The sequence below is a fragment of the Bifidobacterium sp. LH_389 genome, from assembly GCF_056357235.1.
This window is the reverse complement of sequence record NZ_JBKEVR010000001.1, coordinates 173,015-230,685: the sequence shown is the minus strand read 5'-3', so window position 1 is coordinate 230,685 and position 57,671 is coordinate 173,015. Positions and strand designations below refer to the sequence as shown.

Below are 57,671 nucleotides of genomic sequence, written 5' to 3'. Positions count from 1 at the left end.
CCTCGACGGCCATTTGCGGGTCACCACCTCACGCGCCTCGTCGATCGTGTAGGTGGACAGCAGCAACGTGTTGTCGCCGCATCCTGCGTCCGCCATGACCCCGACGGAGTTGGACGATCTGAAGATCACGGCGGAGAGCAGCACGTTGGTGTCGATCATCACACGCATGCTCATCTCCCAGCGGCGCGTTCCCTGCGAACCGATTTGACGAGGGCGGTCAGATCTTCTTCATCGCGCAAATGCGCTTCCTCGGCCGCGCCGTCAAAGCCGGCCTGCGCACGTACCAACGCATCGACGTTCGAGCTACGCAGCGACACGCTGCCATCATCCATGCGCACGAAAACGACCTTGTCACCTTCCCGGATGCCGACGGCCTTGCGCACGTCTGCCGGAATGGTGATCTGTCCCTTGGCCGTCACCTTCGCGACATCTATCACCACACTCATAGCAAACCTCCCTAAGTAATGAATTACTTACAATCATACCCTATCCGGGATGCGACAGGAAATGACATCGGTCAAGCCGCCGCACCGGAGCGCAGCGACAAACTCGGTAGCGTCGAGTGTTTTACATCCGCCCCGGCACCGCCATGCAAATCATGGCAACGAAGTGCGCAGTCGAACACGGGCGGCGTTACCTTTTCAGTACAACGTACAACGTTGCACCAAACAATCTCACCCAAACGGTCTCACTGCTGAGACACTGTCAACCACTGACATGCGGCGGACGCAGCCAGGCACTCCCCTCCTCGACTCGCGCGACGGCGAAAACCGCCGGACGACGATCGGGACGGAAACGACCGGATGCCCGTCGCCCCCAAGGAAAGGAACGTTCGATGATGAACAAGCGCATGCGCATGGCCATTCCCGCGGCCCTGGCATCGATGGCGATGCTGCTCGCCGGATGCGGCGCAGGAGGCGGCGGCAATGCAGACGAAACCTCCTCCGGCGACGTGACGCTGAAACTCTCCTGGTGGGGCGGCGACAGCCTGGTCCGCATCACCGAGGAAGTGGTCAAGGGCTTCGAGGCCGAGCACCCCAACATCCACGTGGAAATGGAATACGCCGACTGGAGCAGCTACTGGGACAAGCTCGCCACGCAGATCGCCGGCGGCAACATGCCGGACGTCTATCAGATGGACAGTTCGTACCTCAACTCCTATGCCACGAACGGCTCACTGTACGATCTGTCGCAGACCGGGCGCATCGCCACGGACGACATCGACGCCGGCCTGCTGGACATGGGCAAGAGCAACAGCACCCTGTACGCCATCCCGACTGGCACCACCCCGTTCGGCGTGGCCGTCAACATGGACATCGTCGAACGGCTCGGCATCGACATGCCGGATACGGACACCTGGACGTGGGACGACTTCGAGGCATTCGAAAAGCAGATCGTGGACAAATCCAACGGCGAGGTGCACGGCGCCACCATGATGAACAACAAGTACTGCCTCGAACTGTGGGCCCGCCAGCACGGCGACGTGCTCTTCAAGGACGGCAAGCTCGCCATCAAGCCCGAAACGCTGTCCGCGTTCTTCCAGCGCACGGTCGACCAGATCGACATGGGTCTGGTGGGCAGCGCCGACAGCTGGGCGGAAAACAACAGCTCCAACATCGAAACCTCCGAATTCGGCACCGGCAAGTCCGCCGTGCTGTTCATCAACGCGAACATGCTGCCCATGTACACCAAGACCATCGGCACGGACAACGTGAAGCTGTACATGCTGCCGTCCGACTCGCAAGGCAAGTGGGCGTACATGAAACCGTGCATGTACTGGTCCATGGGATCCAAGACCGAGCACCCGGCCGAGGCCGCCATGCTCATCGACTATCTGGTCAACAGCGAAACCTCCGGCAAGGCCAACGGCATCGAACGCGGCGTGCCCGCCAACAATACGGTGTTCAAGGAGCAAGCGGCGACCGCCACCGGACCGAGCAAGACGCTGCTCGACTTCACCGACGCATACAAGCAGAAGGTCGGCGACTCCCCCGAAATGATGCCGGCCGGCGCCTCCGACCTCGACAAGGTGATCTCCCGCTACCAGCAGAACGTGGTGTTCGGCAAGATCACCGCCGACCAGGCGGCCGAGCAGCTCATTGCCGAGGTGCAGGCGGCCATCGACGAAGCGGCCGTGTGACGCGCTGACATGAGAATCATCGCTCCGGGCGCGCAATGCATGTTCCCCATGCTCCCCATGCTCCCCTTCCCGACGCCCGGGGCGATTTCTCCGAAAACGTGCAGGCCAATCCGCGCAGGCCAATCCACGCAGAGGCAAGAAAGGACGACCATTCCCATGATTCCACGTATTGCAACGATCGAACAGGGCAGGCTGCGCGGGCAGGCATGCACGGACGAGCGGATCAGCGCGTTTCTGGGCGTGCCGTACGGCGAGCCTCCGGTTGGCGAATTGCGCTGGCGGGCGCCGCGTCCGGCCGGCCGCTGGAGCGGCACCCGGGACGCCACGCGATTCGCCCCGGCACCCATTCAGGCGACGGCGGCGCAGGATCCGCGCGGCTGCTCGCTGGGCATCGCGGGCGAGGACACCAGCGAGGACTGCCTGTATCTCAATGTGTGGACGCCATCCATGGACACGAATGCGAACCTGCCGGTCATGGTGTGGTTCTACGGCGGCGGTAACCAGTACGGCTCCACGGCGGACGGACGCTACCGGGGAGAATGGCTGGCCGGGGAAGGTGCGGTGGTGGTCAGCGTCGCCTACCGGACCAACGTGTTCGGGTTCTTCTCCCATCCCGACCTCACAGCCGAATGCGGCGACGAACCATGCGCGAACTTCGGCTATCTGGACCAGCAGCTCGCCCTGCAGTGGGTGCGACGCAACATCGCGGCATTCGGCGGCGATCCGGGCAACGTCACGATCTTCGGCTTCTCCTCCGGAGCCTCCAGCGTGGTGGCGCATATGTGCTCGCCCATGTCCGCCGGGCTGTTCCGCAGGGCGATCAGCCAGAGCGGCGCGGGCGTGGCGCAGGCCAACCGAAAACTCAACACGCTTGCCGAGGCGCAGTGCATCGGCCAACGCTTCCTGCATGACGTTCTGGGTGCGCGGTCTTTGACCCAAGCGCGTACGATCGAGCCGAACGCACTGCTGGCGGCGATGATCGAGCAACCGCCGCTTCTGGACGGTCCCGCGCCGTTCACCGGATGGGACCTCATGCTCAACTGCCCGGTCTGCGTGGATGGGAAATTCCTCACGCAGGGCATTCCCGAATCCTTCGCCGCCGGGCGCATCAACCCGTGCGATCTGCTGGCGGGCGTGGCCGCGGAGGAATTCATCAACGGGCCGGACGACGTCTCTCCGCGAGGACTCGAGGCGTACGCGCAACGGACGTTCGGCAGACAGGCCGTGGAATATATTGCGGCATGCCGAGGCGATGCGGGCGCAGGCACCGACAGCGACAGCATACGCGAGCGCGCGACGTACAACCTGTTCGCCGTGGGCAACGCCGCCATGTGCGACATGCTGCTGGACCGCACCTCCGTCCGCCCGTACTTCTACCGGTTCTCCCGCATTCCGGGCGGAGACCCGCACGCTCATGCCGGTCACGGCAGCGAACTGCCCTATGTGTTCGGCAGCGCCCTCATGCGCGATCCCGGACGCTATGACGGGTCGGACTGGGATCTGTCTCGCACGATGCGCCGCTATTGGGTGAATTTCGCGGCGTCCGGGGATCCCAACGGCAACACCGGCCTGCCGTGCTGGGAACGCTACTCCCCCGGCTCGCGCGGCGCCATGGAGTTCGGTCAGGGCGACCCGACCATGATCCGCAACTGGCTCAAGCCTTCGGAGCTGGCGGCCGTGGCCGACCACTGCATCACCGGCGCAGACTGAGCGGCTCAGTCGAGGTGGAACACCTCGCGCAGATCCTCGCTCACCGGCGAATCGTCCGAATCGATCCGCATGACCGAGTCCGCAGTCCCACCGCTTGCGATTGATCGGTGTGCCCACGGACTCGGACTAAGGTTCCCCGGCGCCCCGCCGAAGCGTTATGCTGAAAACGAGATAGGGGGCCGCCATGACACCATGCAACCACTGCAAGCAACGCCGCCGCAACGCAATTCGCCGCATTGCAGGCATTGGTGGCATTGCAGGCATTGCGGGTACCATTTGCGCCGCTGCCGGAATGGTCATACTGGCGGCCGGAGACTTCCTGTTCCACTTCTCGCTCGACAATCGCGCACCGATCTCCATGATGAAACTGGTCTCCTCCGGCAGGGTCAAAGGGGCCGCACTCGAGGGCCGGCATCTGGACGCGGACGAGGAGCGGGATGCTTCACACTGGTTCGCGCGGCGTCGGCGGCCGGTCACCGTGATGAGCGAGGACGGGCTGAAACTGCACGGCTGGATGCTGCCTGCAAACACGCTATCCCCGTCACCCCACCGCTATGCGATCTGCTGCCACGGGTACACGGCCCGCCCGAAGGACATGGCCAAATACGCATACCGACTTTCCCTCATGGGGTTCGAGGTGCTCGTTCCGGCGCAACGCGGCCACGAACTGAGCGAAGGGCGCTTCGTGGGCATGGGCTGGCTGGAGCGGCGGGACCTGGTATGTTGGTCGGCCATGCTTGCAAAGGAAGACCCGAACGCGCGCATTCTGCTCTTTGGGGTTTCCATGGGTGCAGCAACCGTGATGATGACTGCCGGAGAGCCTGATCTGCCCCGCAACGTGATGGCGGCAGTGGAGGATTGCGGGTATTCCTCGGTATGGGACGAATTCGTGGATAACGCGCTCACGCTCTACCACGTGCCTGCGCGGTGGATGGCGGTGCCGGTTCTCGCCGTGATGAGCGCCATCTGCCGAATGCGCGCCGGCTACGGGTTCCGTCAGGCTTCAAGCGTGTCGCAACTTCGCCGCGCCCGCATTCCCATGCTGTTCATCCATGGCTCCGCGGACACATTCGTGCCTCCCTCATTCCTGGATGCCAATTTCAACGCTTGCAACAGCAAACTACGTTGCAAACTCCTCGTCCCCGGAGCAGGACATGCCATGAGCGCGTCCACGGACCCCGATCTGTACTGGAAAACGGTGAAGGACTTCATTTCCGGTTCACACGATGACTTGTCGAAAATCTTGTGAACCGGAAAGCGCACGGATGCGAACCCGACCGCACACGCATTCCGGCTTCATTCCAAGGTTCCGCCCGCAAAACCTACCATGAATTCCGGTTCACAAGTTGACTCGAAAAACATCGCGTGAACTGGATTTTCCGCCGGCCGACTACATCGGCCGGCTACACCACCACTTGTGCGCCCCTACAGCACCAGCGAGAGTCCCCGCAGAGCCGCCTGCCGCATCATCATGGAGCGGATTCGCTCGATCAGCCTGGCCCTCGCCTGCTCGGTGCGCATGTCGTCGCCCGTGACGAACATGATTTCCCAGCCGACATCCCTCAACCGGTTCCACCGCTCGATGTCCTTCCGCATCTGCAGGGGATCGGCATGGTAGGCGCCTTGATACTCGATGTCGAGCCTGAGATCGGGAAACGCCGCATCGGCCACGCAATGGCCGCCGGAGGCCAGTTCGACCCGATAGCCCACCTGAGGCCGTCCCAGTCCCGCTTTCATAATGAGCGCCACCAGCCGCGTTTCGGGAGGCGAATCCACGTTCTCCACCAGCAACGGCAGTACGGACTCGCATTGCCGACGGCCCTTGAAACCCCGGTTGTCCGTGACGTATCGCCGCAGATCCTGCAGAGTCGCCATCTTGCGCGCCGGGTCGCGGCAGATGAGTGCCCCGCCGATGACCATCAGGCTTTCCTCACTCACGTGCGCGGCCATCTGCGCCCAGGCCATGGCCGGATTGGCGATATAGAACCCACCCCGCTCGTCGAGCGTGACTTGGAAATCGCCGCTCCAGTAATGCGCGTGCGTGCCGTCGAAGCGGCGGCGGGCGCCGCGGTTCTCGAACGAGATGTGCAGTCCGGACGGGAGCGTGCAGTCGTCGGGTACCGCCACTCCTTGGTATTGCAGTGCGGTGGTGTGGGAGAACGTGGGCGTGATGTCCATGAGCAGGGTCGCACGGCTGCATGCCGCGAACTGTTCGCCGCTGCGCAGCTTCGCTTCGCGCAGCATGAAGGATGATGACGCTGAGGTGTCTGCCATGAGCCCACCGTACGGCACCTGGCGCGGACGGCCGCAGGGTTTCGGGGTCATGTGGTCGAACGTGCCCGGTTATCCACCGGCCGGGCGTGTCGTCCACAGCCGGCCGACCGGATGTACACGGCGGCGGGCGGGTTGCGGAGCATGCGGTGGACGGAGTCCCCGCCGGCGCGTTGCCCGCAGCGGAAATCCCGTGCTATGCTGTGGCCGTCGATGCGTCGAAGCGAAAGGACGTGGCGCGGATCTTGGTGATGTGATAGGCGACGTGGACCGTGCGCTCGAGGGCGCGCTGCCGCATCCGTCTATCGTCGTCAGATCGCATGCACGCAAGGCAGCGTGATTCCGGCAGTGCGCCAACGTCGAAACGAGCTGGAATGATATCCGCATTGACCATGCATCACGTCGATTTCACCTATCCCTCCGCATCGATCCCGCTGTTCGAGGACGTGTCCGCCCAGTTCACGCGTGGCTGGACCGCGCTGCTCGGAGACAACGGCATCGGCAAGACCACGCTGGCCCGGCTGACACTGGGTTCGCTGCGCCCCGATTCGGGCAGCGTCCGCCCCTCACCGCACTCGTATGCCGCCGCATTCTGTCCGCAGCGCATCGATGACCCTCCGGCGAACCTCGACGATTTCGCCGCGGACTGGTCGCCCGAAACACAGGCGGTCCGCAATGCGCTTGGCATCGCCGGCGACTGGTGCTGGCGATGGTCCACCCTGTCCGGAGGGGAAGCGAAGCGTCTGCAATTGGCCTGCGCGTTCGCGAACCGCCCGGACGTGCTGGTACTGGACGAGCCGACGAACCACGTGGACGCCCGGGCGCGGGATGCGATCTGCGCGGCCATGAAGGCGTTCGACGGCATCGGGATCCTGATCTCGCACGATACTGCGCTCATCGATGCGACGTGTTCGCGTTGCGTGATGTTGGAACGGCGGCATGTACGCGGGCGCAACGTCACCGTGGCAGCGGCGTACCAGGGCGGCTACGCGCAGTCGTCGGCACAGCGGGAAACCGATGTCGCACGCGATGCCGCAGCCTTGGACGAGGCGCACCGTACGGAGCGTCGGCTCGCCGGGATACGGACGAAGCGGGCCGAGCACGCGCGCAGCCTCGACTCGGGCAAGGCCCGCGGCAGCCGGATCGATCCCAAGGACCATGATGCGCGCGCCCGTCTCAAGTACGGCAAGCCGAGTCTGGGAACGGCGGCCTCCCGGTCTGCGGCGCAGCTCGACGGCCGGCTGGATGCGGCCCGGCGTGCGGTGCAATCCCTGTCCGTGGCGGCGAAACGGTATGACGGGGATGTGTGGATGGGAGCGGAACCGAGCTACCGCAGGGAACTGATCCACGTGGCGGCTGGAGTGTTGCGGTACAGGACCGCAGGCGCCGCATCCGTGACGCCTCGCGCAAGGCTTGCCGTCGGGCGGAACGGCGTATGGACGCTCGAGGAGACCGACCCGGACGGCGACAGTCTGCTCGTTCCGGAGCTGAGCGTGGGCCCGCGGGATCACATCACGCTCACCGGCCCGAACGGCTTGGGCAAGACCACGCTGTTGCGAACCATGGCGGAGAAGCTTGAGCTACGTCGAACGGCACCCGAGGACGGCAACATGGGAATCACCGGACGCGAGGGCATCGCCGGTGCGGGGAACATCATCCCGACGCTGACGATCGGCCAACGGGTGGGAGCCGATGCCGCACGAGCGGCAATGGCGAAGCTCGCCGGACTTGCGCCGGAGAAGCGTGCCCGGGCTCTGGCCGCCTACGCGAGGCTCAACGCCGATCCGGACAGACTGATCGACGGTGGCAACCCCTCGCCGGGGGAACTGCGCAAGCTCATGCTGGCGTTGGCCACGGTCCGCGGCGTGCAGCTCATCGTGATGGACGAGCCGACCAACCATTTGGACCTGCATTCCAAGGAGGCGCTGGCACGGATGCTGCGGGACTTCCCCGGAGCGGTGATCGTGGCGACCCATGACGCACTGCTGATGAATTCCGGTTCACACGATGACTTGCCGAAAATCTTGTGAACCGGAAAACGCACAGATGCGAACCCGACCGCACACGCATTTTGGCTTCATTCCAAGGTTCCGCCCGCAAAACCTACCATGAATTCCGGTTCACAAGTTGAATCGCAAAATATCGCGTGAACCGATAATCGTCCGTCAGAGATTCCCATACCGCTGCACGGCCCTGGCGATGGCCTCGTCGGTGGTCTGTTCGAGGATGACCGGCACCAGCGGGCGGCGCTTCGCCACGATGCGCAGGATTCCGGCCACGTCCATGGTGCCTTCATCCACGTTGCAGCGATGGATGCCCGAGGCGTCCGTCGTGAAGTCGTCGATGTGCACGGCCACCACGCGGTCGCCGAATGCATCGAATGCGTGCCGGGTGAACGTCACCTGATCCGACCCGTCGCAGGTGAATCCGTTTGGCGTGGTGCAGGCCGTCGGGTCGAGGACGATGCCCAGGTATGGCGAATCTACGTCGTTGAGCAGCCTGACGGTGGTTTCGATGTCGTGGATGGGATGGTTGGCGCCGGGCTCCACGCCCACGACGGTACCGAACCGCTCGCCTGCGGCGACGAGCCGGCGTATGGAAGCCAGCGCCTCCTGGTACATCTCCTCGGTGAAGTTCCTCTCGGTGAACTGTCCCGGACCGGGGAAAACCGACCCGGTTTCGGAGGCCACGACGGGAGCGCCGAAGAACCGCGCATTGGCCAGATATGCCTCGAAGCGGCGAAGCCCCGCCTCGCGCTCATCCGGATCCGGGTGGGTCATGTTGAAGTAGCATCCCATGACGGCGATGTCCACGCCGTGCTCCGCCATGACGCGGCGGAAATGCAGGCCCATGCCGGGGTTGATGGCATCGGCGCCGGACCATGCCGGGAAGGATTTGGGCAGGGCGAGCTGGACGTTGTGCACGCCGTAGCCGGCCAGCCCTTGTGCGAGCTGCTCGGGGGTCTTGGCCCACGTGACGTCGTGGCCGCGCGCTCCGAAATTGATCATGATGGTCTCCTGTCCCCGTTGACAACGTGTATACGCATCACATCGTACGACAGCCAAGACGCATGGAACACGCAAGAGATCGCAGTTGTTGCGGAATAGCTATGCATTCATGACCGGCTCAGATGGGCAGTCCAGATGTCCGGCTCAATGCGACGGACCCCGACAGACCAGGCAGGCCCGACGGCCCCGACACTCCTGACGGACAGGCAAAGCCCGCTGTCCAACCCGGCAACCCGGCAGCCCGGCACCGGCCGGCACGACGGACGACGCTCCGATCGTCACAGAGCCATGAGCCGCCTGGCCAGTTTGGCGAATTCGCCGGCGACCGGCGTGGCGGCGAGCGCACCCTGCGGCGTCAATACGGCCGGGCGGCCGGACTCCCCCACTTCGCGCACCTCGGGCACCAGCGGCAGCGTGGCGAGCAGGGGCACATCGTAGCCGAGCGCAGCGGTGAGCTGGGCGCTCACGCGTTCGCCGCCGCCGCTCCCGAAGATCTCCAACCGTTCGCCCTTGTGCTCGTAGTAGCTCATGTTCTCCACCACACCACGCACCTTCATGGGCACCTGCAGGGCCACCAGTCCGCTTCGCACGGCCACGTCCGAGGCGGACGGCTGCGGCGTGGTCACCACCACGAGTTCCGCGTTGGGCAGTGCCTGCGCCACGGAGATGGCCATGTCCCCGGTGCCGGGCGCGAGGTCGAGCAGCAGCACGTCCGGCTCGCCCCACCACACGTCGGAGAGGAACTGCTCGAGGGAGCGCTGCAGGCGCGGTCCGCGCCACAGGATGGCCCGGTCGGCGCCGGCGAACATGCCGATGGAGATGAGCTTGACGCCCCACGCGGTGACGGGCATGAGCATGCCGTTCAGGTTGGTGGGCTGGGTGGTCACGCCGAACAGCTTGGGCAGGGAGAAGCCGTAGATGTCCGCGTCGATGGCGGCGGTGTTGTAGCCGAGGGCCGCAAACGTGGCGGCGAGGTTCGCGGTGACGGACGACTTGCCCACGCCGCCCTTGCCGGAGGCGATGGCGAAGATGCGCGTCTTGGTGCCGGGCTTGTTGAACGGGTTCTGCCGGCGTTCGGCCTTGAGATCCGCCACGAGGGTATCGAGCTTGTCACGGCTCATGGTGCCGACCTCGATGTGCGGGACGAGCGTGGCGTCCGGGTAGGAGGCGATGGCGCCGTTGATCTGGTTGGTGATCGTTTCCGACAGCGGGCAGCCGGGGACCGTGAGCTCCACGTGCACGGTGACGTCGTAGCGGTGCTCGGTGCCATTATCGGTCGGAATGGCGTCGATGGCGGCGATCATGCCCAGATCGGTGACCGATCGGCCCAGCTCCGGGTCGATGACGCGGCTGAGCCGATCGTAGATCTGCGCTTCGATGTGTCCTGCGGGTCGGGTTTCTGTCATGCGTCCTCCTTTTTGCCGGGTACCAGCCTAGCGTGCGGTGGCGCGGCATGCCAGAGTCATGCCAGAGTCATGCCGGGGCGGTGTGGGTGACACCGGGCGACCGTCCGAACAGGGGACGGCCGCAGCCAGCCGCACCACGTGCCATCACCCGCCGTCGCCCACAGCCAGCCGCCGGTTGCATGCCACGCATACCGGCGTGAACCGCGCCGCGCCGCTACGCCTCCGCGGTCTCCTCCACGTGCTCCTCCCCCGGATTCTCCCCCGGGTTTTCCTCCTCCGGCGGTTCCCCTGTGGGCGAACCGGTCTCCAGCAGCAGCGCGAATTGGGATTCGTTCAGCATGGGGATGCCGAGCTCCTCCGCCTTGGCGGCCTTGGAACCTGCGTTCGCGCCCACGACCACCCAGTCGGTCCTTTTACTCACCGACCCGGCCGCCTTGCCACCGCGCGCGATGATCGCCTCCTTGGCCGAATCGCGCGAATAGCCATCCAGCGAGCCGGTGACGACGACCGTCCTGCCGGCCAGCGTCTGCAGCAGCCCGCTGGATTCGGCGTGTCCGACGCCCACGCCGGCCCGCCGCCAGGCGTCAAGCACGTCGCCCCGCCAATCGCCGGGCGTGCGGGCCGCGGCGAACCAGTTCACCACGGATTCGGCGATCTCCGGCCCGATGCCGTCGATGGCGGACAGTTCCTCCGCACTGGCGTGTTCGATGGCGTCGAGCGAACCGAACGCGGTGGCGATGAGCCGCGCGGTGGGCGGGCCGAGCCTGCGGATGGACAGGGCGACGAGCACGCGCCACAGGTCGGCGTGGCGGGCCTTGTCCATTTCGTCGAACATCTTGCGCGTGTTCTCGCCCGGGCGCACGTAGACGGGCACTTCGACGGTGCCGTTTCGGGTGGTCTTGCGATCGACGCGTACCACTTCGGCGTCAGCGGGCACGTCGTAGCCAGGGTACGGGCCGGCCGGCGTCTCGCCGCTCCCGCCCGCATCCCCCGAGGCCTTCGTCTTCCTCGCGGCGGTGGGGGCCGTCCAGAAGGCGGGCACCTGATGCCACAGTCCGGAGCCGCCCACGTGCCGGCGCACCTTGCGCGGCCGGCCGTTGTCCCCAACGGTTTCGCGCACCTCCACGATCTGCGCCTCGCGCCACACGCGCACGTCCTTGAGGTCCTTGGCGTTCAGGGCGAACAGGCCCGCCTCGCTGGAGAGCGCGGGCGTCTGCACGGGCGGCAGTTCGAGGCCCGGCGCGGGCACGTAGGGTTCGGGCTCCTCGCCGGGTCCGACGACGATCTCGGTCACGTTCGGCGCGTAGGTGTCCGGGGAATCGGGCCGGTTCTCCTCCGGGTTGGTCAGGGCGATCGCGGACTGGTCGCCGAGGTGCTCGATGTCGAACGCCTTGCGCGAGGCGAGGTTGATGATGCGTTCGGCGAGCTGGGCGGGGCAGGATTCCACGTTGGGGCAGCGGATGTCCTTGTCGCCCTCCTTGGCGGGGGCGAGTTCGGCGCCGCAGGACGGGCAGTGCGTGGGCATGACGAACTCGCGCAGCGTGTCCTCGCGTCCGCGGCGGCGTTCGAGCACCGGGCCGACGAGTTCGGGGATCACGTCCCCGGCCTTGCGCACCACGACGGTGTCCCCGATGAGCACGCCCTTGCGCTTGACCTCGAAGGCGTTGTGCAGGGTGGTGCGCGCCACGGTCGAGCCGGCCACATACACGGGCTTGAGGACGGCGACCGGAGTAACGCGCCCGGTGCGGCCCACCTGCACGGTGATGTCCGTCAGCTCGGTGTTGACCTCCTCGGGCGGGTACTTGTAGGCGATGGCCCAGCGCGGCGCGCGCGACGTGGCGCCGAGCGTGCGTTGGAGCGCCAGATCGTCCACCTTGACGACGATGCCGTCGAGCGCATGCTCGATGTCCCCTCGGTGCTCGCCGTAGTAGTCGATCATGTCGAGGATCTCGCCGAACGAGGTGACGGACCGGTTGTGCGGGGAGACGGGAATGCCCCATTTGGCGTACAGCGCATAGGCCTCGGACTGTTCGTTCACTGTGTCGTGCGTGCCGGCGGGATGGTCGGCGCCCCAGTCGAGCCGGCCGATGCCGTGCGCGTAGAAGCTGAGCCGGCGGGTGGCGGTGATGCGCGGGTCCTTCTGCCTGAGGGACCCGGCGGCGGCGTTGCGCGGATTGGCGAACGGGGCGCGGCCGGCGTCCTCCTGCTGGTCGTTGAGGGTGCGGAAGTCGTCCCAGCGCATGAACACTTCGCCGCGGATCTCCACGAAGTCGGGGATGTCCCCCGGCTCGCCGCCGAGCGTGGCGGGGATGGAGCCGATGGTGCGCACGTTCATGGTGATGTCCTCGCCGGTCACGCCGTCGCCGCGGGTGAGGCCCTGTTCGAGCGTGCCGCCCCGGTAGATGAGGTTCAGGGCCAGACCGTCGATCTTGACCTCGCAACTCATGGGCAGGGGCTTGCCGTCGGGCCAGTCGAGGTCGCGCAGCACGGAGTCGTACCAGTCGCGCAGCTCCTCCACGGAGAACACGTCGTCCAGACTCATCATGCGGCTGGGGTGGCGCACGGAGGCGAACTCGTTGGAGAACGTGCCGCCCACGCGCTTGGTGGGCGACTGGGGGGTGTCGAGTGAGGGGAATTCGGCCTCGAGGCGCGTCAGGCAGCGCATGCGGGCGTCGTAGGCGGCGTCGGAGCTGACGGGAGCGTCGTCGATGTAGTAGGCGATCTGGTCGGATTCCACCCATGCGGCCACCTTGGCCCACAGGCGGGCTGCCTCCTCGCTGCCGAGCGCGGCCACGTCGAGCCGGTCGAGGCGCATGGCGTCCGCGTCGGTGGGCGCGAGGGCGGCGATCCAGCGCGCGCTGCCCGGCGCGTAGGCGGCCGCGCCCGTGTCCTCGACCGGGTCCACGCCCACTGCGGGACCCTCGCCCGCAGTGCCGCCCGTGACGCCGTCGAGGTCCCATGCGAGCTGTTCGTTCCCGCCGTCGTGCCGTTCTTCGCGATGTTCCTGTTGCATGGTTGCCATGGTAGCGGGGCGGCTGGCCGTTATGCCCCGGTCGTCATATCCCGGCCTGCTGCGACCCGGTTCGCACCTTACGCGTTGAGCGAGCGGAGGAACTGCGCCTGCACGGCGTCCACGCCTCGGTCGTCGCCGTCGTTCATGCGGGCGGCGGCAACGGACAGCGTGCGCGCGGGTACGAACATGCCCTGATCGACGGTCACGCGGGCGGCGTCGCGCACGATTCCGGCCACTTCGGTGTGTGGCCAGACCGGCAGTTCACGCTCGCGCAGCACGGCCTGCGCCTGCGGCACGTCTCGCGGCACGGGGATGCACTGCGAGTCGGCGCGGGCGAGCAGCTCCTGCAGTTCGCCGTTCAGTGAGCCGATCGACCCGGCGGAGATGTGGTCGCTCATGATGTACGCGGCGGCGGCCACGTCGAACTCGTCGCGCATCCACGCCGCATAGGCCAGACGGTAGTAGGCGTAGGCGGCGTCGTCCCGGTCGAGCGAGACGCGCAGCGCGTTGAGGCATGCGGCGCGCGCGGAATCCCAGTCCTCGCTGCGCGCCAGCTGCACGCCGAGCCGCATGTGGGACAGCGGGTAGGCGGGCGCGTACGCCACCATGCGGTTGAGGTGCGGCAACGCGGCCTTGGCACCCTTGAGCTGCGCCAGCACGTCCGCTATCTCCATGTGCGCGTAGAACAGGTTGTCCGGAATGAGCACCGTCGTCTCGCCCGGGGTGGCGAACAGGCGGTTGTAGACCACGCGCTCGGCGTACGAGTTGAAGTACCGCGGCACGCCCTGCGCGGCGAACGTGTCGTCCATGCGCTTCAGGGCCGCCTCGATGGTCTCGATGGCCTGATCGGTCTGCCCGGAGAACAGCTGGTCGCGGGCCCTGAGCCGCTCGCGGTCCAGTCCCTGCGCCAGATCGAACCGGAGCTCGGGCGTGTCCCGGCCGTCGATGAGCGCACTGGTGACCTGCGGCGCCAGCTCCACGAGCTCCGGGTCGGCCATGCGATTGACGATCGCCATCGCATGCTGCGCCTTGGCCACCGAGGGTTCGCCCTCGTCCGCGGCGATCCGGTGGAAGTCGGCCACGGCACGCTGCAGCAGGTCCTCGCGCTGGATGGCCAGACCCGTGGTGTCCTCGCAGCCGAGGATGCGCCGGGGTGCCGGGTCGAGGCTCCGCGTGGACAGTTCCGGTTCCTCCTGGGAGCCGCGCGGGGCGAACCGGGCGTCGCCGAGGTCGAAGTCGGCGGTCACGGGGCTCAGCCCGCCCTGCGGGTCCACGTCCATCACGGCGCGGAACGCACGGTAGAAGTCGAGCGGATGGGCCAGCCCCTCGCTGCGGTAGCGTTCGAGGAAGCGATCGCGGTCGAACGTGACGTTGACGAGGTTGCGCACCGAGGGGTTGCGGCGCAGCACGGCCATCGGGTCGTCATCGTCGGCATCGACATCATCATCGCCGTCTTCGTCGGCGTCGGCCTGCATGAGCCCGTCCATGGCGTCCGGTTCGCCGTCCCGACCGGAACCGGCCACGGAACCGTCGCCCATGTTGCCGTCCATGTTGCCGCCGGGAGCCGGGGCGAACAATGTCTCGTCCAGATCGGCGCCCTGCATGAGGCTGCGGAACTCGGCGTTGACCTGATCGTCGCTGGGTCTTGCGCCGGAGCCGTTGCCCGCGGTCCCGTCCCCGTCCGACGGACCGGAGGCCGCGGTCCCGCCGGACGCTTCCGCCTCTTCCGGCTGCGCATTCGAAGCGGCGTTCGCATCCGCGGCCGGGTCGACGGTCGCGTCCTTGGACGGATCGGCCGCCGGTGCCGGGGCGCTCTCCTCCCCGGAGACGAGCGTGTGCGACGGGTCGCCGTGCACGTCGCCGTCCTTGGGGCCGGCCTTGGGACCGGGCACGCCGAGCGAGCCGGCGCGCATGCGTTCGAACGTGGCGAGCGCCTGACGCATCATGTCGCTGATGGCGGAGTCCTGCTCGGCCACGGCCTCCTCCAGACCGATCGAGTCGATGCGCAGGCAGACTTCGCGGATGCCTTCGTCCGCACCGAAGGCGAGCGCGGCCATGATCAGTCCGACGCGCAGGTTGTAGGCGGCGCTCATGTGGGCGCGTGCTGCGTCCGAAAGGTCAACCCAGCGGTGATGCGTCTCGTCATAGCGGCTGGAGGGCATCATGGCGGTGCCGGCGGTGGTGAAGGCGAGCGCTGCGGTGCCGGCGGCCAGGTCGGAGCGGAATTCCACGTCGAACCGGTAGGGCAGGCGCAGGCGGCGGACGAGCGAGCCGAGGGTCTGGCGGTACACCCATTCGGACGGTTCGGATGCCCCGGACGGTCCGGCGTTCGCGGCGTCGGCCCCGGTTCCTCCGGCGTCCGTATGCCGGCACGGGTCGGGGTGTTCGGCGCGGATGCCGTCGGCCGTGCGCCGGGCGATGTCCACCATGCGCCATGCGGCCGCGGTGCCGTCGGCGTGCACCGGGTCGAAGTCGGGCGCGTAGCCGTCGGTGCCGAGGGCGATGAGCGCGGGGTTGGCGAGCATGGCTTGGTCGATCTGCGCGGCTTCGGCGCGGGTGACGGTGTCCTCGGTGGGGAATGCGCCGATGGATGCGTTGCGTTCCAGCCAGCTGCTCACCGCGGCGAAGCGGTTGAGGTTGCCTTCGATTTTCAGCGAGCGCAGGGCTGCGGGGAAGGCGAGCGAGGAATCCCACCCGAAGAAGTAGCCGCCCGAATAGCTGGACGTGTACAGGTGGAGCGGTTCGGCGCCGTGGACCGGTTCGAGCCCGGAGACGTCGCCCAGGGCGCCGGCCTCGCGCATCAGGTCGGCGAACTGGTCCTCGAGCCCGGAGGCGCGCATGCCCTTGGCCCTCGCCTCGAGCGTGTCCCGGATGGAGCGGCGGATCGCGCCGATCGGGGCCTCGCGGTTGAGACGGCGAAAGATGTTGCCCGACCCGAAGCCGACGAGCAGCCCGTGGATCTGGGGCAGCATGTACGTGGCGAAGAACGCGATGGCGATGGCATCGCGGTATTCGAGGTCGTAGCGCAGGTCGTCCGGCAGCTTGGGGCGCAGCTGTTCGAGCGTGTAGCGGTCGCCCACCTTGAGCCAGGAGGCGAGCCAGTTGAGGTTGCCGGCGTCGTCGCGTCCGGCCACGCCGCCGGTCAGCGCCTCCACGGTCTCGGCGCCCCGGTCGTCCTTGCCGAACCGGCGGCCGTAGGGCAGGCGCACCTTGCCTTCCTTGCCGAACAGGAAGCGCGGGGTCATGTCGTGCACGTCCGCCTTGGGGTCGGTGGTGACGAAGACACGGCCCTGGTCGTCCGCGAAGGCGATCTGCGCGTAGTTAGCATCGTGCCGCCCGCAGAACACGCCGAGCGAGAAGCCCCGGCCGCGCATCTGCGGCAGCTGCGCCCAGCCGAGCTTGAGTCCGGCGGGCACGCCGTCAAGCCCGTGGTCGAACACGCGGCGCTTGACCAGCGGGCCGAGCGGACGGGAATGCCGCGTCAGTTCGGTGACCATGTCGGGACTGCCGCCGGACCGGCGCTGCTCCTCGACGGATCGGAGCGCCTCGGCGAAGGTGTCGGTGCCGCGGCCCGTCTGTCCCCTGAGCCGGTCGATGATCCGCCGCAATCCGGCGTGCTTCTTATACTGGGGCTTTTGAGACATGCTACGTATTGTCCCAACGCTGGCCGACATGAAGCCCTGAGAAAAACGACACCGGAGGAAGCCCCGCATGACACGCCTGTTCCATCGATGCACACGCCCGATCTGGATCGCGGTCCTCGTCATCGCACTGGCGGAGCTGTTCGTCTTCAACCTGCCGCACTGGCGTTCGCTCGCCTCCGCCGCGCCCGCCGCAGACGCCGCGCAGGCCACGGTCGGGTCCGGTCTTGCGGTGCGCGGTACCGGGGCCTACGAGATCACCGACCCCACGCAGGCCTATCTTGAGATCGACCGGGTGGACGCGCCGGTGGGCTACGTGCACGTGGACGCCGAAGGCTCATGGGACGAGATGCTCCAGCAGGCCCGCCAGACCACGCAGGACAACCGGCCGAAGGACTCGTGGGGACTGGCCCTGCTCGACGACACGTACGACAACGCCAACGAGACGCTGTCCATGACGAACGTGCGCCTCGACGTGAAGCTCGACGGGCAGTGGCAAGCGAACCGGGCCGATCTCTACAACGCGAACATCGAGGAATCGAACTACCTGCGCAACCGCATCCCCGGCAATGTCCAGGCGGTGCGCCTGTGGTTCCAGGAGGCCGCCGGCAGCAAGATCCGCTTCACGTCCATGACGGTCAACGCCCGCGTGCCGCTCGCCGTCAACCCCATCCGGCTGCTTGCCATGGCGTGCGTGGCCGCCTTCCTGATCGTCTTCCGCCCCTCGAGCGCACTGTGGCGCATCCCGCTCGACACGCACTCGCGCGCCCAGCGCTGGGCCATGGCCGCGCTGCTCACGCCCGCCGCGATCGCGGCCCTGTCCATCACCGTCGGCAACGTGTGGTTCTTCTCCCCCGGCGTCTACCACCACCCGGGCCAGTTCACGTACGACTTCGACCAGTACGCGCATCTGGCCGATTCGATCCTCAAGGGCCAGCCGTGGCTCGACCTGCCAGTGCCGCAGGAGCTGGCCGAGGCCGCCAACCCGCTGGACATCGCCACCCGCAACGAGCTCGTGCGCGCCGGCGTGCACCCCGTGTACTGGGACTACGTGTTCTTCGAGGGCCATTGGTACTCGTACTTCGGGGCGATCCCCGCGGTTCTGCTCTATCTGCCGTATCAGGCGGTCACCGGCGGCATGCTGCCCACGGCCACCGCGCTGGCGTGGATGATGTTCGGCGCGCTCGTCTTCGGCGCGCTGCTCGTGGTGCGCATCGTGCGCCGCTACTTCCCCGGCACGTCGCTTGCCGCGGTGGGGCTGGCGATCCTCGTGTTCGTCGGCGGCGCGAACGTGCCGTACCTGTGCTACCGCAGCAACTTCTACGCGGTGCCGATGACCTCCTCCCTGCTGCTCACCACGCTCGGCCTGTGGCTGTGGCTCGGCGCCAAGCGCCCCGATGGGAGGCTCTCGTGGCTGCGCGTCGGCTTCGGCGCGCTGTGCATCGCGGCGAACCTGGGGTGCCGCACAATGTACGTGTTCGCGGCCCTGCTCGCCTTCCCCATCTTCTGGCAGGACATCAAGGCGATCCTCACGGGCGTGAGGAACCGGACGATGGGCGCGGCCGAGATCGTCAAGCCGCTGGCCGCCATGGCCGTCCCGGCGATCGCGGTCGCCCTGCCGCTGCTGTGGTACAACCGCTGGCGGTTCGGCTCGTTCCTGGACTTCGGCAACGACTACCAGATGACCGTCATCGACCTGACGCACTACAAGGCGCCGCTGGCGGACCTACCGCTCACGCTGTTCTACTTCCTGGCGCTGCCGCCGCGGTTCATCGACGTGTTCCCGTTCCTGGCGATCAGTCCCTCGCCCTACGTGAACTGGCAGTACATGGAACCGTCGATCGGAGGCCTGTTCTTCGCCATACCGGTGCTGCTGCTCGCCTTCGCATTCCCGTTCCTGCGCCGCAGGCTGCATGCGCGCCACCTGTGGGGGTTCGGCTGGACGGCGCTCGGATGCGCGGCCGCGGTGATGCTGTTCGACGCGCAGAAGGCCGGGTTCGGCTGGCGGTACATGACCGATTTCAGCTGGCTCGTCACACTGGCGGCGCTGTTCGCCATGCTCGCGTTCATGGACTTCACCCCCTCGCGAGACGCTGCGGATGGCATCGAACGTTCGACAGCGCTGTCGGTGCCGCTGGGGCAGCGCCGCATGACGCGCATCGCCATGGCCCTGGTGCTCGTCTCCGCCGTGGTGACGTTCTTCTCCATCTTCGTGGTGGGCCGTCAGGACTCCATGTACCGACTCGTGCCCGACCTGTGGACGTCGTTCGCATCCTGGTTCAAGGCGCTGTAACCGTCCGGACCGCGCGGGTTCACCGGACTGTGCCATACTGGAGGCATGCTGTTCGATTTTCTGCGCAAGCGCGAATCATTCCAGGACCATCCGGACACGGCCTCGTTCGAGCTCGGCAACGTCGGCTACACGTATGAGGACGGCGGCGTGGGCCTGCTGCGCACCACGCTGTCCATCCCCGAATCGGACCGTCGCGTGGCGGTGATCGGCCTCAACGGCTCGGGCAAGACCACGCTGCTCAAGCTGCTCGACGGTGCGCTGGTGCCGTCCGAGGGCGTGCGGGTGACGGTCGGCGGGCAGACGCTGAACACCGCGTCCAAGCACGATCTCAAACGCATCGAACAGCTCGTGGGCCGTGTGCGCCGCGAGGAGATCCCCAACGCGTTCTACCAGGCGAAGGACATCGCCGACGCGCTCACCCAGCCGTTGAAGAAGCGCAAGGTGGACGAGGGCGAGCGCAATGCGATCGTGGGCAACCTGCTGGCGCACTTCAAGCTGTCGGACAGCGCACGCCGGGCCGCATCCGAGATGGACGCGGAGAAGCGCCACCTGCTGGCCATCGCCGCGGCCCTGCTGTTCAACCCGGCCGCGATCGTGGCCGACGAGCCGACCAAGGGGCTGGACGAGGTCGGGTCCGCGCATGTGGCGGCGGCATTGTTCAGCTACAACAAGCAGGTGATCTTCGCCACGCACGACACCGATCTCATCCGCCGGCCGGAGTATGCGATCGGCCGCACGCTGGTACTGGACGAGCATCAGATCGTCTTCGACGGCACGCCGGACGACGCCGTCGCCTTCTACGAGGAGCTGATCCGACGCAAGGCCGAGGCCCTGCGAGCGGCGCGGTAGACGGGGAACCGAGCCTGCTGCCTCAGCACTCCAGCATGGCGGCCACGGTGGCGAGCACCGCGCGCACGTTGGCTTCGAACTCGTCCGGCTCGGGCAGGAGGGAGATCGCCAGATAGCCGTCGGACGTCATGTCGAAGAAGTAGCCGGGCTGGCCGGTCAGGTGGTGGTCGGCGATGAGGCGTAGCACGAGCTCGTTCTCGTCGATCACGCTCGGAAAGCGCAGCAGCACGTTCCAGCCGCCCTCGGCGCGCAGGACGGACACCACGCCGAGCGGGTCCGCCGCCAGCAGGGCGTGCAGCCGGGACAGATTGCCTCGAACGCGTTCGAGAACCCGTGCGGTCTGATCCCCCGCCACGCCGAGCAACGCGTCCATGCGACTAGCGATGATGTCGCTCATGGGCAGGTAGTCGTCGGCTATCACGTCAAGGCGACGCTTGGCCTCGGCCACGTCCTCGGCCGGTCCGGACACCTGAATCCAGCCGACCTTGGCGTTTGGCGCGGCCAGCATCTTGGAGAATCCGTCGAGCGCGAAGGTGAGGGCACCTGTCTCCCCCGCCAGTCTCGAACGGTTATCGAACGGTTCGAGGGCGTAGTCGAAGAACACCTCGTCGGCTATGAGCGCGATGCCGTGCTCGCGGCACAGGGCGACGATGCGTTCGCGCTCGTCGGGCTTGATGTACGAGCCGGAGGGGTTGTTGGGGTTGATGAGCACCAGCGCGCGGATGCGGTCGCCGTCGGAACCGTCCAGCAGCGATTCGATGCCCGCCACGTCGATCATCCACGAACCGTCGAAGAGCAGCTGATATTCGATCGCGTCCACGCATTCCAGTCCGGCGATCGACTCGATGAGCGGATAGCCCGGCTTGGGCGCCAGCACCGCGTCCCCGGCGTCGCACAGCAGTTTGATGAGCCACGAGTATGCCTCGGAGGTGGAGCTCAGCAGGTAGAGGTCGTCCGGGTCGATCGGTCCTGCCGTCGTTCCGGACGTTGCGCCGGTCCCGTCCGCTTCCCGCGCATGCAGGGCGGTCAGGTGACGGGCCAGCGACTCGCGTGCCTTGCGCGGGCCGCGCGGTTCGGCCGTATATGTCCACGGCACCTCGGCGGAACTCAGTCCATGCCGGGTGGGGTTGGAATCGTTGAGCTTGCCCAGCGCCACGCCGCGTTCCCTGACGGCGAGTTCGGCGACGGCGATCGGATTGAGGGCGCGCGGGCCCACACGGTTGGAGAAATGCACGGTCATGGCATCCACTCTAGCTCGCCGCGCATCCATGGACCGGCCGCATAACAACAAAGCCCGCCCGGCCGGCGGACGAACGGGCCGGACGGGCGGGCGAAAAGTCACGGGACGCGGCAGGCGTCCGTCACTTCTTGATGCTGGCGTAATAGGCGGCGCCCACGATGCCCGCGGAGTTGTGCAGCTTGGCGGCCACGATCGGGGTCTTGATGTCCACGTACGGCAGGAACTTCTCGCTCACGCGGCTCACGCCGCCGCCCACCACGAACAGGTCGGGGTTGAAGTAGTGCTCCACAAGCCCGTAGTACTTGGTCAGGCGCTTGGCCCACCGCTTGTAGCCCAGGCTCTCCTGCTCGCGGATCGAGGCCGCGGCGTACTTTTCCGCGTCGCCCTTGCCCTTGGGAAGCTCCAGATGGCCGAGCTCGGAGTTGGGGATGAGCACGCCGTCGTAGATGAGCGCCGTGCCGATGCCGGTGCCCAGCGTGGTGGCGATCACGAGGCCGTCCTGGCCCTTTGCAGCGCCGAACTGGACTTCGGCGAGTCCTGCGGCATCCGCATCGTTGACCACGGTGACGGGGCGTCCGCACGCCTCGGAGAAGCACTGCTGCACGTCCACGCCGATCCACGACTGGTCGAGGTTGGCCATGAAGTCCAGCGGTTTGCCGGGCTTGATCGGGGCGGGGAAGGCGATTCCCACCGGGGCGTCGGCCGGCACTTCGAAGTGGTCAAGCAGCTGCTTGACGATCGCGCCGACCGCATCCGGCGTGGAATGTTCGGGGGTGAGGATCTTGAGCCTCGGCTCGGCAAGGTCTCCCTGCTCCAGATCGACGGGGGCTCCCTTGATGCCCGAACCACCGATGTCGACGCCAAACGCCTGAGCTGTTGCAATCATCTTCGATCTCCTTTGCGTGAGAAGGGCTAGCGAACCGGTACGAGGCGATTCTACCGCGCGTTCTCGGCCGCTTCCACAGCGCGACACACGTCCGGTTCCGCCGCCAGCAGTTCGGCGTTGGACGCGGGCGGTGCGGCCAGTGCCTCGCGCAGTCCCTCCATGCCGCTGCGACGCAGCAGGGCCCGGTCTTTCGAGCGCACGAACGTGAGCGTCCAGCGCCGTACGGTCTTGAGCAGAAACTCCATATACTCGCGGGCGGTGAAGTCGCCGCGGCATGCGCGCATCATCCAGATCTTGTTGCGCACCTCGAAGCGGAACCGACGGCCCGGGTCGGCATCGGACGAGCCGAACACCTTCGTCTTGTGCACCACTTCGCTGGCAGGCACGTAGTAGCCGATGCCGCGTCTGAGCAGCCTCGTGGTGAACTCGAAATCGTCGTTCCACAGGAAGAACGCCGTGCACGGCAGCGCGCCGAGCTCCAGCATGGCCCGTGCGTTCACCAGACAGGACACGAACGACATGGACCTCGCCTGGAACGCACGTTCGGTCCCCTCGTGTGCGGCGGGCAACTCTCGTTCGCCGCGGAACAGCCACATTCGCGGGCGCGGACGGCTCATGGGATGCTCGCGCCCGTCCTTCCACAGCGTTCTGGAGCCGAGCACCGTGGGCAGCGTGCCGTTCGCCTCCCGGCACGCCTGCGCGGCCTTGAGCAGCTCGTTCAGGGCGGTCGGCGTGGGGATCGTGTCGTCGTCCATCACCCATAGGAAGTCCGGGGTCACCGCCGCGTCCAACGCCAGTGCCATGCCGGCGCAGAAACCGCCCGCTCCCCCGTAGTTGCGGCTCAGTTCCACCACATCCGCACCGATCGGATGCGTTCTGGCCACCTCGGGCGCCTCGTCCGTGCTCGCATTGTCGACCACGATCACGCGGTCCGCCGGTCTGGTCTGCCCCGCAAGCCCGTCGAGGCATTCGCGCAGCAGCTGCGGACGGTTGTACGAGACGACTACGGCGGTAACGGTTGCTCTGTTCACGAGCGTCATTATAGCGGGCCGGGCAACGGCTTTCCCACGCGGTCCGACCGTTGTCCCGCCCGACGCCGGACCGCCGCCCGGTCAGCCATTGCGTCCCCTTACCGATCCGCTCCGACACGTTCCGTCGCGCGTCGAGCCACAGATGTCCATGGGATGCCGGGGACATTGTGCCCACGCCGTCACCCCACGGCGGTGACATTGTCCCCAACGATTCGCATGACCTTCTGCCGAACCAGAGGCCCGGCGCGCCTGCGGCGGACGGACGGGGCGAACGGGTGGACCGTTCAGGTGATGGGCGCCTGTGGGTAGGATGGTCGGCATGCAGGATTTTTCGGTGCTGCTGCCGGTGTACGGTGGCGATTCGTTGACGTTCTTCCGGCGCGCGGTGGAGTCGAACACCGTCGAGCAGACGGTCAGGCCGGCGCAGCTGGTGGTGGCGCGGGACGGCGAGGTTCCGTCAGACATCGAGGAGTATCTGGACCGACTGCCGTCCGAGCTGGGACGCGAAGGCATCCGGGCGACGGTGGTGCGTCTGCCCCGCCCGTCCGGTCTCGCGGCGGCGCTCAACGCGGGGTTGAAGGCGTGCGACCATGAGTTCGTGGCCCGTGCGGATGCGGACGACATCGCCCTGCCGAGCCGCTACGCCGTGGAGATTCCGGCATTGGAGGCCGGCGCCGATCTGGTCGGTTCGGCCATCCAGGAGTTCACGGAGAGCGGCGGCACGCTCGAACGCGGGCAGGTGCGCACGCTGCCGGCCGGCGGAGAGGCGCTGGACCGTTACGCGCGCATGCAGTCGCCGCTGCACCATCCCAGCGTGGCGTTCCGCCGGTCCGTGGTGCTGGCGGCGGGCGGGTACCCGGAACGGGCCGGCCGATTCGAGGACTACCTGCTCTGGGCGAGGCTCATCATGCGCGGCGCGACGCTGCACAACGTGCCGGACGTGCTGGTGCTGTACCGCGTGGACGCCGGCGCCTACTCCCGCCGCGGAGGGATGGCAATGTTCCGCGGCGAGATCGGCCTGCAGCGCCAATTCTTGCGCATGGGATTCGTCACGCCAGTTCAGTTCGCGCGCAACGTCGCCGTGCGGGCGCTGTACCGGCTCGTCCCCACCGGGCTGCGGCAGGTGGCCTACCGTGCGGCCGTCGCCTTGCGCGGCGAGAATGCGCGCAAAGGTGCCGGGCACGGCGGGCGGGACGGACAAGGCGGACAGTGACCGTGCGCAACCGGCGTATGCGGCCGGTGTCCGGCGTCAACTCCGCAGGCGCGGGACGCCGGACGCGCCGGTGCCGTTCAGCGCTTGATGAACATGGCGCCATCGCCCCAGCCCCAGTCGCCGGCGCCGGCGCCGATCTGGAAGTGCAGCTTGGCGATGCCCAGATCGATCGGGGAGGCCGGACTCTTCAGCTCCGGGTCGATGGAAGCGATGGCGGTGCCGGTCTCCGGATCCCAGGAGAACAGCACGGGCTGGCGGTTCATGGCGCTCGGCGCCTTCGCCGCGGCCTCGACGCCGGCCCTGAACCAGTCGGGGGCCTGATCGCGGGTCTGCGCGTCCATGGTGCGGGTGAGATCCTCGAACGACTTGGATGGCCTGTGCGTGCGCTGGTTTTCGGACAGCTCGTCGAACGACTTGGACGTGTAGGTCAGGTGATGCTCCGGGTGGCCGATCACCACGCCGAGGTACAGCTCCTGGCTCGGCGTGACGCGGCAGTGCTTCGCCGCTTCGACACGGTCCCAACTGCCGCCCACCCAGCAGGTGCCGAGCCCGTACAGCGTGGCGGCCAGCACCACGCGCTCGGCGTAGAAGCCGGCCTTCTCCTTGGCCTCGTCGTCGCCCTTCGGGCCGACGAGCGCCAGATAGTTGGCCGCGTTCGTGTAATGGCCGGACGCATTGGCCTCCTCGAACACCTTGGGCTGGTCGCGCACCAGCTGGATGTTGAGCCCGGAGAGCATGTTGACCGCGTCGAGCGTCATGCTCAGCTGGCGGGCCTGGTCGTCGGCGATCTCGTCGGGGTCGTAGGCGCGCACGGCGGTGCGGATATCGATGGCATCAATGAGTTGCGTATGTTCCATGGTTCCCATTATCCCGCCGCCGGGGCGCGGGCGTGCCGCCGTTCGCCCGGTGCGAGCGGGATTGTGAGCAAGATCATGCGCCGGCGGGTCCCGCGATTCGCGTCCGGACGGCCGCGGTCGTCCGGACATGGTGTATAGTGACGCTTGCAAGTTTCAGGGAAGGTGCAATTCCTTACTGGCGGTAACGGCGCATCCGGCATGCATAACGGATGGTCCGCCGAAGCCCGCGACCCGCGAAGGCGGCTGATCCGGTGGGATTCCGGGGCCAACGGTTACAGTCCGGATGGAAGAAACGGGGTGCTCTCATGAGCGTGTCTTCGCCTACCACCGATCATTCCACCGGCGTCTCGGATTCCGGACGCTGGTCCACCAAGCGCATCGCGGTCTACGCGCTGTTCGTCGCGCTGACCATCGTGCTCAGCTTCATCGAATTCCCGATCCTGCCGGGCGTGCAGTGGCTCAAGTACGATCCGTCCGGCATCGTGGCCCTCGTGGCCGGCTTCGCGTACGGTCCGGCCGCCGCGGCCATCGTCTCCGTGCTCGGCTTCGTGCCGCACGTGTTCACCGACCCGTGGGGCGCGGCCATGGCCATCCTCGTCTCGCTGGCGCTGAGCCTGCCGGCCGCGTTCGTCTACAAGCGCAACCGCACGCGCAAGGGTGCCGTCATCGGCATCGTCGCCGGTGCCGTGGTGGCCATCGCGGCGGCGATCGTGGGCAACCTCATCGTCTCGCCGTTCTACTTCAACATGCCGGTCTCCGCCGTGGTGCCGATGATCGTGCCGATCCTCCTGCCGTTCAACATCATCAAGATGGCGATCCACGGCGTGGTCACGTTCCTCATCTACAAGCCGATCTCCAACCTGCTGGACAAGCGCGCATAGCATCCCGTGACCGTTCGTGGGGCATGGTCTTTGCCGGGCATCCGTTTGCACCGGCGGGGCCGTGCCCCACGCGCGTATCATCTCCCGATGTTCCCATCTTCTGCGTCCCGAAGGGAAAACACTTGACATCCCCCGACATGACACCCCTCGATTCCGCGCCGGCCATCCGCCTGCACGGCGTCCGCTTCCGCTACCACGACGTTGCCTCATGGGCGCTGGACGGCGTTGACCTGACCGTCCGCCGAGGCGAATACGTGTGCGTGGTGGGCGCGAACGGCTCCGGCAAGTCGACGCTGGCGCTCATCATGGCGGGTCTGACCGCCCCGGACGACGGAACGGTGGATCTGCTCGGGCACCGCGTGTTCGACGGCCCCTCCCACGCCGGTGCCGGTGCGGACAGCTACGCCGACGGGAGTGACGCCGACAGTAGCGGTTCCGGCGCGCATCCGGACGAATACCGGGCCGTGCGGCATCGCATCGGCATGGTGTTCCAGAATCCGGAGGATCAGATCGTCACCACGGTATTGGCGGACGACGTGGCGTTCGGCGCGGAGAACCTCGGCATGGAGCGCGGGAACATTGTCCGGCACGTGGACGCGGCTCTGGATGCCGTGGACATGGCCGGCCACGCGCAGGACGATCCCACGCGCATGTCCGGCGGGCAGCAGCAGCGTTCCGCGATCGCCGGCATGCTCGCCATGGATCCCGAACTGCTCATCCTCGACGAGCCGACCGCCATGCTAGACACGGCCGCCCGGGCGGACATCCTGCGCATTCTGGACACACTGCATGCGCGGGGCACCACGATCGTGCACATTACGCACAGCGCCGACGAGGCCCGCCGCGGCGAACGGATCGTGACCGTCTCCTCCGGCCGCGTGACCGACGATCGGTCGGTTGTTCGCTCGGCCGACGGGCCGGACGGGCAACCGACATGCCGCGTGTCGGCCGATCAACCGTCCAGCCGACCTGCCGACGACCGATCGGACCATCCGGTCGACCGGCTGGCTGATCAACCATCCAATCGGTTGGGCGACCGACGTGCCGTCCAACCGTCCGACGAAACGCCGGGCGGCGCCCCCGCCATCGAGGTCCGCCACGTCTCCTTCGCCTACTCCCCCGACGTTCCGGTGCTCGCCGACCTCGATCTGACCGTGGCGCAGGGCGAGACGGTGGCACTCATCGGGCGCAACGGCACGGGTAAATCCACGCTGGCCCGCATGATCTGCGCGCTCGGCAAACCGCAGTCGGGCAGCATCACGGTCAACGGCATCGACGTGGCGCGCGCGGGCAAACGGGAGCGGCGTGAGCTTCGCCGGCATGTGGGCTATGTGATGCAGCATCCCGAGCGTCAGTTGTTCGCGGACACGGTCCGTGAGGACGTGGCCTACGGTCCGCGCAATCAGGGGCTGCCCGCCGCCGAGGTGGAGTCCCGCGTGGATGCCGCGCTCGATCTGCTGGGCATCGCGCATCTGGCGGATCGCTCCCCGTTCGACCTGTCGGGCGGCCAGCAGCGTTTGGCGGCCATTGCGGGTGTGATCGCCTGCCGGCCGGACATTCTGGTGATGGACGAGCCGACCGCCAGTCTGGATGCGGCGGCGTCGGCGCGCATCCGCGAGCTCATCCGCACGCTGCACGCCCGGGGCGTGACGATCGTGCTCATCACGCATGCCCGCGAGGAGCTGTCGCTGGCCGACCGGGTGGTCGACCTGTCGCATCGACGGCCCGCATCGCACACGCGTGGCGGCGCCACAGCCGGTTCGAGCTCCACGTCCGCCGTCCCGCCTGCCGGTGACGGTCGCGGTATCGGCCAACGGTCCTTCGACGCGGTGTCCCGCATGGATCCGCGCGTCAAGATGGCATTGACGCTAGTGCTCATGTTCTCCGCGTTCACCATCCGTTCCGGCTGGCAGCTGGTTGCGGGAGCCGTGCTGGTGGGCGCGGCGATCGCGGCGGCGCGCATCAATCCGCTACGTCTGCTGGGCGCGGTGCACCCGTTTCTGGCCCTGTTCGCGGTGACCGGCGCGGTGAACGTGTTCTTCGTACATTCAGGTACGCCGGTGTGGAGCTTCGGTTCGGTGACCGTTACGGACGACGGCCTGTGGACGATGGTGATCTACGTGCTGCGTTTCGCGCTGGTGATCCTGCTGGGCGCGGTGTTCCTGACGCGCACCACGCCCACGCAGATGACCGACGCCTTCGAGTCGCTGCTTTCGCCGCTCTCCCGGCTCGGCGTGCACACGCACGAACTGTCGCTGGTCATGTCGCTGGCCCTGCGGTTCATTCCCACGCTGACCGGCGAGGCAAAGGCGATCGCGGACGCCCAGGCGGCGCGCGGCGGCAGCATCGAGACCGGCTCGCCGCTGCAACGGGCCAAAGCGATGAGCGCGATCGTGGTGCCGGTGTTCGCCGGCACGCTGCGGCACGCGGACAACCTGTCCCGCGCATTGGACGCCCGCTGCTACGAGGGCGGCTCCGGGCGTACGCACTACCGGGCGATGGCGGTGGCCGGCCGAGACGTGGCCGCCATGCTGGCCGCCGCCGTGTATCTGGCCGCGCTCGTGGTGCTCGCACGGTGACGGCACGGCACGGCGACGGACGATCGCCGTGCCGTGCGAAACCGTTGCGATGAAACGGCCGAGACTCGATATTCGCCTTCGTCTACTCGGTCAGCTCTTTCCTTCGCAACCTCCTCACGCTGACGGCCCACAGCACGGACACAAGCAGCAGCACCGCGAGCAGCATCAGAGGCTCCACGCCCGGTATGGTGATGAACTTCGCCATGGGGTTGGCGAACGTGAACGGTTGCCGACCGATCACACGATCCAGCACGATCCCGATCGCAACGGCAACCGGAATGGCTGCGATCAGCATGCGGATCATGTCCGGTCGGGCGCGGATGATCCAGCCGGCCAGCAGTCCGCTCACCGTGCCGGCCAGTGCCGCGGTCAATGCCACCGCCGCGAGATACTGTCCGACGGTCCAGTCGAACCAGATGAGGGGCGGATTGTAGGAGATCAGGGAGATGCCCAGACACGTGTGCAGGGCATTCGCCGTCCATGCCGCCCACAGCCCCGCAATCGCCAGCGACAGTGCCGCGGAGGAAACGCCCACAGCTATGACCTGCGCCGCCAATGCGTTCCGCCCGGTTTTCGACGCCCATTGCAGCTGACGGATGCGCAGCTGCCGGTCCCGTGTGAGCACGGGTGCGATGAGGATGATCACGCTCACGCCAATCGCGGCGAACACTATGGGCGCGCTGTCCGTGATCGTCGACTCGACGTTGAGATCCAGCATGGTGCGGGAACCGTAGGTGGCCGCAATCCGTTCGACGCGTCGTTCGGCCAACGGCGGCAGCGGATTGCGCGGTACGTCGCCGAATCCCAGATAGGATGAGGCCCGACTACGGATCTGCGATGCGAAATCCTCGGGGTTGTCGCCGGTGGACTCCAGCAGCGCGGATATGCGACTGACCGCTTGGACCGACGGTAGGCCGGTCAGAGCGTCGAGCAGCGCTACATCGTCGTCGCTCGGCGTGTGCGGAAACTGTGCGTTCCATCGTTCGAAACCCGCCATATCCGTAATGCCCTTTGCCTTGGCGGCGGGCACGGCGGTTATCTGCGCATCGGCCTTCGGCACCAACTCCCGGTATTGCCGTTCGAGTTCCGGTCTTGCAGCCTCGACCGTCGTGCCGTACATGGTGCTTTCTGCGATCGGATCATCGTCTCTGGCCGACGCGCCTCCATGCACAAGCAACGGCGAGGAACCGATCATGAACAGCGCCGCGAACGCGCACACCAGCGCAATGCCGGCTAACGGCAGCGGCCGCCAGATCTTGCGCAGCTCCATGAGTATCAGGCCCAGCGGCATGACTTGTCTCCTTCCTCTGGAATCAGGCTCCGGATGTGCCGTCCGGCTTGCCGCAGGGCACACCAGCCGGTGACGGCAAGCAGCTCAATCGTTCGGCAGTTCGCAGCGCCGAATCCGCCGGGCGCTGACCGCCCACAGTACGGCGGCGAGCGCGAGCATGGCCGCCAGCGCCATCGCCTCCGCGCCGGGGATGGGAATCCTTCCGCCGAGCGGGTTGCTGAAGTGGTACAGGTACGGTCCGATCACGAAATTGATGAGACATGCCACGGCGGCGGCGATGGGAACGGTGATGAGCAGCATGCGGATGCCGTTGGGCTGCGCCTTGACGATCCACGCCGTAATCAGGCTGCATGCGGCTGCGGCCAGCATGGCGGTCAGCGTGTAGGCGACGAGCCATTGCAGGATGGTACCGTCGAACCATGGGGTATCCCGGTACATCACCGAGTCGATGCCGTAGCCGAGGATCGGGCGCATCTGCACGCCGAGCCAAACGTTCCACAGCGTTCCGACGGCCAATCCGATCAGTGCCGCCGAGATGCCGATGGCCAGTACCTGCGTTGACCGGATGCCCCGGCCTGTTCGGGATGCCCATTGCACGGCCGTCACGCGGAGCTGTCGGTCGCGCGTCAGGGGGAAGGCGGTGAGGATCATGGCGCAGAGCGTGGCCGTGGTGAGCATCCACTTGCCGCTGTCCTGGATGGTAAGGACCACGTTGTATTGGAGTATGCTGCGCTGGTTGTAGCGGCTCACGATGCTATCGATGCGGGCCGTCGCCGTTGCGGGCAGCGTACCGCACGGGTAGCCGTCGGCGTTGCGGAAGTCGTAGCAGGCCTGGCCCAGCAGCATGGATCGCAGCGCATCCGGACTGGCGCCCGCCTGGCTTTGGATGAGTTCGAGGCCATTGATTCTGCGGTAGGATGCCAGCCCGTAGACGTAGTTTGTGACCGTCGGGTCGTTGTTGCCTTCCGAGTACATACGGTCCGCCCATGCTTCATAGGCGGCGTAGTCGGTAATGCCCAGCTCTGTGGCCCTGGGGCTGGCGGCCATGTCGGCCGCGAACGCCGCCTTGGCCCTGTCCAGTTCGGATTGGACGGCCTGCTGCGCCTGCGCGTCGTAGACCGGCCCGAATTCGGCGCTTTCCGCCACCGTATCCTCGCCTCCGTTGTGGAGGTAGGTGAAGTTGACGATGAAGAACGATCCGACGATGAGCACGGCCAGCGTGCCCAGCAGCGGCAGCGGCCGCCAGATCTTGCCCATCTCGGCACGGAAGACGCGCCACGTCGTGCGCCAGTTCGTGGTCCGGGTCATGTCAGGTCCTTTCTCGAGTATGCCTTGCGCGCCGCAATGAGGGCTGCGGCGAAGTATGCCGCGCTGATCAGGGTCACGGCGGTTTCCTGCCACGGGATCACGGCGTGCATGCCCATGTCGGAGAACCATGCGTTCGCGTTGGCGAGCGCGTACATCGGTTGGAGTCCGAGCAGCTGATAGGCCAGCGCGTCGGAGACGAACATCATGGCGATGAGCCCAGCGGCGGCGAAGCCCATCACCCCGCCGAACGCGGCGAGCACGTTGCCCAGGGCCATGCCGAGCGCGCCGGCGAACAAGGTGAAGGCGAGCGTGAACAACGCGCCCAGGGCGAGCATGGCGAGCAGGTAGCCGCGCATGGTGAAGTCGGTCCAGGTGACGAACGGCTGCAGGCCGGCGTCCGTGGCCATGCCGAACATGCGGCTGGACACGTTGCCGTCCCATAGTCCGGGAATGCGGAAGGCCAGCATCGAAACGGTCAGGAATCCCAGTGCGAGGATGGCGTAGGCCGCGAGCGCGCATCCGATGCCGACGATGAGCTTGCGGGTCATGAGCCTGCGCCCGGCGCGGCTGGCGTTGGTCAGCGCGGTCATGCGGTGGAATCGTTCGCCGCAGACGGCGTAGAGCACGATGAGCGAGCCGATGACCATGCCTTCCAGAAGGAGCACCTGGATCAGGGTTGCGTTGGCCGAATGCATCAGCGTGGTGACCCGTCCGGCGAGCAGGTCGTTCGTCAGGCCGGCGGAGGCCAGATGTTCGGCCCGGGGTTGGATCCATTGCGCCTTGAGCTGCATCTGCAGGGCGAGGTGCGGGTGTCCCTGATCGTTGAGCTTTGCCGCGTATCGATCTCCGGCTGCGATGGGGTCCCATCCGGCGTATCCCGGTCCCAGCGCGGATTGGATGTAGTGCAGCAGTCCGTCGCGCTCGTCGGAGGCCGGCTCGGCTTCGAGTGCCGCAACGAACCGGTCGTCCACGGTAGTGCCGAGCCGCTGCGCCACCTGTGCCGTGTATGCGAGGTCGGAACGCCAGCCGCTCAGGCCTCCGGCGGAGCTGAGGATGGCCCATGAGTTGAGCGCCAGACAGAGTGCCAGCAACGCCCATAGCGCGGGGAACCGGACGATTTTGCGCAGTTCCCAGCGGTAGACGTCTGCTCTGGTGGCATCGCCCGACGCGGCGTCCTTCCGCAAGCGGGCGCGGGGCAGACGGGCAGCCTTTCCCTTGGCGCCCGCGTTCCGGACCTTCGCGACCGATATCCTTGCCGTACCGGCCGTGCCGGCCGTTCGGGGCGGCGAGGCCGATGTTCCATGCCGTGTCATGGGGATCACTCGCCGTAGATCATGAGGAACGCGTCTTCAAGGTTGGGAGCGACCTGCGCGATGCGTTCGCTGGCCGTGAGCGGCTGGAGCGAGTAGATGCGTTGCCGGGTTTCGGTGCCGTACTGCACTTCGCTCAGCAGTTTCTGCCCGTCGCCGAGCGGCAGTCCGCTGGGTACCTCCCATACGTGTCCCTCGAGCTCGGCGCAGATGGTCGCGGGCGTGTCGCAGCGCAGCACCTGCGCGTTCTTGAGCATGATGATCCGCCCGGCGATCGTTTCCAGATCGGAGACGATGTGCGTGGAGAGGATCACGATGCGGTCCGCGGACAGGTCGTGGATGATGTTGCGGAAGCGCACGCGTTCCTTGGGGTCGAGACCGGCGGTCGGCTCGTCGAGGATGAGCAGCTGCGGTTCGGCGATCAGCGCCTGCGCGATGCCGACGCGCTGGATCATGCCGCCGGAGAAGGTCTTCATCTTCTTGTCCGCCACGTCCGAGAGCCCCACCAGACCGAGCAGCCGTTCGATGCGCTTGTCGGCGCGGGCGCGCCGCACGCCCTGCAACGCGGCGATGTAGCGCAGGAACTGGCGGGGCGAGTAGTTCGGATAGTAGCCGAAGTCCTGCGGAAGGTAGCCGAGTATGCCACGGTAGCGTTCGTCCATGGCGATGATGTCCTCGCCGTTCCAGCGGATGGATCCGTCCGTGGGGAACAGGAGCGTGGTGAGCATCTTCATGAGCGTGGACTTGCCGGCGCCGTTGGGCGCGAGCAGACCGTACACGCCCTGCTCGAACGTGAGGTTGATGTCCTTGAGCACGGTGGTGCCGGAGAACGTTTTGGTGACATGTTCCACGGTGAGCATGGTCGCCGCCTTTCTTGGTGACTGTGAATGACGATATGACGATGAATGACGTGCGCTCAGAACGCCGGACGCAGCGCCTGACCGTGTTCGCCGCGGGCCCGGTACGAAGCCATGGCGAGCGATGCGGCGCCGTAGCGGCTCAGCGACGCGCAGTACAGGATGCCCGCGGCGATGCCGATGCCCAGGCACACCAGCGAGGGCAACCGTTCGAGCCAGACGACCAGATCGGCGGCAAACCACCAGCCCGCACCGCTGACGAACAGCCAGACGGCCGGCATGATCGCGGCGCTGACCGGCCAGCTGCAGCGCGCATCCACGACGAGCTGACCGAGCGCGAACAGGAACAGCGAGGAGAACGAGACGCCGAGGATGGTCATCGCCGATACCCTGGCACCGATCATCAGCGCGATGCCGATGCCGCACGCCGTGTCCAGCACCACGGAAACCGCGCCGAATGCCAGCATGCGTACGGCGGCGATGCGGCGGAACGACCACTTGCAGGCCCTCAGCACGTCCAGCGTATGGCAATCGCGCTCCTTGAACATGATGAGCAGGTGCACGCATTCGTACAGGAACGGGGACACGAGGAACATGAGCACGCAGAACCGGCCCAGACCGACGCCGTCCCACTGGGACGCACCGCCCGCGCCGACGAACATCAGTCCCCAGACGCACGCAGCCCCGATCAGTCCCACGAATACGCAGTCCCACACGCCGAAGAACAGGTTCCTGACGCCCAGCGCACGGACCACGTCCGTAACGGAGGCCGCCAATCCCGCCCGCCGCGGCATGCCACGTGCGACGATCATGCCTATGCTCGCGTTCCGTTCGGCGCTGTCCGGATACGGTATGCGTTCATTGCTGGCGTTCATCGCCGAACTCCTTTCTCAACAAAGCCATCAGGCGGTAGTACCGTGCCTTGACGGTGGATTCGCTCTCCCCCGCCGCTGCGGCGATCTGTGCGAAACTGCGTTCCGCGTACAGGTGGAGCCGGAATACCTCCTGCGCAGCCGGATCGCATACGGCGACGCGTTCCTCGATGCGCCGGAGCAGGTCACGGTCCGCGGTGAGCTCGTTCACGTCCGGAATGCGCTCGTCCGGCAGGTCCGTCCCGTCGCGTCCGTCCGATTCCCCGCCGTCGAGGCCGCCGGCGTCCAACGACACGGCGATGGGGTGCGTCCGTCTGTGCGCGTCGATCACCTTGTAGGCCGCAATGCGGTACAGCCACGTGGTGAACGAGGCTCGTGCCGGATCGTACGAGGCGAGGGACTGCAACGCCGCGATGAACGATTCCTGCGTGAGGTTCATGGTCTCCTCGCGGTCGCCCACCTGCCGGTAGACGAAGGCGAATAGACCGTCGTAGTGCTCGCGCACCAGAGCGTCCGCCGCACGTTCGGAACCGCGGAGGATCCGGCGGATCCATGCGGAGTCCCGGTCCCTGCGCCGATCGCCCAATGCGGAGCCGAACATGTCACCTCCTTCGTCGCGTCCCCGGGCGGGTGCCCGGTGTTCCGTCTCCAGTGAAGTATTCGTGTCTATCCGACGGATAGTTGCACGGCGTGTCGCGATCGGAACGACGCCCCTGCCGCTCACCGCCACAAAGCGGAACGGCCGCCCCGGAGCAACCGCGACGAAACAACCGCAACGAAACGAAAAGGCCGGCCCTGCAACAACAGGACCGGCCTATGCCGTCATGCGATCAGCCGCGCATCATTCCGCGGTTTGGGATGCTCCGCCGTCCGGCGAGGCGTCGGAGGATTCCGCGGCACCGTCGGAGGAGCCGACCAGCGCGGGCTCGGCATCCGCCTGCCCGGCACCTTCGGCATGCGCGTCGGCACCGTCAGCGGCACCGGGCTCCTCGAACTTCTCGCCCTTGAAGGTGAACTCGCCCAGAATGCCTTCGCCCTCTGCGTCCACCACGACCTTCTCGCCGTCCTCGAGTTCGCCCATGAGGATCTTCTCGGAGATGGCATCCTCGATGTCGCGCTGGATTACACGGCGCAGCGGACGCGCGCCGAGCAACGGGTCGAAGCCCTTCTCGGCGAGCAGGTCCTTGGCCTTGTCCGTAAGCTCGAGGGACATGTGGCGGTCGAACAGGCGCTGGTTGAGCAGCGACACGTCGAGGTCCACGATCTGGCGCACCTGCGGCTCGGTGAGCTGGCGGAACACGATGATGTCGTCCAGACGGTTGAGGAACTCGGGACGGAACTGCTGCTTCAGCTCCGCGCTCACCTGGTCCTTCATGCGCTGGTAGCTCGACTCGGTGTTGTTGCCGAGCGAGAAGCCGGTGTTCGCGGACTTGGCGATGTCCTTGGAACCGAGGTTCGTGGTCAGGATGATGATGGTGTTCTTGAAGTCCACCTTGCGGCCCTGACCGTCGGTGAGGTGACCGTCGTCCAGCACCTGCAGCAGCGTGTTGAAGATGTCCGGATGGGCCTTCTCGATCTCGTCGAACAGGACCACGGAGAACGGCTTGCGACGCACCTTCTCGGTGAGCTCGCCGCCCTCCTCGTAGCCGACGTACCCCGGGGGCGCGCCGAAAAGACGCGAGGCCTGATACTTCTCGGAGAACTCGGACATGTCCACGCGGATGAGCGCGTCCTCGTCGTCGAACAGGAACGCGGCGAGCGCCTTGGCGAGCTCGGTCTTGCCCACGCCGGTGGGGCCGGCGAAGATGAAGGAACCGGTGGGGCGCTTCGGGTCCTTGAGGCCCACGCGGGCGCGGCGGATGGAGCGGGACAGCGCGGCGACGGCCTCGTCCTGGCCGATGATGCGCTTATGCAGCTCGGCCTCCATGCCCATGAGCTTCTTGGACTCCGCCTGGGTGAGCTTGAACACCGGGATGCCGGTACTGGAGCTGATCACCTGGGCGATCACGTCCTCGTCCACGACCATCTTCACGTCGGATTCGCCCTCGCGCCAGGAGGATTCCTTGTCCTTGCGCTCGGATTCCAGCTTCTCCTGGCTGTCGCGCAGCTGCGCCGCCTTCTCGAAGTCCTGATCCTTGATGGCCTTGTCCTTCTCGTCGGAGATCCTGGCGATCTTCGAATCGAGCTCCTTGAGCTCAGGCGGTGCGGTGAGACGCTTGATGCGCAGGCGCGCACCGGCCTCGTCGATCAGGTCGATGGCCTTGTCCGGCAGGTTGCGGTCCTGAATGTAGCGGGCCGACAGTTCTGCGGCCGCCTGCAGGGCACCGTCCGTGATGGTCACGTGGTGGTGGTTCTCGTAGCGTTCGCGCAGACCCTTGAGGATCTCGATGGTCTCCGCGATGGACGGCTCGTGCACCTGAATGGGCTGGAAGCGGCGTTCCAGAGCGGCGTCCTTCTCGATGTACTTGCGGTACTCGTCGGTGGTGGTGGCGCCGATGGTCTGCAGTTCGCCGCGCGCCAGCATGGGCTTGAGCATGTCGGAGGCGCCCAGCGCGCCGTCCGCGGAGCCCGCGCCCACGATGGTGTGGATCTCGTCGATGAACAGCACGATGTCGCCGCGGGTCTTGATCTCCTTGAGCACCTTCTTGAGGCGCTCCTCGAAGTCGCCGCGGTAGCGGGAGCCGGCCACCATGGAGCCGAGATCCAGCGAGTAGACGTGCTTGCCCTTGAGGGTCTCCGGCACGTCACCGGCGTTGATCTTCTGCGCCAGTCCCTCGACGACGGCGGTCTTGCCGACGCCCGGTTCGCCGATGAGCACCGGGTTGTTCTTGGTGCGGCGGGAGAGCACGACCATGACGCGCTCGATCTCCTCCGAACGGCCGATGACCGGGTCGAGCTTGCCGGCCGCGGCCTCGGCGGTCAGATCGCGCCCGAACTGGTCGAGGATGGCGGAACCGGTCTGGTTGTTCTTGTTCTGCACGCCTCCCGCGTTGGCCAGATCGCCCTTGCCGGAGTCCGAGCCTGAGCCGGAGTTGCCGCGGATCATGTCGATGGTGGCGGTGCGCAGCTCGCCCAGATCCACGCCCATCTTGATGAGCACCTGAGTGCCCACGCCCTCGCCCTCGCGGATCAGACCGAGCAGGATGTGCTCGGTGCCGATGTAGCTGTGGCCGAGCTGCAGCGCCTCCCGGAGGCTCAGCTCGAGCACCTGCTTGGCGTGCGGAGTGAAGGGGATGTGACCGTTGGGAGCGGCATTGCCTTTGCCGATCATTTCCTCGACCTGCTTGCGGGTCGGATCGAGTTCCACTCCCTTGGACGCGAGAGCCTTCGCGGCGATGCCCTCGCCCTCGCGGATCAGACCGAGCAGCAGGTGCTCGGTGCCGATGTAGTTGTGCTGAAGGGAGCGGGCTTCCTCCTGCGCGAGCACGATGACGCGCCGCGCACGGTCGGTAAACCGTTCGAACATGCTTGTCCTTCCTATGAAACTTCTCAATACTCTACCGACTCGCGGTGACGTTTATTCGTGTTGTTCCTGTGATTGCGCTCACAGCAAGCAAACAACCGATATGCTGGAGGTACCAAGGTCATGGATCTGCTCACAAGGAGGAATGATGACTCAGTCCCAGATGTACGAGGCCGACATCGTAGTCGGCGTTGACGGATCGGACGAATCCTTCGCCGCATTGAAATTCGCCCTCAAGGAGGCGGCGATCACCGGGCAGAAGGTGAACGCCGTCTTCGGCTGGACGCATTCGTGGGACACGGGCTCCGAGCCCGACGACGACGAATCGTGGAACAAGGTGCGTCATGAGATCAGCGCCACGCTGCGCGCATGGGTGGAAAAGGCCTCCGACGGCATCGAGTTCGACCCGGAGAACCTGGAGCTCACCTCGGTCAAGGCGACCGGCACCTCGGCCTTGCTGCAGATCGGCGCGAACGCGCAGCAGATCGTGGTGGGCCGCCGCTCGCTGGGCCGCGTGGCCCGCTGGTTCATGGGCTCCCTGTCCGCCTCGCTGGCCGAGGAGTCCACGCGCCCGGTCACCGTGGTGCGCATTCTGGACGACGAGACACAGACCATTCAGGACGAGATCGCGAACGCGCTCACTCCGGCCGACACGCAGGTGCGCTTCGAGCGGCCTAAGCAGTACATGTCCCTCGACCGCCGCCCGGTGGTCGTGGGTGTGGACGGTTCCGAAACCAGCGCGCACGCTCTGGACTTCGCCATGCATGAAGCCGCCATGCACCGCCGGCCGCTGCACGTCATGTTCTGCTGGCAGCTCAAGGATCTGGGTGCCGTGCCCGGCTATGAGAACGCCATCGCGCCGATCGACGCGGGTCAGCGCCGCGCCGAGGAGATCGTCGAGGGCATGCTCGCCAAGGTGAGCGTTCCGGAGGGCGTGACGTCCGTGGAGACCCACGCGTTCCACATTCCGGCGGCCAAGGGCCTGATCAGCGCGTCCCGCTATGCCAGCTGGCTGGTGGTCGGATCGCGCGGCCTGTCGGGTCTGGATGCGCACTTCCTCGGCTCGGTCTCCAAGCAGATCGTGAACTTCGCCGAGTGCACCGTGACCGTGGTGCACTGAGGACGGTGACACTGAGCGCGGCGGTGCGCTGAGCGTCACCGCGCGTCGAACGTGAGAGGGGCCCGATCAGTCTGCCGAAGCGGACTGATCGGGCCCCTCTCACGGTGCGGCAATACTGCGGCCGTGCCGTCTGCGACGTCTACCGTTCGGTCAGGTCCACGGTCTCCACGACTTCAGGGCCATCCTCCTCAGCATCGGAGACATCGTCGTCATCGGAACCGTTATCCGCGGCATGCTCGGCGATGTCCTCGTCGGTGGCCTCGTCATCCGGCACGGTCTGCGCGTCGATGTCTTCCTCGGTCGCCTCGTCAGCATCGTCATCTTCGGAGTCGTCGTCGGATTCATCCCGCTCGGCGGCATCCTCGGCATCGGCCGTCTGCTCCCGACCGTCGGTGCTGACGGTTGCTTCGCCTTCTTCGTCGGTTTCGCCGGCTTCCCCGGTCTCCTCCTTCGAGGGTTCGACGGAGTCCTCCCCCGCTTCGGGCACGGCCGTCTCGGCGGTTTCCGCGGTCTCGGCGGATTCCGCGTCCGGCGCATGTTCCGCCGCGTTGTCTTCCGCGTTTTCTCCCGCAGGTTCCTGCACGTCCGGTGCCGTTGCGTCGGCTTCCGGCTCAGGCCTCTCGCTCAGCCGTTCGAGCAGTTCGACTTCGCCGTGCTCCTCGCGCGGCTTCTGGGCCACGATGTCAATGTGCAGGTCGTCGAAGGCGGGCTTCGACTGCACCCACAGGCGGCTCGGCTGGGGCGGATCGATTTCGGAGTGTTCGCCGCAGCCGTGGTCGAGCGAGACCACGCGCCCGTCGTCGGGGCTCCACTTGTTGGCGCACACGCCGAACATGCGGCTGAGATCGCCCTTAAGCGGGATGAAGAATCCGCAGGTTTCGCACACGGATCCGCCCGCGGTCTTGGTGGACAGCGCCTTGGGCCCGTGCGGGCCTTCATACCAGCGCTTGGCGGTCTGGGCGCGGCCGAGCGAGCTCAGCACATGCCTGCGGGACAGTTCGAACTCGTCGATGGCCTCGGCCATGTCAAGGGCGGAGGTCGTGGCGGCATCGGCCGCATCGCTCTGAGCATCGGCGGCCACGGCAGGCTCTGCCGATGCGGAATCGGCCTCGGCGTCGCCTGTCTCATCCGTCGTTGCGGTCGCAGCCTCGTCGGCGGCCTTCCGCTCCTTTTCGATGGCGTCCGCCACAGCTTCGATCTGCTGGTCGGTCAGCCCCTCCTCGAGGCGCGGATCGTCCGGATCGGTGCCGATCGAATCGGTGACCGACAGGTCGGTCGGTTCCAGTCGGTCCTTCCATGGAATCCACTTGGGCGGCAGCAGCGCCTGTTCGGTGGGCAGCAGCGAGGATTCGTTGACCGTCCAATGGTCGAGTTCCTCATCGTGGTACATGGTGACGGACCATTGCCACCCCTCGTATCCGGCGATGTGGGATTCGAAACGGAAATCGGTGACGCCGTCTCCCAGATCCTGACTGGTGACGAAATCACCGACGTCGCTGGGGTCCTCCGCCATGTCGAGGGCGATCGCCTTCGCAAAATCCCTGGCTTCCAGTGTCGTATCCGGCATCAGCTCACCTCCGTCATTATGATCGTTCCGCTCCTGGGCAACGGTCTCATCGATCGTCACCACGCATCACTCCTGCACGTCAAAATTGTCCGCCACGGCCCGCAACAGCGTGGCGAGCTTCCTGGACTCGGCCTGCGAGGGATAGCGATGGCGACGCAGCGTATTGCCGGCCGAATCGAGCAGCTTGATGAGATCCTCGCAGATGGCGGCCATGTCGTCCGGCTTGGGACGCGTGGCCTTGACCAGCGAGGGTGCGGAGGCGACCGGCGTCACGCTCATGGCCTGAGGCCCCTTGCGTCCTTCCACCACGGAGAACTCGACCTTGGCGCCCTTGCGCAGCATGGTCAGCCCCTGCGGCAACGCCGTGGCGGGCAGGAATACGTCCTCACCGCCATCGACGGAGATAAAACCATACCCCTTATTGGCGTCGAACCACCGAACACGACCGCTGGGCATTTTCAACCTCACTCATTTCCCATGTACGGGGCCCTGTGCACCCGTACCGTATCGAAAACCGAAGTCATAGTATACCGCAAGGGTTCTGACAGTTCCGCCGCCGTATGGCAGGCCGTGCATTCATGCCGTCGCGGACGCCTGCGGAGGCGTTTCGGCCGCATCGGTCCGTTCGGGGGTCTGCGCCGGGGTTTCCTCCTTCGCGGCGCTCTTCTTGCCGCGCGACCATCCGGATTTCTTCTTCATCGGCTGCGTGCGGTCCGCCGGCGGTTCACTGACGGTGCCCAGTGGCAGCACGATGGTGAACGTGAGTCCCCCGCCGGGCGTTTCGGTGGCACAGATGAAACCCCTGTGCGCCTTGGTCACGGACTGCGCTATGGATAGACCCAGCCCGGTGCCGCCCTTCTGCCGGGCGCGCGAAGGATCGGCCGTGTAGAAGCGTTCGAACACTTGGGACCGCTTGTCCGCCGGGACGCCCGGACCGTGGTCGATCACCTGGATGACGGCATAGTCGTAGCCCGTCTGCGTGCCCTGCGAGATCTGCACCGCCTCGATGAACCGGCCGAGCGAGGCGTCGGTGGACGGCATCTTGGCCATGGCGTCAGGCGTGATGGATGCGGTGAGCGTGCCCAATCCCACCTGAACGGGCGAATCACCCGGCGTATAGCGGTGGACGTTGCCGACGATGTTCGTGATCACCTGACGCAGTCGCGACGTGTCGCCGGTCAGGCGGATCTCGGGCATGGCTCCCGGCATATAGGCCAGGCACGGCACCTTGCGATCGTTCGCAGAGGCTCCCTCGGGCAGGACGGAGGCCATGGTTACCTCGCCCACCTTGACGTCACGGTCCGGATCGAGCGCATGCAGGTCCTCAGTGGCGTCCGCCACGATGGAGGTGAGGTTCACCTGCTGCGTGAGGTCTATGCCGCGGCCTTCGTCCAGACGGGCCAGGGACAGGAGGTCCTCCACGAGGACGGTCATGCGGGTGCTGGATTTCTCGATGTGCTCGATCGCCTCGTCCGCGCGTTCGAGTGCACCGGGATAATCGCGCTGCATCTTGTAGAGCTCGGCGTATCCGTGGATGGCGGCCAGCGGGGTCCTGAGCTCGTGGCTGGCGTCGGAGACGAAGCGCTTCATCTTCTCCGTGGTCGCCTCCTGCTCATGGAAGCTGTATTCGATGCGGTAGAGCATCGCGTTCAGCGATGCGGACAGGGACCCCACCTCGGTGTTCTCGGGCATGGCGGGCACGCGCTGGCTCAGGTCTCCCGCGGCGATCTTGGCAGCGGTCTTCTCGATGCGCTTGAGCGGCTTGAGTGTGTGTCCGATGACCAGCGAACCGAGGGACGCGCCGAGCACCACGATGGCCGCCCCCACAATGAGGCAGTACTCGGTGATGGTCTGCACGGTGGAGGTCACATCCCCCAAAGACAGGCCGATGTATACCACGCCGCGAGTGCCTCTGGCGGAATCCACCCACGGCAGTGCGACCACGCGCCATGCGGCGGATGCACTGTTGATCACCTCGCGCTGTTCGTTGGTGAGTTTGTCCTTGCTCGTGGTGCGCAGCGAATCCGGCAGCTCCACGTAGGCGGGCGTGGTGAACGGGGAGCTCAGCTTCACGCCGGCCATGGATCCGGACACCGGCAGCAACGGGGACGATACGATGCTGTACTTGAGCTGCGGGGGGAAGTTGGCCTGCCCCACCGCATTGCCTTCGGCGTCGGTGAGCGTGGCGATCTCGTTGTTGGAATCGCGGATCTGGATGAAGTAATTGGTCACGCCGAGCGTGGTGGCGGGATTCTGCTGGTTGAGCTTGGAGATGTTGTTGTAGACGAGCTGGGCCTGACCGAGCAGCTGGTTGTCGATGCGGTCCATGAGATAGCCGCCCACCATCTGGCGTATGGCGAAGGTGATGGATCCCGTGCCCACGAACAGCAGCACGAAGATGATCACCACCAGTTTGGTGCTCAGCGGGACCTTGTCGAAATGCCAGCCCATCGACTCGTCGCCGCGTCCCTTGCCGAACATCGCGCCCTTCGGCTTCTTCGGCTTCGCGGTCGATGCGTTCGCCGGCTCGGCGGCGGGCCTGCCCGCGGTCTCGTTCCCGGTCACGTCTGCCATGCCGCGTGCCTCAGGATTCCTTGGGCTCACGGATCATGTAGCCGATGCCGCGCTTGGTCTGGATGAGCGGAGCCACCTTGTGTCTGGTGCCGTCGACCTCGGTAACCTCCACGCCGTCGACCTTCTTGCGCAGGTAGGAGATGTACGATTCCACGATCGCCGCGTCGCCGCCCCAGTCGTACTGCCAGACATGGTCGAGGATCTGCGCCTTGGAGAGCACGCGGCCCTCGTTGTCCATAAGGTAGCGCAGCAGCTTGTATTCCGTAGGGCTCAGATCCACGGGCTGGCCGGCGCGGGTCACGTCGTGGGAGTCCTCGTTGATCTCCAGATCGGCCACGCGGATGATCGGATCATCCTCCACCTGTTCGCGCGTGCGGCGCAGGATGGCGCGGATACGGGCCACGACCTCCTCAAGACTGAACGGCTTGGTGACGTAGTCGTCCCCGCCGACGGTGAGCCCCATGATCTTGTCCTGTGTGTCGTCGCGCGCGGTGAGGAACAGAACCGGCGCGTCGATGCCTTCCTGACGGATACGGCGGGTGACGGTGAAGCCGTCGATGTCCGGCAGCATCACGTCCAGCACCACCAGATCGGGCTGCGTCTTCTCGATCACCTCGATGGCCTCCGAACCGGAGGCCGCCGTGGCCACCTCGAAGCCGGCGAAATGCAGGGATGCGACCAGCAGTTCGCGGATGGAGGGCTCGTCATCGACAACAACGATCTTCGCTTCAATAGGTTTGCTCATGGTTCCCAGAGTGAACCATCTTGCTGGAGGTTTTCTGAATGTCGGCTGAAGTATCCGTTAAATGGCAGCACCGGACGCCTCGGCGGCACCAGCGGGCGTGTCCGAGCCAGACTCCCCGCTCTGCGGGGACGCCGCATTGCCCTTCGACGCACCCGAATCCTTGCCGCGACGCCTGTGGCTCGCGCGCGGCTTGCCGGCGCGTGAACGGCTGCGCCCGCTACCGGGGCGCTTCCTGCCACCGCCATGCCGTGACTGGCCGGAACGCTTGTGGACTACGAACAGCAACGCCGAGGCGACGACCACCACTCCGAGCACCGCGGCGAACACGATCACGCCCACGTTGCTGGCCGTGGAGGACACGGAGCTTTTCTTGATGCGCACGATCGCATCCATCATCGCCTTGGCGGATCCGGGCCAGTCGGGGTTCGTGCTGTCCGCTACGATGGGTCCGAGCGCGGCCTGGGACAGCTCATCCACCGTAGCCTGCTTCTTCAGCCATTCCTCGGAGTTCGAGGAAACGGCCACCACGAGGTTGCCGTCCTGCGTGGCAACGGCGAGCATCACGGTGTTCGCCTCGGGATCGGTGGAGTCGAGCGTCTGCTTGGCCCACTGTTCGGGGTCGGCTCCCTCGCGGAACTTCGGCAGGTACAGGAGCTTGACGCTCACGCCGGTCGTCTGCTTGGTGCTTTCGATGGCGTCGTTCACGGTGGCGACGTCCTCGCCGAGCAGGTTTTCCGTGTCGATGATCGAATCGTTGACGCTGATCGACGTATCGTCTCCGGTTTCGCCGTCCGCCCACGCCGCCGTCCCCGTCATGCCCGATGCACAGACGGCCGTCGCAAGCGCCATCAGCACGCACAGCAGCATGGTCCACATCCGTGCACATGTGGACAACCCTGCACGCCGACACGCCGAAACCGTGAACCGGGGGGCACATTCGTCCACATGACCCTGTTTTGCCGAGGTGAAATCGCGATTTGTCATAGTCTCCACCTTAGCGGCTGTCCGGACCGTCGCCACCACAACTCAGCCGGCCACCCGCCGGCAACGGCACAACGAAAGGAAACCACCATGCCACAGTACGTCGTCGATTCCGAACAGTTGCAGAGCTCGGCCGCCGCGGTCTCCGGCTCCGTATCGCAGATCCGCAATGCGGTGAGCGGCATGTATGCCAATCTCAACGCCTTGCAGGGCGTCTGGCGCGGCGGAGCCGCCACGCAGTTCACTGCGGTGGCCCAGCAATGGCAAGCCGCCCAGCAGCAGATGGAACAGTCGCTCGAAGCCATCCAGAACGCCCTGCAGCAGGCCTCCATGGTCTATGCGGACGCCGAGATGAACGCCTCGCGCCTCTTCGCCAACTGATTCGCGCCTGCCAGCCGGCGTCCATACGCCGGTCGGCAGGTACACATCGCACCGAGGCGGCCCGTCACAACAACCAGCAACCGCGGCGGGCCGCCCCCGCCATGTCCTCCTCACCGCGCTGACGCCTGCCGTTGCACCCGCCGCAGAGGCGGTTCCCCTCCGCGCGCTCCCGAGATATCCCCGGAGACGCAAACGAGGGGTTCCCGCCGCAATATATCGGCGGAAACCCCTCGATCATTCATTCAGTCACGTACACCGGCGTGGCCGTCGGCGCGCGTGACATTGCACTGATCCTCTAGGGATCAGTAGCCCATGTCGGCACCCTGAGCCGGAGCGGCGGTCTTCGGTTCCGGCTTGTTGGCCACCACGGCCTCGGTCGTCAGGAACAGACCGGCGATGGAGGCGGCATTCTGCAGGGCGGAACGGGTCACCTTGACCGGGTCGGTGACGCCGGCGGCGAGCAGGTCCTCGTAGGTGTTGGTCGCGGCGTTGAGGCCCTGACCGTCGGGCAGGGAACGAACCTTGTCGATGACCACGTCACCGGACAGGCCGGCGTTCTCGGCGATCTGCTTGATCGGGGCTTCGATGGCGCGGAAGACGATGGCGGCACCGGTGGCCTCGTCGCCTTCGAGCTTGACGTCGCCCTTGGCCTTCGCGGCAGCCTGAATCAGGGCCACGCCGCCGCCGGGCAGCAGGCCTTCCTCAATGGCGGCCTTGGCGTTGCGCACGGCATCCTCAATGCGGTGCTTGCGCTCCTTGGCCTCGACTTCGGTGGCGGCACCGACCTTGATCACCGCAACGCCGCCGGCCAGCTTGGCCAGACGCTCCTGCAGCTTCTCGCGGTCGTAGTCGGAATCGGTGTTCTCGATCTCGGCACGGATCTGGGCCACGCGGGCGTCGATGTCCTCCTTGGAGCCGGCACCCTGCACGATGGTGGTCTCATCCTTGGAGACGATGACCTTCTTGGCGTGGCCGAGCACGGAGACGTCGATGGAGTCGAGCTTGAGGCCCAGCTCGTCGGACACCACCTGGGCGCCGGTGAGGATGGCCATATCCTGCAGCATGGCCTTGCGGCGGTCGCCGAAGCCCGGAGCCTTGACGGCGCAGGACTTGAAGGTGCCGCGGATGTTGTTGAGGATCAGGGTCGGCAGCGCCTCGCCGTCGACGTCCTCGGCGATGATCAGCAGCGGCTTGCCGGTCTTCATGACCAGCTCGGCGATGTGGACCACGTCCTGCTGGCTGGAGACCTTGCCGGAGGTCAGGAGGATGTACGGATCCTCGAGCACGGCGGTCTGGTCGTCCTGATTGGTGACGAAGTACGGAGCGATGTAGCCCTTGTCGAAGCGCATGCCCTCGGTGAACTCGAGGTCCAGACCGAAGCGGTTGTTGTCCTCGACGGTCACGACGCCGTCCTGGCCGACCTTGTCCAAGGCCTCGGCGATCTTCTCGCCGACTTCCGGATCAGCGGCGGAGATGGTCGCGGTGGCGGCGATCTGGTCCTTGGTCTCCACATCCTTGGCGGCGGCGACGAGCTCCTTGACGATGGCGTCGGAGGCCTTCTCGATGCCGCGGCGCAGCGCGATCGGGTTGGAGCCGGCGGTCACGTTCTTCAGGCCTTCGTGCACGAGGGACTGGGCCAGCACGGTAGCAGTGGTGGTGCCGTCGCCGGCGACGTCGTCGGTCTTCTTGGCGACTTCCTTGACCAGCTCGGCGCCGATGCGCTCGTACGGATCCTCAAGGTCGATTTCCTTGGCGATGGACACGCCATCGTTGGTGATGGTCGGCGCGCCGTAGGTCTTGTCCAGCACGACGTTGCGACCCTTCGGGCCCAGCGTGACCTTGACGGTGTCGGCAAGCTTGTCGAGACCAGCGAGCATTCCCTGGCGAGCTTCGTCGTCGTATGCAATGATCTTTGCCATCTGTTTTCCTCCAACATGGCTGTTGAGTGTGGTTCCACGTCGGGGGTCCGGAGCGATGCGCCCGGCCGTCAGCTGCCGTTCGTTATCACTCTCGCTCCCCGAGTGCTAACTGCGAGATTAGCACTCTCGACCGTCGAGTGCCAACACGGCGGCGCGCGAATACGCCCATAGCCAACATTCCGAGGCCTGCGAGCCGTTGCATATACGAAACAAGGCTCCCGAAGGAGCCTTGTTCGGCGTTGTCCGCCGCTCGGAGTTCCGTCTCCGCCCGATCTCAATCGAGCTTGGAGACATCCTTGGCCTGCATGCCCTTGGGGCTGCGCTCGGCCTCGTAGCGGACCTTGTCGCCCTGCTCGAGGGTGCGGAACCCATCGGACTGGATGGCGGAATAGTGGACGAACACGTCGTCCCCGCCGTCGTCCGGAGTAATGAACCCGTACCCCTTCGCCGAGCTGAAGAATTTCACGGTACCCTGTGCCATATCGACTTCCTTCGTGGCGCCAAGCCTTCGCTCCACGGGCACAAACGCGTGCCCGCGCCCCCTCGGCGCTCCCACCATTGTAGGACGGGAGCGCAGGGAAACGCCGATGCGACCGGCACTTGGGATCGTTCGCTACTTCACTTCATGAGCACGGCGACGACGGGCGCGGACACGGACGGCGACTGCGCCACGACGTCAATGCCGAGCCGCTGCGCCACGTCCTCCGCGGTCGCCTTGTCCGCTTCGTTCTGGTACCAGACGGTGGAGGCGTCCGGCAGCATGGAGCGGTTCGTCGGGTTGGCGGCGCTGGCGTTGGAGTAGCCGGCGCTTTTGAGCTTGGCGGCGTTCTGGGCGCCGTAGCCGTTGCGTCCCACGCCGTTGATGACCACGACCTTGCTGGACTTGTTCACCGTGGAAGCGGCAGAGGACGCCGCAGCCGGAGAGGACGCCGCCGAGGACGTCGCCGGGGACGAAGGAGTCGCCGCGGAAGCGCTCTGGGACGCAGAAGCAGAAGCGGACGCCGTCGCCTGGGCATCGCCCGACTGCGAGGCGGCCGGTTCGCTCGTGGAGACGGCCCCGCCGGCCACGGAGGCGGACGTGGACTGCGAGGCCGCAGGCGTGCCGCGCAACGCATTGCCGGTCAGCGCCCAGACGGCCAGACCGCATACCGCGGCCACCAGCAGCACGATGAGGTACGGGGCCAGACGCGCACCGAGCGAACGCGGACCGCGATGCACACCCACCGGACCGGCGGGCGGATTGTCGAATTCATCGGGCGTGTATGACTCTTGGGACATGCTCTCCTCCATTCACAGCTATGGGCCAGTCTAGCCGGTGCGCTGCCCCGAGGTCCACTGTGTTTCCCGACGGTTCGCATGACGGGCTACAGTGGGGCGCATGATCAAACCCCTGAGCGAACTCGTGGACCCGGGCTGGGCCAAGGCACTGGCCGGCGTGGAGCCGGACATCCACCGGATGGGCGACTTCCTGCGCGGCGAACTGCGCGCCGGCCGCCCGTACCTGCCGGCGAGCCACGACATTCTGCGCGCCTTCACCATACCCTTCGACTCCATCAAGGTGCTCATCGTGGGCCAGGACCCTTACCCCACGCCGGGCAACCCCGTGGGCCTGAGCTTCTGCGTGGCTCCGGACGTGCGACTGCCGGCGAGTCTGGTGAACATCTACAAGGAGCTCACGGACGATCTGGGCGTGCCGATGCCGCCGAACGGCGATCTGACGCCGTGGACGCACCGCGGCGTCATGCTCCTCAACCGATGTCTGACGGTTGGCGTGGGCCAGCCGAACAGCCATGCGGGCAAGGGATGGGAGACGATCACCGACGAGGCGATCCGCCAGCTCAACGCGCGCACGGACGCCGACGGCAACCCGAAGCCGCTGGTGGCGATCCTGTGGGGCAAGAAGGCGCAGACGCTCGAGCCGCTGCTCACCCACGCGGCACTCATCGAATCCGCGCACCCGAGCCCCATGTCCGCACGCTACGGGTTCTTCGGCTCCAAGCCGTTCTCGCGGGCCAACGAGGCCCTGAAGGCCATGGGCGCCGAACCGGTCGACTGGGATCTCACCCATCGCTGAATCGCGCCCGCGGTCAGCTTGCATGGCTACAGTGGTCCGCATGGCTTTATTCCCGAATGGTCCACTGTCCGCTCCCCTTCCGCCCGCTCCGGCCGTCCCCGCGCCGGCGCCCGCCGCCCAAGGCGCACTGCTCACCGCGCAGGACGCACAGCATGCCCGGCAACTGGCGGACCGCGTTCGCACCCGTTTCTCCAGCACGCTCATCGGCCAGGAGAAGCTGCGTGAATCGCTGATCGTCACCATGGTCGCGGGCGGTCACATCCTCATCGAATCGGTGCCGGGGCTGGCCAAGACGACGGCGGCCCAGACGCTGGCCACGTCGGTGTCCGGCACGTTCAAGCGCGTGCAGTGCACGCCGGACCTCATGCCCTCGGATCTTGTGGGCACGCAGGTTTTCGACTTCGCCTCGCAACAGTTCGCCACGCAGATCGGCCCGATCCACGCCAACTTCGTGCTGCTCGACGAGATCAACCGCTCCAACGCGAAGACCCAGTCCGCCATGCTCGAAGCCATGGCGGAGGGTGCCACCACGATCGGCGGCGAACGCATCGCGCTGCCCAAACCGTTCATGGTGATCGCCACGCAGAATCCCATCGAGGAGGAGGGCACGTACAACCTGCCCGAGGCGCAGATGGACCGTTTCACCATGAAGGCCGTCATGACGTATCCGACGGAGGCCGAGGAGACTGACATGCTCAGGCTGCTCACGCGGCGTGGGTCGGACATGCCGGACTTCGCCGCCCCCGATCAGGACCGCATCTCCGTGCACGACGTGGAGTTCCTGCGCGCGGCAGCCCGGCGCGTCCACGTTTCGGACGCGATCATGGGCTATGCGGTGGATCTGGCCGCCACGACGCGCGGCGCGGGATCGCATCCCATTCAGGGGCTCGCCGCCTCGGTGCGGCTCGGTGCCAGCCCTCGCGCATCGATCGCACTGACGCGCATCGGCCAGGCGAACGCACTGCTCGCCGGCCGCGACTATGTAGTGCCCGAGGATCTCAAGTTCTGGGCGCACGAAGTGCTGCGCCACAGGGTGATCCTGACCTTCGAGGCGCTGGCGGACGGCGTGACCAGTGATCAGGTCATCGACGACGTGGTCAAGGCGGTTCCCGTTCCATGATCGGCGCGAAGCCTGACGATCCGGTCCGCAGGAAGATCGAGGCGCTGGGCCGCAAACTCACGCTGCCGACCGTCTCACGGGCACTCGGCGTGCTGGAGGGCGAGCATGCCTCGCAGCGCTCCGGCGGCGGCGACGATTTCATGGACGTCCGCGTGTACATGCCCGGCGACGAGGCGCGGCTCATCGACTGGAAGACCAGCGCGCGGTCGGGCCGCCCGATGATCGTGGACAAGGAGCGGCGAGCCACAAGCCGCGTGTGGATGCTCATGGACGTGGGCCGCGAGATGACGGGCGGCTGCCTGAGCGGCGAGCAGGCCTGGCAGGTGGCGGCGAACGCCTTGCGCATGTTCGCGGCGCTGTCGCTGCGCCGTTCCGACGACATCTCTCTGGTGTTCGGCGATGCGGCATCCATTACGCGCGTGCCGTTCAACGGCGGTTTCGCGCGGTTCGAGCACGTACTGGACAAGGCGTTGGAGCGCCGGTGGGACCACCCGCGGCATATGGATGCGCTGCTGGAGTATGCGCGGCGGATCAAGGACCGGTCGGCGCTGCTGGTGATCGCCACGGACGAGACCGCGTTGGCGGATCGGCATATTGAGGCGATCCGCATGCTCGCGCAGAGCCATCCGCTCGTGGTGGTGGACGTGGCCACGCTCAACCCGTTCGCGGCGCGCCGGTCCGGCCTTCGGGTGGTCGACGCGCCGAGCGGCCGTTCTCTGCCGGCGTTCCTGGCCGCCGCCGCAAGCGAACGGGAGGTCCAGACGCACCGCGAGTATGTTGCCGCCGCGTTGAGACGGGAGCTGACGCGTTGCGGTGCGACGATGATCCGTTCCGATTCGAGCGAAGGCATGTTCGCCGCGTTCGTGCGGCTCGTCTCGTCGTCGTCCCCGGCGGTGGGCGCATACGGAAGGACGAACCGATGATCGATGCTTTTCGGACGGCACCCGGCGCTCTGGCGCTGAACGTATCGTCCCTGTCCCCCCTGGCACCGATGGGCGTACCCGTATGGCTGATCGCGGTATGCGCGGCTTGCGCGGGGCTGTGCCTGATCGCCGTGGTGGTTGCGGCATTGCCTTCCCGGCCGAGGCGCAGAGCCGATCCGGTCCGCGGTGCGCACATGACGGCGAGCGACGCGAATCGGTGGCACCGGCGCGTGGACCGCATCGTCAAACGATACGATGCCGGCGAGATCGGACGAGAGAAGGCTTTCGCACAACTGGCGGCCCTGGTGCGTGAGTTCGCTTCGACGGCTACCGGCACCGATATGAGCACGCACACGCTGGCGGACTTCGGCCGCATGCCTCGCACGGACCGCAACCGTGAAGGCGTAGATCTGTTGCGGCAGACCGTGGCCGCACTGTACCCGCCGGAATTCGCGGATGAGCTGTCCAACGCGCAGGCGCGTGCGGTCACGGTGGCTCAGGGTGCCGGATGGGTGTCGAATCTCGTGGATAGGTGGCGTTGATGGAATCGGGAATGGGCGCACTGCAGTGGCGTTGGCCATGGGTGATGCTCGCTGCCGTGGCGATCGTGGCGATCGTACTCGCGGCGGTGTATGCCGTATGCGTGCGGCGCGAGCGGCGGGAACGTCATGCGCAGAAGCTCGCGTCAGGCGGCGCTGCGGTGAAGGTATGGAGTCTGGATGAGGATCTGGGCGGGGAATTCGCCTCGCTGATGCTGCGCCGTTGGAGGCTGTTCGGCCGCATCGGAACCGGCTTGCTCGCGTTGATGCTGGCCGTGGCGATCGTGCTGGCGGGCCGGCCGGCCACGGTGGATGCGAGTGCCGAGCGCAGCGCCTCGAGGGACATCGTGCTGTGTCTGGACGTTTCCGGTTCCGCACTGCCGTACGACCGCGAGGTCATAGCCTCGTACCTTGCGCTCGTGGACCGGTTCCGCGGCGAGCGCATCGGTCTGAGCATCTTCAATTCCACGTCACGCACGGTGTTTCCCCTGACCGACGACTACGATCTGGTCCGCTCGCAGCTGGGCGAGGCAAGCGACCTGCTGGCGGGCGTGCAGACGCAGGACGACATCAACAAGATGAACGATCAGGACTATCAGAAGGTGTCCGACTGGCTGGCCGGCACGCAGAACCGCAAGCAGTCGACGAGTCTGATCGGCGACGGGCTGGTCAGCTGTGCGGCCATGCTGCCGGGGTTCTCCGCATCCGGCGACGCCTCGGCTGCGCAGGCCTCCGGGCGCAGCGCGTCGATCGTGCTCGCCACGGACAACGTGGTGTCCGGCTCGCCTACGTATACGCTCGCCGAGGCGCTTGATCTCACCCGCGAGGTGGGCATCACCGTGGACGGCCTGTTCTCCGGTCCACAGCAGAGCGAATCCGATGCGGCCACGCAGGAGATGAAGTCGCTCGTCGAATCGCATGGCGGCGTGTTCCTCACCCGGCATGACGGCGATTCGGTGAATGCGCTGGTGCGCGAGATCGAAAGCCGCCGCGCCGCCGAGACCGAACAAAGCGATCAGGCCGGACTGGCGGACGCGCCGGGATGGTTCGTTCTGGCGCTGGCCGTGCTGTTCCTGTGCTATCTGACCGTGGTCTGGAGGCTCAAGCGATGAGCGATTTCACCTTCTCCCCCGCACTCGGCTGGATCGCAGGTCCTTTCGTCGCCGCCGCGCTCGTCATCACCGCGATCGCATACGCGGCGTGGTTCATCCGCCGCCGCGCGGATACGGACGCCACCGATGCCGCATGCGTGCGCCGGGTGCTCATCGCCCTCGTACTGGCCGCGATGGTCATGACGCCGGGCATGCGGGTGACGACCACGAGCCGGGCGGTCAACGCCACGGATGTGTTCATTGCCGTGGACGTGACCGGTTCGATGGCCGTCGAGGATGCCGGCTACGGCAGCGAAACGCCGGTGAGCCGTCTGGATGCGGCGCGGTCCGTGGTCCATGACGTGACGCGCCTGTACCCGGATGCGAGCTATGCGGCGGTGAGCTTCGGCGTGAACGGCAATCTGGACGTGCCCCTGACGCCGGACGGCCGGGCTATCGAGAACTGGGCGGACACGCTGACCACCGAATCCACGGCCGTGTCCTCCGGTTCGAGCCTGGACGCGCCGATCGACCGGCTCTTGGTGGCGGCGAAGGCCGCGAAGGACAAGCATCCGGACGATACGGTGCTGCTGTATCTCATCACCGACGGCGAGCAGACGAGCGGCAAGACGAGACGGACGTTCTCCTCACTGCGCATGTGGGTGGATGACGCCGTGGTAATCGGCGTCGGCTCCGCTCAGGGCGGCAATGTGCCGCTGTCCGCCGATGCAGCGCAGGGGGCGCAGGCAGGCCAGTGGGTGATCGACCCGTCCACCGGGCAGCCCGGCGTCTCGAAGCTGGACGAGGGCAACCTCACCGCCATTGCGGACGAGCTGAGCGGCACCTACGAGCACGTGGACGGCACGCACACGCTGGCATCGGGCGCCTCCGCGAAGACGTCCGGTCAATACCGGCTCACCTCCACGGCCAAGGAACGCACGCGGATAGCGCCAGTCGTCTGGCCGTTGACCTTCGCGCTGCTGGCATTGCTGATCTGGGAGGCCGGCTCATGGCTGGCCGTGTCGAGGAGACTCATATGAGAAGACGGATCATCGCCATCGTGCTGGCCGTGGCGCTGGCGCTGGCCTGCGCATGGACCGGCATCAACGTGCTGGCCGTGCGCTCCTATGACGCTGCCACGGTATCGCTCGCCCGCAATCTGGAGGCTGCGACGAAGGACGACGCCGATCTGGACCGGCTCAGCGCGGCCCAGCAGCAGACCGACGCGCAGTTCGCGGACGCGGGCATGCTGCGCGTAGTGCTGCTGCCGTCCATCGGTGGACCGATCGATGCCAACACGGAGGTTTCACGGCAGCTGACCGCGATGATCGCCGCCGCGTTGGCGGCCCAGAGGGGCGATTCCGAGGACGGCACGGGGCAGAACGGCTCCGGGCAAGGCAACGGGCAGAACGGCCAGCAGCAGAATGAACGGGGGCTGAGCGAGGAACAGCAGCAGAAGGTGGACGAGCTCATTCGTCAGAACCAGCAGCTGCAGGCTGCTTCACCGACGCCGAGCGCCTCCGGCACCACTTCTTCCGCTCCGGGCGAACAATCGACGGCCAAACCGTGGTGATTCGGCGGCATTGCGCCACTCGTCCACATTCGACCACAGACCCCTGCGGATTGGACCCACGCGCGCCCATGGTGTGCGATGGAATGCATGAACACTGCATTTGACCCACAGAACTGCCAATGTCATATGACCGCGCCGACCACCAGAGCCGACGTCGAAAGACTCCTGCGCGAAAGCGAGAAGAGACTCGACGAAGCCCAGACGGTTGCCGACGCCTCACGCGCGCTGCACTGGACCGGAGCTGCATCGGAACACTACCGGGAGACGCTGCGCACGCTGTACTACGATGCCATGCGAGCCAAACTCTCACTCGATGTCGTCCGGAAACTGGCATGGAGGTGAACCGTGAACTGGCAGGTATCGACCAGAGTATATGGCGGGCCGCAAGCCACGGAGGCAGATCTCGACCATTTCACCGCCATAGCGGATTCGCTCGAGAGCATCGCGCAAAGTCTGTCCAACATGGCGTTCGCATGGCGAAGCAACGCCAAGGAATTCGCGTACACCGCCTACTGCATGCCGGGATGCCCGTCCTCGAGAGGGATCATCCAGCCCTGTCACGAAGGCGTGGATTATCCGGCGCTGGAGCGTAACGCCGAGGAACGCGCAGCGGAGTTCACCGCATTATCGGATAGGTTCCGGGATTGCAGCGAGCAGGTCGCCCGCACCTACTCCACCTATTCCGAGGCGGACCACATTGCCACCAGATTCATCAACGAAGGCGTGCAGGCCCTGTATTCGGTTCCCGGCTATTCCATTCCCCTCTGGGCGGGCACAGCGGTCAACGTGCTCGGAGCCATCGTAGGCGGCAGCATCAAGGAGGGGCATGGGGACCTGTCCTGGATGTCCTATTTTACCTCCGAAGCGCAGGAAGGCATACTCAGTGCCGCCGGCGCCCAGCTCGGCGGCAAATTCTGGGAGAGGTTCCCGTTCGGCGGCGCGTTGGCCACCAATGAAGTGAACGAAGGCGCAACGGCGGTCAGCGCATGGACCGCACCGATCGTGAATCTGTTCCAAGGCAACAAGCTCGAAGTCCACCCCGTGGTCCCGAACCGGCCATTCCTCGATGCGCCGCGATCCATCGAAGCGGCGATGAACAACCTGTACCGGCTCGGACGGGAACGGCTTGGCGAGGGCGAAGGCGGCACCGGTCTCGACTACGGCACCATCGCCATCCAGAAATTCAGGAACGCCGACGGTACCGTCAACTGGCTGGTTACGATCCCGGGCACGGACGGGTACTTCAATTCGCCATTCGGCTGGCTGCAGAACGCAGAACTCATGAGTGACGACGAACGAGTACGCATGGAAGCGGACAGCGCCCGCATGGTAGCCGAGGCGATGCGCCAAGCCGGCATCGGCAAGAACGATGCCGTAACCATGATCGGCCATTCGCAGGGCGGCATCGTAGCGGCGGTCCTCGCATCGGATCTCAAGGACCGATACGACATCCGTCATATCGTCACCTGCGGGTCTCCCATTGCAAACCATCCGATTCCCGAACGCACATGGGTGACCAGCGTGGAGGACCGAGACGAACTGGTATCGAATCTGGACGGTGCCCAGAATCCGATGAAGGACACTTGGCTCACGATCCGAGGCACCACCAAGCCGGGTACCTCGGATCCCGGCAATCCGTTCGGTTCCACCACCGTTCCAGAAGCGGGGACCGGCAGAACGCTGACGCACGAGATGCCCTATCTGCAAACGGCATTCCGAAACGCATCGATGCAAGGGTCTTCGGCATTGAACACCCACGAACGGCACTTCGACAATCTGGTATCCGGACAGCTGGAGGAAACGACGTACTATCAGGGCAGGATGCGGCACGATCTCAAAGGAGTAGCGCAAAACGCCAAAGATCTTCAGGATCAGGTGCAGCAGGCCTTACGCGAGCACAAGATCAAAGAGGCGATCGAACCGATCAAGGACCGTGCATTGGACACGGCCAAGAAGACGGTCAAGGACCGGCTCGACGACGCATTGCGCGCGGTTCACGGCAGGAAGTAGGCTGGATGCCATGAATCTTACCGACATCACCCCTGCAATCGCACTGACCCCGCTCGACGGCCGCTACCACAAGGCCACCGCGCCGCTCGTCGAATACCTGAGCGAGCCGGCGCTCAACCGCGAACGTATGCGCGTCGAGGTCGAGTGGATGATCCTGCTGGCCAACGGCTTCGACGGCAACGGCAACCAGCCGATCGTCGAAGGCGTCAAGCCGTTCACCGAGGCGGAGATCGCGTTCCTGCGCGCCATCCCCGAGGACTTCGGCGCCGAGGGCATCGCCCGCCATGCCGCGCACGAGGCCGTCACCCACCATGACGTAAAGGCCGTGGAATACTACATCGACGACCAGATCGACCTCGCCGCCGATCGTCTCGGCGCCGACACGCAACTCAACGACCGCATCAAGACGCTCGTGCACTTCGCCTGCACCTCCGAGGACATCAACAACCTGTCCATCGCCCGCTGTGTGAAGAACGCCATGGAAAAGGTGTGGACGCCCGCGTTCACGGCGATCATCGACCATCTGGCCGGCAAGGCGGAGGAATACCGCAGCATGCCGCTGTTGAGCCTCACCCACGGCCAGCCGGCCACGCCGACCACGCTCGGCAAGGAGCTCGCCGTCTACGTGTACCGTCTGCGCCGCCAGCTCAGGCATCTGGAAGATCAGGAGTATCTGGGCAAGATCAACGGTGCGACCGGCACGTTCGGCGCCCATCTGGCCGCGTGCCCGAACGTGGACTGGATCGCCGTGTCCCGCGAGTTCGTGGAGCATCGCATGGGCCTGACGTGGAACCCGCTGACCACGCAGATCGAAAGCCACGACTGGCAGGCCGAGCTGTACTCGACCGTCTCCCACGCCAACCGCATCATGCATAACCTGTGCGTGGATGTGTGGATGTACATCTCCCGCGGCGTGTTCGCTCAGGTACCGGTCA

At 66.3% G+C, this 57,671-nt stretch carries 46 protein-coding genes, 1 pseudogene and 1 riboswitch (2 of these 48 running past the window's edge); of the genes and pseudogenes, 21 read left to right on the top strand and 26 right to left on the bottom strand.

What is annotated here, in order from left to right:
- Nucleotides 1-159, bottom strand: the 5' portion of a protein-coding gene (locus AC1AZA_RS00925) for a putative toxin-antitoxin system toxin component, PIN family (RefSeq protein WP_476512874.1). 237 nt of this gene lie to the left of the window's left edge; the window shows 159 of its 396 coding nt (coding positions 1-159); the start codon lies at nt 157-159; its stop codon lies off the left edge, out of view.
- An 11-nt stretch (nt 160-170) separates the two neighbouring features.
- Entirely contained in the window at nt 171-446 is a 276-nt protein-coding gene (locus AC1AZA_RS00920) for an AbrB/MazE/SpoVT family DNA-binding domain-containing protein (protein ID WP_476512873.1), read from the bottom strand.
- Nucleotides 447-835: 389 nt separating this feature from the next.
- Here AC1AZA_RS00920 and AC1AZA_RS00915 point away from each other — a divergent pair, with 389 nt between their 5' ends.
- The 3 genes from AC1AZA_RS00915 to AC1AZA_RS00905 all read left to right on the top strand — a co-directional run bounded on the left by AC1AZA_RS00915 (nt 836) and on the right by AC1AZA_RS00905 (nt 5,099).
- Nucleotides 836-2,140 (top strand): ABC transporter substrate-binding protein, encoded by a 1,305-nt coding sequence (locus AC1AZA_RS00915; RefSeq protein ID WP_476512872.1) that lies wholly within the window; start codon nt 836-838, stop codon nt 2,138-2,140.
- Nucleotides 2,141-2,296: 156 nt separating this feature from the next.
- Entirely contained in the window at nt 2,297-3,850 is a 1,554-nt protein-coding gene (locus AC1AZA_RS00910; protein WP_476512871.1) for a carboxylesterase/lipase family protein, read from the top strand.
- Between the two features lie 184 nt (nt 3,851-4,034).
- A complete protein-coding gene (locus AC1AZA_RS00905) occupies nt 4,035-5,099 on the top strand; it encodes an alpha/beta hydrolase (RefSeq protein ID WP_476512870.1) in 1,065 nt (354 codons plus the stop codon).
- A gap of 176 nt (nt 5,100-5,275) precedes the next feature.
- Here AC1AZA_RS00905 and AC1AZA_RS00900 read toward each other — a convergent pair whose 3' ends face one another.
- Nucleotides 5,276-6,124, bottom strand: a complete 849-nt coding sequence (locus AC1AZA_RS00900; RefSeq protein WP_476512869.1) for an endonuclease domain-containing protein — start codon at nt 6,122-6,124, stop codon at nt 5,276-5,278.
- Nucleotides 6,125-6,513: 389 nt separating this feature from the next.
- Between AC1AZA_RS00900 and AC1AZA_RS00895 the strand changes: the two genes are divergently transcribed.
- The gene (locus tag AC1AZA_RS00895; protein WP_476512868.1) at nt 6,514-8,151 is read left to right on the top strand and encodes an ATP-binding cassette domain-containing protein; all 1,638 of its coding nucleotides are present in this window, start codon (nt 6,514-6,516) and stop codon (nt 8,149-8,151) included.
- A gap of 135 nt (nt 8,152-8,286) precedes the next feature.
- Here the strand turns inward: AC1AZA_RS00895 and AC1AZA_RS00890 are convergent, their stop codons facing one another.
- The 4 genes and pseudogenes from AC1AZA_RS00890 to AC1AZA_RS00875 all read right to left on the bottom strand — a co-directional run bounded on the left by AC1AZA_RS00890 (nt 8,287) and on the right by AC1AZA_RS00875 (nt 17,192).
- Complete coding sequence (locus AC1AZA_RS00890; RefSeq protein WP_476512867.1) at nt 8,287-9,129, bottom strand: sugar phosphate isomerase/epimerase family protein; 843 nt, start codon at nt 9,127-9,129, stop codon at nt 8,287-8,289.
- Nucleotides 9,130-9,407: 278 nt separating this feature from the next.
- Entirely contained in the window at nt 9,408-10,535 is a 1,128-nt protein-coding gene (locus AC1AZA_RS00885) for an Mrp/NBP35 family ATP-binding protein (protein WP_476512866.1), read from the bottom strand.
- 292 nt (nt 10,536-10,827) lie between these two features.
- Nucleotides 10,828-13,548 (bottom strand): annotated as a pseudogene (gene ligA / locus AC1AZA_RS00880) (NAD-dependent DNA ligase LigA); the annotation flags it as partial.
- Between the two features lie 77 nt (nt 13,549-13,625).
- Nucleotides 13,626-17,192: a tetratricopeptide repeat protein gene (locus AC1AZA_RS00875; RefSeq protein ID WP_476512865.1), complete on the bottom strand. Its 3,567-nt coding sequence runs from the start codon at nt 17,190-17,192 to the stop codon at nt 13,626-13,628.
- 67 nt (nt 17,193-17,259) lie between these two features.
- Here AC1AZA_RS00875 and AC1AZA_RS00870 point away from each other — a divergent pair, with 67 nt between their 5' ends.
- Together AC1AZA_RS00870 and AC1AZA_RS00865 are read left to right on the top strand one after the other, a co-directional pair.
- Entirely contained in the window at nt 17,260-19,482 is a 2,223-nt protein-coding gene (locus tag AC1AZA_RS00870; RefSeq protein ID WP_476512864.1) for a hypothetical protein, read from the top strand.
- Nucleotides 19,483-19,527: 45 nt separating this feature from the next.
- Nucleotides 19,528-20,331 carry an ATP-binding cassette domain-containing protein gene (locus tag AC1AZA_RS00865; RefSeq protein ID WP_476512863.1) on the top strand — a complete coding sequence of 268 codons (804 nt, stop codon included), beginning with the start codon at nt 19,528-19,530 and terminating at the stop codon, nt 20,329-20,331.
- Between the two features lie 22 nt (nt 20,332-20,353).
- Here AC1AZA_RS00865 and AC1AZA_RS00860 read toward each other — a convergent pair whose 3' ends face one another.
- The 3 genes from AC1AZA_RS00860 to AC1AZA_RS00850 form a co-directional block, all read right to left on the bottom strand.
- On the bottom strand, nt 20,354-21,571 hold the full coding sequence (locus AC1AZA_RS00860; protein ID WP_476512862.1) for a pyridoxal phosphate-dependent aminotransferase: 1,218 nt from the start codon (nt 21,569-21,571) through the stop codon (nt 20,354-20,356).
- A 121-nt stretch (nt 21,572-21,692) separates the two neighbouring features.
- A complete protein-coding gene (ppgK, locus tag AC1AZA_RS00855; protein ID WP_476512861.1) occupies nt 21,693-22,457 on the bottom strand; it encodes a polyphosphate--glucose phosphotransferase in 765 nt (254 codons plus the stop codon).
- A gap of 50 nt (nt 22,458-22,507) precedes the next feature.
- Nucleotides 22,508-23,488 (bottom strand): glycosyltransferase, encoded by a 981-nt coding sequence (locus AC1AZA_RS00850; RefSeq protein WP_476512860.1) that lies wholly within the window; start codon nt 23,486-23,488, stop codon nt 22,508-22,510.
- A gap of 319 nt (nt 23,489-23,807) precedes the next feature.
- Here AC1AZA_RS00850 and AC1AZA_RS00845 point away from each other — a divergent pair, with 319 nt between their 5' ends.
- Complete coding sequence (locus AC1AZA_RS00845; RefSeq protein ID WP_476512859.1) at nt 23,808-24,701, top strand: glycosyltransferase; 894 nt, start codon at nt 23,808-23,810, stop codon at nt 24,699-24,701.
- A 77-nt stretch (nt 24,702-24,778) separates the two neighbouring features.
- Here the strand turns inward: AC1AZA_RS00845 and AC1AZA_RS00840 are convergent, their stop codons facing one another.
- Nucleotides 24,779-25,558 (bottom strand): nitroreductase family protein, encoded by a 780-nt coding sequence (locus tag AC1AZA_RS00840; protein ID WP_476512858.1) that lies wholly within the window; start codon nt 25,556-25,558, stop codon nt 24,779-24,781.
- Nucleotides 25,559-25,703: 145 nt separating this feature from the next.
- Nucleotides 25,704-25,857, top strand: a riboswitch (FMN riboswitch).
- A gap of 6 nt (nt 25,858-25,863) precedes the next feature.
- Between AC1AZA_RS00840 and AC1AZA_RS00835 the strand changes: the two genes are divergently transcribed.
- Together AC1AZA_RS00835 and AC1AZA_RS00830 are read left to right on the top strand one after the other, a co-directional pair.
- Complete coding sequence (locus AC1AZA_RS00835; RefSeq protein WP_476512857.1) at nt 25,864-26,439, top strand: ECF transporter S component; 576 nt, start codon at nt 25,864-25,866, stop codon at nt 26,437-26,439.
- Nucleotides 26,440-26,576: 137 nt separating this feature from the next.
- A complete protein-coding gene (locus tag AC1AZA_RS00830; RefSeq protein WP_476512856.1) occupies nt 26,577-29,018 on the top strand; it encodes an energy-coupling factor transporter ATPase in 2,442 nt (813 codons plus the stop codon).
- Nucleotides 29,019-29,100: 82 nt separating this feature from the next.
- Here the strand turns inward: AC1AZA_RS00830 and AC1AZA_RS00825 are convergent, their stop codons facing one another.
- From AC1AZA_RS00825 to AC1AZA_RS00795, 7 genes are all read right to left on the bottom strand, one after another.
- Entirely contained in the window at nt 29,101-30,309 is a 1,209-nt protein-coding gene (locus AC1AZA_RS00825) for a hypothetical protein (RefSeq protein ID WP_476512855.1), read from the bottom strand.
- Nucleotides 30,310-30,393: 84 nt separating this feature from the next.
- Nucleotides 30,394-31,617 (bottom strand): hypothetical protein, encoded by a 1,224-nt coding sequence (locus AC1AZA_RS00820; protein ID WP_476512854.1) that lies wholly within the window; start codon nt 31,615-31,617, stop codon nt 30,394-30,396.
- Complete coding sequence (locus tag AC1AZA_RS00815; RefSeq protein ID WP_476512853.1) at nt 31,614-32,801, bottom strand: hypothetical protein; 1,188 nt, start codon at nt 32,799-32,801, stop codon at nt 31,614-31,616. Before AC1AZA_RS00815 ends, AC1AZA_RS00820 begins: the two co-directional genes overlap by 4 nt.
- A gap of 134 nt (nt 32,802-32,935) precedes the next feature.
- Nucleotides 32,936-33,787: an ABC transporter ATP-binding protein gene (locus tag AC1AZA_RS00810; protein WP_476512852.1), complete on the bottom strand. Its 852-nt coding sequence runs from the start codon at nt 33,785-33,787 to the stop codon at nt 32,936-32,938.
- A gap of 56 nt (nt 33,788-33,843) precedes the next feature.
- Nucleotides 33,844-34,659, bottom strand: a complete 816-nt coding sequence (locus AC1AZA_RS00805; protein ID WP_476512851.1) for a hypothetical protein — start codon at nt 34,657-34,659, stop codon at nt 33,844-33,846.
- Nucleotides 34,643-35,257, bottom strand: coding sequence for an RNA polymerase sigma factor (locus AC1AZA_RS00800; RefSeq protein ID WP_476512850.1), 615 nt, complete (start codon nt 35,255-35,257; stop codon nt 34,643-34,645). The genes AC1AZA_RS00805 and AC1AZA_RS00800 overlap by 17 nt, the downstream gene beginning before the upstream one ends.
- A 240-nt stretch (nt 35,258-35,497) precedes the next feature.
- Nucleotides 35,498-38,122 (bottom strand): ATP-dependent Clp protease ATP-binding subunit, encoded by a 2,625-nt coding sequence (locus tag AC1AZA_RS00795; RefSeq protein ID WP_476512849.1) that lies wholly within the window; start codon nt 38,120-38,122, stop codon nt 35,498-35,500.
- 142 nt (nt 38,123-38,264) lie between these two features.
- Here AC1AZA_RS00795 and AC1AZA_RS00790 point away from each other — a divergent pair, with 142 nt between their 5' ends.
- Complete coding sequence (locus AC1AZA_RS00790; protein WP_476512848.1) at nt 38,265-39,239, top strand: universal stress protein; 975 nt, start codon at nt 38,265-38,267, stop codon at nt 39,237-39,239.
- Between the two features lie 139 nt (nt 39,240-39,378).
- Here AC1AZA_RS00790 and AC1AZA_RS00785 read toward each other — a convergent pair whose 3' ends face one another.
- The 5 genes from AC1AZA_RS00785 to AC1AZA_RS00765 form a co-directional block, all read right to left on the bottom strand.
- Nucleotides 39,379-40,806 (bottom strand): DUF3027 domain-containing protein, encoded by a 1,428-nt coding sequence (locus tag AC1AZA_RS00785; RefSeq protein ID WP_476512847.1) that lies wholly within the window; start codon nt 40,804-40,806, stop codon nt 39,379-39,381.
- A gap of 66 nt (nt 40,807-40,872) precedes the next feature.
- Nucleotides 40,873-41,262 (bottom strand): cold-shock protein, encoded by a 390-nt coding sequence (locus AC1AZA_RS00780; protein ID WP_476512846.1) that lies wholly within the window; start codon nt 41,260-41,262, stop codon nt 40,873-40,875.
- A gap of 120 nt (nt 41,263-41,382) precedes the next feature.
- Nucleotides 41,383-43,257 (bottom strand): HAMP domain-containing sensor histidine kinase, encoded by a 1,875-nt coding sequence (locus tag AC1AZA_RS00775; protein ID WP_476513149.1) that lies wholly within the window; start codon nt 43,255-43,257, stop codon nt 41,383-41,385.
- A gap of 133 nt (nt 43,258-43,390) precedes the next feature.
- Nucleotides 43,391-44,125 carry a response regulator transcription factor gene (locus AC1AZA_RS00770; RefSeq protein WP_476512845.1) on the bottom strand — a complete coding sequence of 245 codons (735 nt, stop codon included), beginning with the start codon at nt 44,123-44,125 and terminating at the stop codon, nt 43,391-43,393.
- Between the two features lie 57 nt (nt 44,126-44,182).
- Nucleotides 44,183-44,974, bottom strand: coding sequence for a TPM domain-containing protein (locus AC1AZA_RS00765; protein ID WP_476512844.1), 792 nt, complete (start codon nt 44,972-44,974; stop codon nt 44,183-44,185).
- A gap of 222 nt (nt 44,975-45,196) precedes the next feature.
- On the opposite strand from AC1AZA_RS00765, the gene AC1AZA_RS00760 reads away from it, so the two are divergent.
- Nucleotides 45,197-45,487 (top strand): WXG100 family type VII secretion target, encoded by a 291-nt coding sequence (locus tag AC1AZA_RS00760; protein WP_476512843.1) that lies wholly within the window; start codon nt 45,197-45,199, stop codon nt 45,485-45,487.
- A 302-nt stretch (nt 45,488-45,789) separates the two neighbouring features.
- On the opposite strand, the gene groL is transcribed toward AC1AZA_RS00760, so the two are convergent.
- The 3 genes from groL to AC1AZA_RS00745 form a co-directional block, all read right to left on the bottom strand.
- A complete protein-coding gene (groL, locus tag AC1AZA_RS00755) occupies nt 45,790-47,406 on the bottom strand; it encodes a chaperonin GroEL (RefSeq protein WP_476512842.1) in 1,617 nt (538 codons plus the stop codon).
- A 274-nt stretch (nt 47,407-47,680) separates the two neighbouring features.
- Nucleotides 47,681-47,887, bottom strand: coding sequence for a cold-shock protein (locus tag AC1AZA_RS00750; protein ID WP_476512841.1), 207 nt, complete (start codon nt 47,885-47,887; stop codon nt 47,681-47,683).
- Between the two features lie 137 nt (nt 47,888-48,024).
- Complete coding sequence (locus AC1AZA_RS00745; protein ID WP_476512840.1) at nt 48,025-48,684, bottom strand: LytR C-terminal domain-containing protein; 660 nt, start codon at nt 48,682-48,684, stop codon at nt 48,025-48,027.
- A gap of 100 nt (nt 48,685-48,784) precedes the next feature.
- Between AC1AZA_RS00745 and AC1AZA_RS00740 the strand changes: the two genes are divergently transcribed.
- From AC1AZA_RS00740 to purB, 10 genes are all read left to right on the top strand, one after another.
- Nucleotides 48,785-49,480 (top strand): uracil-DNA glycosylase, encoded by a 696-nt coding sequence (locus tag AC1AZA_RS00740; protein ID WP_476512839.1) that lies wholly within the window; start codon nt 48,785-48,787, stop codon nt 49,478-49,480.
- 40 nt (nt 49,481-49,520) lie between these two features.
- Entirely contained in the window at nt 49,521-50,600 is a 1,080-nt protein-coding gene (locus AC1AZA_RS00735; RefSeq protein ID WP_476512838.1) for an AAA family ATPase, read from the top strand.
- The gene (locus AC1AZA_RS00730) at nt 50,597-51,523 is read left to right on the top strand and encodes a DUF58 domain-containing protein (RefSeq protein WP_476512837.1); all 927 of its coding nucleotides are present in this window, start codon (nt 50,597-50,599) and stop codon (nt 51,521-51,523) included. The genes AC1AZA_RS00735 and AC1AZA_RS00730 overlap by 4 nt, the downstream gene beginning before the upstream one ends.
- Entirely contained in the window at nt 51,520-52,065 is a 546-nt protein-coding gene (locus AC1AZA_RS00725; protein ID WP_476512836.1) for a hypothetical protein, read from the top strand. The genes AC1AZA_RS00730 and AC1AZA_RS00725 overlap by 4 nt, the downstream gene beginning before the upstream one ends.
- An 11-nt stretch (nt 52,066-52,076) precedes the next feature.
- The gene (locus tag AC1AZA_RS00720; protein WP_476512835.1) at nt 52,077-53,174 is read left to right on the top strand and encodes a vWA domain-containing protein; all 1,098 of its coding nucleotides are present in this window, start codon (nt 52,077-52,079) and stop codon (nt 53,172-53,174) included.
- Nucleotides 53,171-54,193 (top strand): vWA domain-containing protein, encoded by a 1,023-nt coding sequence (locus AC1AZA_RS00715; protein ID WP_476512834.1) that lies wholly within the window; start codon nt 53,171-53,173, stop codon nt 54,191-54,193. The genes AC1AZA_RS00720 and AC1AZA_RS00715 overlap by 4 nt, the downstream gene beginning before the upstream one ends.
- Nucleotides 54,190-54,726: a DUF6466 family protein gene (locus AC1AZA_RS00710; RefSeq protein WP_476512833.1), complete on the top strand. Its 537-nt coding sequence runs from the start codon at nt 54,190-54,192 to the stop codon at nt 54,724-54,726. Before AC1AZA_RS00715 ends, AC1AZA_RS00710 begins: the two co-directional genes overlap by 4 nt.
- Before the next feature lie 87 nt (nt 54,727-54,813).
- Nucleotides 54,814-55,068, top strand: coding sequence for a hypothetical protein (locus AC1AZA_RS00705; protein ID WP_476512832.1), 255 nt, complete (start codon nt 54,814-54,816; stop codon nt 55,066-55,068).
- A gap of 3 nt (nt 55,069-55,071) precedes the next feature.
- Nucleotides 55,072-56,736, top strand: a complete 1,665-nt coding sequence (locus AC1AZA_RS00700; RefSeq protein ID WP_476512831.1) for an esterase/lipase family protein — start codon at nt 55,072-55,074, stop codon at nt 56,734-56,736.
- Between the two features lie 10 nt (nt 56,737-56,746).
- Nucleotides 56,747-57,671, top strand: partial view of an adenylosuccinate lyase gene (gene purB / locus AC1AZA_RS00695; RefSeq protein ID WP_476512830.1) — the 5' portion only. It continues 521 nt past the right edge of the window; only the first 925 of its 1,446 coding nucleotides appear in the window; the start codon lies at nt 56,747-56,749; its stop codon lies beyond the right edge, outside the window.

Coding starts and splice junctions, on each gene's coding strand:
- AC1AZA_RS00920 (WP_476512873.1), bottom strand. CDS start 446: ATGAGTGTGGTGATAGATGTCGCGAAGGTGACGGCCAAGGGACAGATC.
- AC1AZA_RS00915 (WP_476512872.1), top strand. CDS start 836: ATGATGAACAAGCGCATGCGCATGGCCATTCCCGCGGCCCTGGCATCG.
- AC1AZA_RS00910 (WP_476512871.1), top strand. CDS start 2,297: ATGATTCCACGTATTGCAACGATCGAACAGGGCAGGCTGCGCGGGCAG.
- AC1AZA_RS00905 (WP_476512870.1), top strand. CDS start 4,035: ATGACACCATGCAACCACTGCAAGCAACGCCGCCGCAACGCAATTCGC.
- AC1AZA_RS00900 (WP_476512869.1), bottom strand. CDS start 6,124: ATGGCAGACACCTCAGCGTCATCATCCTTCATGCTGCGCGAAGCGAAG.
- AC1AZA_RS00895 (WP_476512868.1), top strand. CDS start 6,514: ATGCATCACGTCGATTTCACCTATCCCTCCGCATCGATCCCGCTGTTC.
- AC1AZA_RS00890 (WP_476512867.1), bottom strand. CDS start 9,129: ATGATCAATTTCGGAGCGCGCGGCCACGACGTCACGTGGGCCAAGACC.
- AC1AZA_RS00885 (WP_476512866.1), bottom strand. CDS start 10,535: ATGACAGAAACCCGACCCGCAGGACACATCGAAGCGCAGATCTACGAT.
- AC1AZA_RS00875 (WP_476512865.1), bottom strand. CDS start 17,192: ATGTCTCAAAAGCCCCAGTATAAGAAGCACGCCGGATTGCGGCGGATC.
- AC1AZA_RS00870 (WP_476512864.1), top strand. CDS start 17,260: ATGACACGCCTGTTCCATCGATGCACACGCCCGATCTGGATCGCGGTC.
- AC1AZA_RS00865 (WP_476512863.1), top strand. CDS start 19,528: ATGCTGTTCGATTTTCTGCGCAAGCGCGAATCATTCCAGGACCATCCG.
- AC1AZA_RS00860 (WP_476512862.1), bottom strand. CDS start 21,571: ATGACCGTGCATTTCTCCAACCGTGTGGGCCCGCGCGCCCTCAATCCG.
- ppgK (WP_476512861.1), bottom strand. CDS start 22,457: ATGATTGCAACAGCTCAGGCGTTTGGCGTCGACATCGGTGGTTCGGGC.
- AC1AZA_RS00845 (WP_476512859.1), top strand. CDS start 23,808: ATGCAGGATTTTTCGGTGCTGCTGCCGGTGTACGGTGGCGATTCGTTG.
- AC1AZA_RS00840 (WP_476512858.1), bottom strand. CDS start 25,558: ATGGAACATACGCAACTCATTGATGCCATCGATATCCGCACCGCCGTG.
- AC1AZA_RS00835 (WP_476512857.1), top strand. CDS start 25,864: ATGAGCGTGTCTTCGCCTACCACCGATCATTCCACCGGCGTCTCGGAT.
- AC1AZA_RS00830 (WP_476512856.1), top strand. CDS start 26,577: ATGACACCCCTCGATTCCGCGCCGGCCATCCGCCTGCACGGCGTCCGC.
- AC1AZA_RS00825 (WP_476512855.1), bottom strand. CDS start 30,309: ATGCCGCTGGGCCTGATACTCATGGAGCTGCGCAAGATCTGGCGGCCG.
- AC1AZA_RS00820 (WP_476512854.1), bottom strand. CDS start 31,617: ATGACCCGGACCACGAACTGGCGCACGACGTGGCGCGTCTTCCGTGCC.
- AC1AZA_RS00810 (WP_476512852.1), bottom strand. CDS start 33,787: ATGCTCACCGTGGAACATGTCACCAAAACGTTCTCCGGCACCACCGTG.
- AC1AZA_RS00805 (WP_476512851.1), bottom strand. CDS start 34,659: ATGAACGCCAGCAATGAACGCATACCGTATCCGGACAGCGCCGAACGG.
- AC1AZA_RS00800 (WP_476512850.1), bottom strand. CDS start 35,257: ATGTTCGGCTCCGCATTGGGCGATCGGCGCAGGGACCGGGACTCCGCA.
- AC1AZA_RS00795 (WP_476512849.1), bottom strand. CDS start 38,122: ATGTTCGAACGGTTTACCGACCGTGCGCGGCGCGTCATCGTGCTCGCG.
- AC1AZA_RS00790 (WP_476512848.1), top strand. CDS start 38,265: ATGATGACTCAGTCCCAGATGTACGAGGCCGACATCGTAGTCGGCGTT.
- AC1AZA_RS00785 (WP_476512847.1), bottom strand. CDS start 40,806: ATGCCGGATACGACACTGGAAGCCAGGGATTTTGCGAAGGCGATCGCC.
- AC1AZA_RS00780 (WP_476512846.1), bottom strand. CDS start 41,262: ATGCCCAGCGGTCGTGTTCGGTGGTTCGACGCCAATAAGGGGTATGGT.
- AC1AZA_RS00775 (WP_476513149.1), bottom strand. CDS start 43,257: ATGGGCTGGCATTTCGACAAGGTCCCGCTGAGCACCAAACTGGTGGTG.
- AC1AZA_RS00770 (WP_476512845.1), bottom strand. CDS start 44,125: ATGAGCAAACCTATTGAAGCGAAGATCGTTGTTGTCGATGACGAGCCC.
- AC1AZA_RS00765 (WP_476512844.1), bottom strand. CDS start 44,974: ATGGCGCTTGCGACGGCCGTCTGTGCATCGGGCATGACGGGGACGGCG.
- AC1AZA_RS00760 (WP_476512843.1), top strand. CDS start 45,197: ATGCCACAGTACGTCGTCGATTCCGAACAGTTGCAGAGCTCGGCCGCC.
- groL (WP_476512842.1), bottom strand. CDS start 47,406: ATGGCAAAGATCATTGCATACGACGACGAAGCTCGCCAGGGAATGCTC.
- AC1AZA_RS00750 (WP_476512841.1), bottom strand. CDS start 47,887: ATGGCACAGGGTACCGTGAAATTCTTCAGCTCGGCGAAGGGGTACGGG.
- AC1AZA_RS00745 (WP_476512840.1), bottom strand. CDS start 48,684: ATGTCCCAAGAGTCATACACGCCCGATGAATTCGACAATCCGCCCGCC.
- AC1AZA_RS00740 (WP_476512839.1), top strand. CDS start 48,785: ATGATCAAACCCCTGAGCGAACTCGTGGACCCGGGCTGGGCCAAGGCA.
- AC1AZA_RS00735 (WP_476512838.1), top strand. CDS start 49,521: ATGGCTTTATTCCCGAATGGTCCACTGTCCGCTCCCCTTCCGCCCGCT.
- AC1AZA_RS00730 (WP_476512837.1), top strand. CDS start 50,597: ATGATCGGCGCGAAGCCTGACGATCCGGTCCGCAGGAAGATCGAGGCG.
- AC1AZA_RS00725 (WP_476512836.1), top strand. CDS start 51,520: ATGATCGATGCTTTTCGGACGGCACCCGGCGCTCTGGCGCTGAACGTA.
- AC1AZA_RS00720 (WP_476512835.1), top strand. CDS start 52,077: ATGGGCGCACTGCAGTGGCGTTGGCCATGGGTGATGCTCGCTGCCGTG.
- AC1AZA_RS00715 (WP_476512834.1), top strand. CDS start 53,171: ATGAGCGATTTCACCTTCTCCCCCGCACTCGGCTGGATCGCAGGTCCT.
- AC1AZA_RS00710 (WP_476512833.1), top strand. CDS start 54,190: ATGAGAAGACGGATCATCGCCATCGTGCTGGCCGTGGCGCTGGCGCTG.
- AC1AZA_RS00705 (WP_476512832.1), top strand. CDS start 54,814: ATGAACACTGCATTTGACCCACAGAACTGCCAATGTCATATGACCGCG.